Source organism: Lactiplantibacillus plantarum, assembly GCF_014131735.1.
GTDB lineage: Bacteria > Bacillota > Bacilli > Lactobacillales > Lactobacillaceae > Lactiplantibacillus > Lactiplantibacillus plantarum.
The window spans coordinates 461,372-519,042 of sequence record NZ_CP039121.1 but is presented as its reverse complement, the minus strand read 5'-3'; the positions used below and the strand labels follow the sequence as shown (position 1 = coordinate 519,042).

The 57,671-nt window shown below is 42.1% G+C and carries 45 protein-coding genes and 1 pseudogene (2 of these 46 running past the window's edge); 14 read left to right on the top strand and 32 right to left on the bottom strand.

Annotation, left to right across the window (positions count from 1 at the left end):
• A protein-coding gene (locus E5260_RS02270; protein ID WP_003642358.1) for a MerR family transcriptional regulator crosses the window boundary here: on the top strand, positions 1–304 show its 3' portion. Its footprint begins 77 nt before the window's first position; 304 of the gene's 381 nt are visible here — the last part of the coding sequence; its start codon lies off the left edge, out of view; it ends in the stop codon at positions 302–304.
• 97 nt (positions 305–401) lie between these two features.
• On the opposite strand, the gene E5260_RS02265 is transcribed toward E5260_RS02270, so the two are convergent.
• The 4 genes from E5260_RS02265 to E5260_RS02250 form a co-directional block, all read right to left on the bottom strand.
• Positions 402–6,473, bottom strand: a complete 6,072-nt coding sequence (locus E5260_RS02265) for a mucin-binding protein (protein WP_003642359.1) — start codon at positions 6,471–6,473, stop codon at positions 402–404.
• Between the two features lie 468 nt (positions 6,474–6,941).
• Positions 6,942–8,003, bottom strand: a complete 1,062-nt coding sequence (locus E5260_RS02260) for a DUF916 and DUF3324 domain-containing protein (RefSeq protein WP_003642360.1) — start codon at positions 8,001–8,003, stop codon at positions 6,942–6,944.
• A 73-nt stretch (positions 8,004–8,076) separates the two neighbouring features.
• Positions 8,077–8,649, bottom strand: a complete 573-nt coding sequence (locus E5260_RS02255; RefSeq protein WP_003642361.1) for a WxL domain-containing protein — start codon at positions 8,647–8,649, stop codon at positions 8,077–8,079.
• Between the two features lie 52 nt (positions 8,650–8,701).
• On the bottom strand, positions 8,702–10,954 hold the full coding sequence (locus tag E5260_RS02250) for a BspA family leucine-rich repeat surface protein (protein ID WP_022638455.1): 2,253 nt from the start codon (positions 10,952–10,954) through the stop codon (positions 8,702–8,704).
• A gap of 943 nt (positions 10,955–11,897) precedes the next feature.
• Between E5260_RS02250 and E5260_RS02245 the strand changes: the two genes are divergently transcribed.
• Both E5260_RS02245 and lepA read left to right on the top strand, forming a co-directional pair.
• Positions 11,898–12,560 (top strand): TetR/AcrR family transcriptional regulator, encoded by a 663-nt coding sequence (locus E5260_RS02245; protein WP_003642363.1) that lies wholly within the window; start codon positions 11,898–11,900, stop codon positions 12,558–12,560.
• The gene (gene lepA / locus E5260_RS02240; RefSeq protein WP_003642364.1) at positions 12,557–14,344 is read left to right on the top strand and encodes a translation elongation factor 4; all 1,788 of its coding nucleotides are present in this window, start codon (positions 12,557–12,559) and stop codon (positions 14,342–14,344) included. The genes E5260_RS02245 and lepA overlap by 4 nt, the downstream gene beginning before the upstream one ends.
• Positions 14,345–14,821: 477 nt before the next feature.
• Here lepA and E5260_RS02235 read toward each other — a convergent pair whose 3' ends face one another.
• The 3 genes from E5260_RS02235 to E5260_RS02225 all read right to left on the bottom strand — a co-directional run bounded on the left by E5260_RS02235 (position 14,822) and on the right by E5260_RS02225 (position 18,612).
• Positions 14,822–16,423: a cation:proton antiporter gene (locus E5260_RS02235; RefSeq protein WP_003642366.1), complete on the bottom strand. Its 1,602-nt coding sequence runs from the start codon at positions 16,421–16,423 to the stop codon at positions 14,822–14,824.
• A gap of 301 nt (positions 16,424–16,724) precedes the next feature.
• Positions 16,725–17,549, bottom strand: a complete 825-nt coding sequence (gene nudC, locus E5260_RS02230; protein ID WP_003642367.1) for an NAD(+) diphosphatase — start codon at positions 17,547–17,549, stop codon at positions 16,725–16,727.
• A 154-nt stretch (positions 17,550–17,703) separates the two neighbouring features.
• Positions 17,704–18,612 carry a LysR family transcriptional regulator gene (locus E5260_RS02225; RefSeq protein ID WP_025015658.1) on the bottom strand — a complete coding sequence of 303 codons (909 nt, stop codon included), beginning with the start codon at positions 18,610–18,612 and terminating at the stop codon, positions 17,704–17,706.
• A gap of 170 nt (positions 18,613–18,782) precedes the next feature.
• Here E5260_RS02225 and E5260_RS02220 point away from each other — a divergent pair, with 170 nt between their 5' ends.
• The 3 genes from E5260_RS02220 (at position 18,783) to E5260_RS02210 (ending at position 24,963) form a co-directional block, all read left to right on the top strand.
• Complete coding sequence (locus tag E5260_RS02220) at positions 18,783–20,264, top strand: FAD-dependent oxidoreductase (protein WP_003642369.1); 1,482 nt, start codon at positions 18,783–18,785, stop codon at positions 20,262–20,264.
• Between the two features lie 455 nt (positions 20,265–20,719).
• Complete coding sequence (locus tag E5260_RS02215; RefSeq protein ID WP_011102054.1) at positions 20,720–24,289, top strand: MucBP domain-containing protein; 3,570 nt, start codon at positions 20,720–20,722, stop codon at positions 24,287–24,289.
• Between the two features lie 206 nt (positions 24,290–24,495).
• Complete coding sequence (locus E5260_RS02210; RefSeq protein ID WP_003587210.1) at positions 24,496–24,963, top strand: Dps family protein; 468 nt, start codon at positions 24,496–24,498, stop codon at positions 24,961–24,963.
• Positions 24,964–25,084: 121 nt separating this feature from the next.
• Here E5260_RS02210 and E5260_RS02205 read toward each other — a convergent pair whose 3' ends face one another.
• From E5260_RS02205 to E5260_RS02185, 5 genes are all read right to left on the bottom strand, one after another.
• Positions 25,085–25,300, bottom strand: a complete 216-nt coding sequence (locus E5260_RS02205) for a hypothetical protein (protein WP_033607647.1) — start codon at positions 25,298–25,300, stop codon at positions 25,085–25,087.
• Between the two features lie 306 nt (positions 25,301–25,606).
• Entirely contained in the window at positions 25,607–26,404 is a 798-nt protein-coding gene (locus E5260_RS02200) for a hypothetical protein (RefSeq protein WP_003642372.1), read from the bottom strand.
• Between the two features lie 274 nt (positions 26,405–26,678).
• Entirely contained in the window at positions 26,679–27,512 is an 834-nt protein-coding gene (locus tag E5260_RS02195; protein WP_003642373.1) for a PRD domain-containing protein, read from the bottom strand.
• An 18-nt stretch (positions 27,513–27,530) separates the two neighbouring features.
• A complete protein-coding gene (locus tag E5260_RS02190; protein ID WP_003642374.1) occupies positions 27,531–28,982 on the bottom strand; it encodes a glycoside hydrolase family 1 protein in 1,452 nt (483 codons plus the stop codon).
• 3 nt (positions 28,983–28,985) lie between these two features.
• Positions 28,986–30,833, bottom strand: coding sequence for a PTS beta-glucoside transporter subunit IIBCA (locus tag E5260_RS02185; protein WP_003642375.1), 1,848 nt, complete (start codon positions 30,831–30,833; stop codon positions 28,986–28,988).
• Between the two features lie 340 nt (positions 30,834–31,173).
• On the opposite strand from E5260_RS02185, the gene E5260_RS02180 reads away from it, so the two are divergent.
• On the top strand, positions 31,174–31,545 hold the full coding sequence (locus E5260_RS02180; RefSeq protein ID WP_003642376.1) for a YxeA family protein: 372 nt from the start codon (positions 31,174–31,176) through the stop codon (positions 31,543–31,545).
• Positions 31,546–31,676: 131 nt separating this feature from the next.
• Here the strand turns inward: E5260_RS02180 and tkt are convergent, their stop codons facing one another.
• From tkt to E5260_RS02160, 4 genes are read right to left on the bottom strand one after another with little or no spacing between them, the layout of a single operon-like run.
• The gene (tkt, locus tag E5260_RS02175; protein WP_003642377.1) at positions 31,677–33,668 is read right to left on the bottom strand and encodes a transketolase; all 1,992 of its coding nucleotides are present in this window, start codon (positions 33,666–33,668) and stop codon (positions 31,677–31,679) included.
• 49 nt (positions 33,669–33,717) lie between these two features.
• The gene (locus E5260_RS02170; protein ID WP_003642378.1) at positions 33,718–35,094 is read right to left on the bottom strand and encodes a PTS ascorbate transporter subunit IIC; all 1,377 of its coding nucleotides are present in this window, start codon (positions 35,092–35,094) and stop codon (positions 33,718–33,720) included.
• A 15-nt stretch (positions 35,095–35,109) separates the two neighbouring features.
• A complete protein-coding gene (locus E5260_RS02165) occupies positions 35,110–35,412 on the bottom strand; it encodes a PTS sugar transporter subunit IIB (protein WP_003642379.1) in 303 nt (100 codons plus the stop codon).
• Complete coding sequence (locus E5260_RS02160; protein ID WP_003642380.1) at positions 35,409–37,532, bottom strand: BglG family transcription antiterminator; 2,124 nt, start codon at positions 37,530–37,532, stop codon at positions 35,409–35,411. The genes E5260_RS02165 and E5260_RS02160 overlap by 4 nt, the downstream gene beginning before the upstream one ends.
• Positions 37,533–38,226: 694 nt before the next feature.
• Between E5260_RS02160 and E5260_RS02155 the strand changes: the two genes are divergently transcribed.
• Entirely contained in the window at positions 38,227–39,492 is a 1,266-nt protein-coding gene (locus tag E5260_RS02155) for a DUF805 domain-containing protein (protein ID WP_003642381.1), read from the top strand.
• 321 nt (positions 39,493–39,813) lie between these two features.
• On the opposite strand, the gene E5260_RS02150 is transcribed toward E5260_RS02155, so the two are convergent.
• The gene (locus E5260_RS02150) at positions 39,814–40,089 is read right to left on the bottom strand and encodes a DUF3781 domain-containing protein (protein WP_003642382.1); all 276 of its coding nucleotides are present in this window, start codon (positions 40,087–40,089) and stop codon (positions 39,814–39,816) included.
• Between the two features lie 108 nt (positions 40,090–40,197).
• On the opposite strand from E5260_RS02150, the gene E5260_RS02145 reads away from it, so the two are divergent.
• Positions 40,198–40,785 (top strand): type 1 glutamine amidotransferase family protein, encoded by a 588-nt coding sequence (locus E5260_RS02145; RefSeq protein WP_003642383.1) that lies wholly within the window; start codon positions 40,198–40,200, stop codon positions 40,783–40,785.
• A gap of 378 nt (positions 40,786–41,163) precedes the next feature.
• On the opposite strand, the gene E5260_RS02140 is transcribed toward E5260_RS02145, so the two are convergent.
• The 3 genes from E5260_RS02140 to E5260_RS15350 form a co-directional block, all read right to left on the bottom strand.
• Positions 41,164–41,424: a winged helix-turn-helix transcriptional regulator gene (locus E5260_RS02140; protein WP_003642384.1), complete on the bottom strand. Its 261-nt coding sequence runs from the start codon at positions 41,422–41,424 to the stop codon at positions 41,164–41,166.
• Between the two features lie 250 nt (positions 41,425–41,674).
• A complete protein-coding gene (locus E5260_RS15355) occupies positions 41,675–42,052 on the bottom strand; it encodes a zinc-binding dehydrogenase (RefSeq protein WP_080466451.1) in 378 nt (125 codons plus the stop codon).
• 39 nt (positions 42,053–42,091) lie between these two features.
• A complete protein-coding gene (locus E5260_RS15350) occupies positions 42,092–42,634 on the bottom strand; it encodes a quinone oxidoreductase family protein (protein WP_011102057.1) in 543 nt (180 codons plus the stop codon).
• Between the two features lie 1,026 nt (positions 42,635–43,660).
• Here E5260_RS15350 and E5260_RS02130 point away from each other — a divergent pair.
• The 5 genes from E5260_RS02130 (at position 43,661) to E5260_RS02110 (ending at position 47,821) form a co-directional block, all read left to right on the top strand.
• Complete coding sequence (locus E5260_RS02130; RefSeq protein WP_003642388.1) at positions 43,661–44,749, top strand: Ldh family oxidoreductase; 1,089 nt, start codon at positions 43,661–43,663, stop codon at positions 44,747–44,749.
• Between the two features lie 557 nt (positions 44,750–45,306).
• Entirely contained in the window at positions 45,307–46,113 is an 807-nt protein-coding gene (locus E5260_RS02125; protein ID WP_011102059.1) for a cell wall hydrolase/muramidase, read from the top strand.
• Between the two features lie 42 nt (positions 46,114–46,155).
• A complete protein-coding gene (locus tag E5260_RS02120) occupies positions 46,156–46,641 on the top strand; it encodes a glucosaminidase domain-containing protein (RefSeq protein ID WP_223843903.1) in 486 nt (161 codons plus the stop codon).
• Positions 46,642–46,731: 90 nt separating this feature from the next.
• Positions 46,732–47,142, top strand: coding sequence for an SH3 domain-containing protein (locus E5260_RS02115; protein ID WP_003642391.1), 411 nt, complete (start codon positions 46,732–46,734; stop codon positions 47,140–47,142).
• Positions 47,143–47,161: 19 nt separating this feature from the next.
• Positions 47,162–47,821, top strand: a complete 660-nt coding sequence (locus tag E5260_RS02110; RefSeq protein ID WP_003642392.1) for a L,D-transpeptidase — start codon at positions 47,162–47,164, stop codon at positions 47,819–47,821.
• A gap of 219 nt (positions 47,822–48,040) precedes the next feature.
• Here E5260_RS02110 and E5260_RS02105 read toward each other — a convergent pair.
• The 12 genes and pseudogenes from E5260_RS02105 to E5260_RS02050 form a co-directional block, all read right to left on the bottom strand.
• A pseudogene (locus E5260_RS02105) lies at positions 48,041–48,902 on the bottom strand (aldo/keto reductase).
• Positions 48,903–48,913: 11 nt separating this feature from the next.
• Complete coding sequence (locus E5260_RS02100; protein ID WP_003642395.1) at positions 48,914–49,516, bottom strand: NAD(P)H-binding protein; 603 nt, start codon at positions 49,514–49,516, stop codon at positions 48,914–48,916.
• Positions 49,517–49,960, bottom strand: coding sequence for a nuclear transport factor 2 family protein (locus tag E5260_RS02095; protein ID WP_003642396.1), 444 nt, complete (start codon positions 49,958–49,960; stop codon positions 49,517–49,519).
• Between the two features lie 124 nt (positions 49,961–50,084).
• Positions 50,085–51,539: an MFS transporter gene (locus tag E5260_RS02090; RefSeq protein WP_011102062.1), complete on the bottom strand. Its 1,455-nt coding sequence runs from the start codon at positions 51,537–51,539 to the stop codon at positions 50,085–50,087.
• Between the two features lie 11 nt (positions 51,540–51,550).
• On the bottom strand, positions 51,551–51,928 hold the full coding sequence (locus tag E5260_RS02085; protein ID WP_003642398.1) for a nuclear transport factor 2 family protein: 378 nt from the start codon (positions 51,926–51,928) through the stop codon (positions 51,551–51,553).
• A 309-nt stretch (positions 51,929–52,237) separates the two neighbouring features.
• The gene (locus E5260_RS02080) at positions 52,238–52,822 is read right to left on the bottom strand and encodes a TetR/AcrR family transcriptional regulator (RefSeq protein ID WP_003642400.1); all 585 of its coding nucleotides are present in this window, start codon (positions 52,820–52,822) and stop codon (positions 52,238–52,240) included.
• An 884-nt stretch (positions 52,823–53,706) separates the two neighbouring features.
• A complete protein-coding gene (locus tag E5260_RS02075) occupies positions 53,707–53,853 on the bottom strand; it encodes a hypothetical protein (RefSeq protein ID WP_013355952.1) in 147 nt (48 codons plus the stop codon).
• 129 nt (positions 53,854–53,982) lie between these two features.
• Complete coding sequence (locus E5260_RS02070; protein ID WP_228977904.1) at positions 53,983–54,126, bottom strand: hypothetical protein; 144 nt, start codon at positions 54,124–54,126, stop codon at positions 53,983–53,985.
• A gap of 969 nt (positions 54,127–55,095) precedes the next feature.
• Positions 55,096–55,344: a hypothetical protein gene (locus E5260_RS02065; RefSeq protein ID WP_003642404.1), complete on the bottom strand. Its 249-nt coding sequence runs from the start codon at positions 55,342–55,344 to the stop codon at positions 55,096–55,098.
• Positions 55,345–55,500: 156 nt separating this feature from the next.
• Positions 55,501–56,193 (bottom strand): 2,3-diphosphoglycerate-dependent phosphoglycerate mutase, encoded by a 693-nt coding sequence (locus E5260_RS02060; RefSeq protein WP_003642405.1) that lies wholly within the window; start codon positions 56,191–56,193, stop codon positions 55,501–55,503.
• A gap of 75 nt (positions 56,194–56,268) precedes the next feature.
• Entirely contained in the window at positions 56,269–57,342 is a 1,074-nt protein-coding gene (locus tag E5260_RS02055; protein ID WP_003642406.1) for an AI-2E family transporter, read from the bottom strand.
• A gap of 155 nt (positions 57,343–57,497) precedes the next feature.
• Positions 57,498–57,671: the 3' end of an ROK family protein gene (locus E5260_RS02050; protein ID WP_003642407.1), read on the bottom strand. Its footprint extends 981 nt past the window's final position; the window shows 174 of its 1,155 coding nt (coding positions 982–1,155); its start codon lies beyond the right edge, outside the window; its stop codon occupies positions 57,498–57,500.

Genomic DNA, 57,671 nt, shown 5'->3' with positions numbered 1-57,671 from the left:
GGATGCGTTACGATATTACGAGCACCTTGGCATTCTGCCTGATGTTCAGCGAAACCAATACAATTACCGTCAATATTCCCACAAAAACTTGGAAACACTCCAACTCATTAAAATATTTCGGGACTTAGATCTCGATTTAAGTCTATTGACACCAGCCCATCTAGCACTAGATGGTCAAGCAAAAGTAGTCGCTTTCAAGCAGTACCAACAAGTCATTCGGGATCGCATCCGGCATCTGGAAGCAATCGATCAGTTATTGGCAACTAAAATCGACTACTTTGAACATCAATCCATTGATACTTAAACACAACAAAAAACACTTAACAAGCCCTATTCCCATTGACTTTTCGCCAATGCTAGGATGTTAAGCGTTTTTTGTTATGCACAGTTAAAAAAATTCATTACTTTTCATGCCGCTTACGCTTCAAGCCACCAAAGCCCAGCAATAATGTTGCTAGTGTTAGCCCTAGTGTTTCAGCAGCCATTTCAGACCACCGCGTTTCACCAGTCTGTGGCAATCGACTCGTTGTATCTGCTTGAGCCTTGTGAGCCGGCTCCGTTACTTTACTTCCCGGCTTGATGACTGCTGATACCGGAGCTGTTTTGACAGCCTTAATGCGACTCGATACCAACGTCCTTGTCGATTTAGCTGGCGTCTGGTTGCCAGTTGTGGCTTGAACAGCCTTCACAACCATTGCCGGCTTAGTGAGTTGCGTTGGTTTAGCAGCCGTGATTGGTTTCGTCGTTGGCTTGATTAAATCGTCCGATGTTGTCGGCTTACCTGGCTTTATCGATGTTGGGACGTCCAGCGCATATGTTAGCGTTTGGACATCATCAGCACTAGCAGCCGTGATGGCTACGGCCTGAGTGGTCGCCGTCAACGCATGGTATTTCGCAATTGTTGGCGCAGATATGGCTGTAAAGTTCAACCCGGTCGGTGCCCAGTCACGATACGTTGCCACACCAGTCACCGCATCTTCAATCCCAGAACGCGTGAACGTCAGCGTCCGGATCGTATCAGCTTGAAGCGTGTGCCTAGCCTGATCCTGATAGTGAACCGTTTGCGTGATCGTTTTGGTGAGCTGATCTGGTGCCGTAATCACGATTTTGTTATGAGCCAAGTACACCGTATACTTCTGAACGACGCCCGCCTGATTAAAAGTAACACCCGTTGCCGGATAATCACTCCCCATCAAGACATAGCCTGCCTGGGTATACTGCGCAATCATTGTCGTTGGTTGATAATCCGCTTGCGTACCGAATCGTCCGGTTAACGTCACGCTTGTACCCAGTCGGTGGCCCGTCGTGGCATCGACATAAGTCACCATCGCCGTTTCCAGATTTGCTTGGTAAGTAACCGTTTGTCGCGACTCAGTATCTTTGGCACTGACAGTTACACTAGCAACACGGGTTGCGTTCGGGGTGTAGCCAGCAATTATTGGCGATTCAACGACTGCGTATGCCCCCGTCAACGCTGATTCAGGTGTACGCCAATCCATATACGTCACCACCTTTGTCACTTGGTCAAAGGTCGCCTTGCGCTCAAAACTGACCGTTTGCGTGACGGTTGGCGCCGCAGTTTGACCATCATTGTAAACATAGGTAATGACTCGCTGAACACTAGTTGTTAAATCTTTAAGCCCAGTACCAGCTGGGTACTTGGGCCCTTCTGGATGAGCGGAATCAACTGGTTGACCTGGTTGACCAGGCTTAGTTGGCGTGACCGTCGTCATTTGATGCGCTAGCTTGACCGTGTATGACTTAATGACGTCATTTTGATCAAAGGTGATACCAGTCGTCGGAACATTATTCGAAACTAATCGATAGCCCAGTTGTTCATACGCAGCAATTTGTGAAACGGGCGAATAACTATTCGTAGTGCCATAAGCACCAGTTACTACCATCGTAGGTAGTGTTTTACCACTCGTTACATCCACAAACGCAACGGTTGCGGTCTGTGATTTGGCCGTGTACGTGATTGCAATCAAGTGCGGCTTATCGTGACTAGTGACCGACGCTGCTTCGACTTCTGTAACACTGGCTTGATAACCTGTAATCGTTGGTGACGTGACCGCGGCCAATAGTGCTGACTGACCAGGTGCCACTGTCCAGTCACCGTAAGTCAGCTGCTTACCCGTTGCCATGTCGAAAGTTGCCGTGCGATTGAACGTGACCGACTGGTTAACCGTTTCAGCCGCTGATTCACCTGACGCATATTGATACGTAATCGTCCGAGTCACTGTTTGTTCCAACGAATCACGACCAGTGCCTGCCGGATATTTAGGACCGGCTGGATAATCAGCATCGATGGCCTGACCAGGTTGGCCCGGATGATCAACGCTGACCGTCACGTGACGATGCGCTAGTGTAACCGTATAAACTTGGGTATTCTGCTTATAAATCAGCTGATCAGGCAAGTCCGAGTTAACTGGTTCATAGCCTAATTTTGCATACTTCGCGATATCAGCAGTGACCGTATAGTCGGCAGCATCACCGTATTTCCCATTCAAATCAATATAACTTAAGACTTGGTTATCCGTAGTTCCATCGACAAATTGAACCCGGATCGTTTCAGAATTAACGCTGTATCGGACCGTTGTTTCCGTAGTCTCGCCCATGCTAGCGGGTACAGCCGCCGCGATGGTTGTTTGATCCGCCGTGTAACCAGTAATGGTCGGCGACTCAATGGCCGGATAGCTATTCACATTGGTCGTCCAATTACCGTACGAAAGGACCGTTCTATCCACCGCATCCACCGTTGCCGTGCGCGTATACGTGACCGTTTGAAGCACATCCGCTAAGTCCGTGGGTGTGTTATCAGCATAAACGTAATGAATCGTTCGCTGACTGGTCTTCATCAAATCACTAACGGCCACGTTACCTGGCTGATCAACCGTCGCCGTGATGGTGCCATGTTTCAGGTATACGTAGTAGGTCTGTTCAGTATCCTGATCAAACTCAAGCGGCGCTGGGACCTTATCCGAAGCTAACACGTAGCCTAATTTTTCATACGCCGCAATGTCCTGCGCTGTCGTATAATTCGTGGGTGTGCCAAAGCTCCCACTGAGGGGAATCTGTTTTAAAATCACGTTGTTCTTATCTTGGTCGACGTAAACGACCGCAATCTTTTCGGTGTTCGCTAAATAGGTGTACACGACCTGCCCACCAACGTCCGCTAGAGTGCCATCGGCTTGGTAACCGGTACTTTCTGGTTGTAACGTATAACCAGTTTTGGCATGCGTAGCAGTCGTATCACTCGTGGTGTAGCTCAAATAGTCCTTAGCGGTAACATCAGTCCCGTGCGTCGCCGTTCCATTAGCCGTTGTTACCACGTGTAGCGTCCCCGCTTTGTCGCGGTACCCATACTGATAGACAACCGTTACGGCGCCCACCGTCAACTGACCACTAGGTGAATTCGTCAATTTATAATTACTATTAGCAGCGGCATTCGTCAGCGTGGCCGTAATGGTTGTCGTGTCCGGATCAGTTAACCCTGACGTTAACGTGTAATCCAAACTTTGCACCGCAACAACACCAGTAATGACCGGCGTAATATTTTGTTCCTGACCATTGGCCCACAGAATCGTATCCGGCAAAGTAATCGTCACTGGACGTTGAGTAATCGTCAGAGTCCCACCAACATTCACATCGCCTGCAATCAAGAAATCTGGATTAGCAGCGGATAAGGCTGCCATCCCGGCGCTATTCAGCGTGACAGCGTAAGTGCCCACGTTTTGATCGATTGCAGTGGTGTTAAGGTAGTCGGTACTGACTTGGTACGCCGTCGTCCCATCCACAGCCGTCGCCGCGCTATCAGCAGTCCAATCGCTTGGGGCCGTATATTCAGTTGGCAAGTATACCGTATAGCGACTTGGATCAGTCGTGGCGTTGTTATCATAGACTTTTGAAGCTGGTGCAATCGTTATCTTGGCCGCAGTATCAGTCGTCGTTGTGACGTAGCGCTGGTAAGTAACTGTGTAATTTGAATTACTATCACCAGAATATGTCTGAGTTAACGAAACTGCACTAGTGTTCAAATAATACGTCACGCCATTTTGTGTAATTGTCATGGGTAATTTAGTCATCGGTACATACGTCTTACCACTGTCGCCCGTAAAAGTTACTTCGCCTAATGACGTGCCATCGTTTCCTACTAAACTATAAGTATCGGTAATCGTTTTGGCCGATAGCGTGTAATGATATAGGTAACTTGTGAAACCACTACCAATCGTGACAGCATCCGCAATTCCTAATGCATCAGCGACACTGTCAATATTAGTATAATTTTGCAAATTCAACGAATAACTACCATTATTTTCATTAGAATCATCAGTAACATAAACCACCGCCGAATCCGGGCTTGAAACTTGATTACCAATTAAACCACTAGTCACCCCAGTGTTTTGAACAGCAATGACCGGTAATAATGCATATTTTAGCGTTGCAAATGCACCACCGTCATAAACAGTGGTTTTATCAAAATGAATTTTAAATGTTTGGCGACCCCTGTAGTCTGTCAGTTGGGTCACCTTTAACCCCTGATAGGTCACATCATTTTTCGTCATCATTGCTTCAATAGCAGACGTTAACACACTACTTGGATCAGTCGCTATGTTAATAGCTCCTTCACTATTAGTAGCAACCTTAAAACCAGATGGAATAATAACATAATCAGTAAGATTAGCCACAGTCATTCCTGATGGATTCATATTAATAAGCGGCAAGATCAAATACAGCGCCTGACCATATGCTAAATCAATTCCCTTTGTTCGGGCATGTGAAATTGTCAGCCCTGTTACCGGAGTTTCGGCACTAGCCTGCGCGCCATAGTTTGCAGGTGAGATGGCAACTGCGGCACTAGCCTTGACAAGCACTACGCCCTTACCAACCGTCGTACTATTAAAAGTCGTACTGCTGTTAAGGTTAGCTAATGTTTCTATCGTATCATCAGTCAATGTAATGGTGTATTTATCAACCACAGCAGTATTAACCGCTTCCGAATATGTCGTATCGGAAACGGGGACGTCATACACAATCGCATCAGTCTGAATATCATCGTAACGAATTGTCCAACCTGTTGGAACCACAATAGTACGACTATTGACCGTCACCGGAACCGTACTAGTCGTTTTATTAACGACAATTGTCGTCGCACCCATCGTAATAATGTCATGTGCCGCAATAACTAAACTACCAGCAATAATCGTATCAGCAGTAATAGCAGCATTAGGATTAGCCTGTTGTAAAGCTGTCAAGCCTTGATCTGACAACACAAGCTGATACGTTCCAGATTGGGTTGCTGTGGGAACTATAACATCGCCACTAGAACTTGCAATCATATAAGTATTAGTCGTTCCATCAGTAGCCGAACTAGCTAACGTCCAGGTGCTGGGAACTGCATACTGACTCGGCACCGTAATTGTATACGTACTTGGTTTAGCATCCCCATAGTCAATACTAGCTGAACCAATGGTAATTATCGCAGTCGGTACCGGAGCTTGCTTGATTGTTAGTGTTCCTGTCACCACGTTAGCAGCCGTTATATCCGCGCTACTATTAGCTTCAGCTAGCTTAGTAATTCCAGCCGTTGAGAGTGCCAATGTGTATGTTCCAACACTCGATCCAAACTTGGACGTATCAACGTCCGTTAAGTCAGTAACCGTATAAACATTCGCAGTACTCGTTACAGCCCAATCTGAGGGCGCCTTAGTTCCGTCAGTTAGCGTAATCGTATAGCGATTTGGTGTATCTATCTTACCATCATACGTCTTAGTCGCTGAATTTACTGTCGCAACGGTGGCCACAGTAGCTCGTGCTAGCTTTTGCGCACTGCGAATGGTATTCGTACTAATATCCGCGGTTGCATAACTGGCAGTTGTAGTTGTTTTCGTAGCTACTGTAGCCGTATTTATCTTGCCATCAGTGGTTGCTCTGTTGGCGGCCTTAGCTTGATCCTCAATAGTTGCGGTACTTGCCGTACTGTCTGTTGTACCACCTACTGCTTGATTCTGTTCTGTGTTGTTAGACGTCGTATCGACTATGGACATTTTGCTGGTCTGATTAGTAGCACCGTTTGCACGTGTTGTTTCAGTAGCCGTACTAGTCACGGTGGAATCAACCACAGTCTGAGTCGTTGATTCCGTTGACTTAGCTTCAGTCGATGCAGTAACATTACTAGCTTCACTACTCGTCTCTACCTGACTGTTATTAGTTTTTTCTTCGCCATCATTGGCCATCGAACTACTACCAACCGACTTACTAGCCAATGTGATTTGGTTGCCAGTTGTCTCTGTCCTCGTCCCCTGTTTCTCAGCAGGCGTACTAGTCGTGTCTGCCCGCCCCGTCATCGGTAGCAGACTAGCACCCAAAGTGAAAGTACTCAACCCGGCAATTAACCACAGGCGTCCTTTTTTATACATTTTATAAGTTCGTTTTTCTGTTAATTGTGCTCGTTGTAAGCGTCGTCTTTGCATTATATCTACCCCGAAACATTTTCAATTAGTTATAACAGTATTAATACCCTATATATCTAATGTTATCAATCAGTATACACCTTTTACTAACAGTAAACCTAATAATCAATGGTCACCAAAGTTTTGATATAACAACACTTTACTGAGAACTCAACTTCAATTCAGCACCTATAGTCATGATATATACTATAACTATTTTAGATAAACATAGAACCATATTCTCCAACAACATTTATACATTAATTATAAATATCGCCAAAACATCTAATCCTCGCAACATTACTTTAATAGTATGCCGGTATTTTCCAGGTGGTTACTAGTCACTCAATGTTCGTTAATTTCTGTTTTATATCAAACAATTCAAAAAGAGCATCTTCAGAATATTACATTCCAAAAACGCCCTTGATATCCACTATTCATGTTAATTGTTAATCTGTGCTAATCGATTAAACTGCACTTGCGTCTTGATTATGATTCACTATCTTGACGGTTCTTTTCAGCTAACTGTTTCTCTAACGATTTAATTTTCTTCTGTTTGCGCCAAATATACCAGATCACTAGGATAATCAATAATAACAGTAATAACCCAATCCCGATATACAACCACCAGTTAGGCCCTTGCTTCAAAACCGCTGTCTTATTCAAGGTATCCGCCTGGCCCTTTGTAATCACAAAATTCTGCTTAAATTGCCAGTGTTGCTTTTTGGAAGTAACTTTCACGACGGCCGTGTATTTACCAGCTGCTAGCGCTTTTTCTCCTGTCTGCAATGGCAATTTATAGATTGAATTAGGTGCCATCTGGCCGTTCGCTAACTTTTGATGGTAGACAACTTGACTGCCACCCCGATGATAAATCTTGATGTTAGTTTGTACTTTATTTAAGTAAGCCGCCGTATGGTTGACTAACGGAAAATTAATAGCATTGCGCCCATTGAGCTGTTTGACCGTAATCTTATTCATCGTCAGCTGATTGGTCGTTAGGTCTTTACTACCATGCAAAATTACAGCTTCAGTATAAGCGTATTGATTATTGACTGCCACGGCCTTTTTAGTATCAGTTGCCGTGGCCTTTTTCAGGAAAGTTATCCCACCTGCTAAAATGCCTTGATAACTTTGGGCCGGCATCTTAATTTGAAACTTGACCGTCTTGACTTGCCCCTTAGCCAGCTTGACTTGTGGTTCATCAGTTGTCACTAATTTGCTAATATCATACGGCAAATTCGCACTGCGATTATTCGTATGTTTGTATTCCACAACCCCATTAATATTTGTCGTGGCCTTAGCGATACCTATATTGATCGTAATGGGCTCACTAGCCGTATTATGAATTTTGACCGCAACGGTTTGTGTTTGTCGCGGTTTTAACTTCAAATCAAAGTAAGAGAGACGCTTATCGACCTGACTGCTAGACTGGACTGGCGTGATTTCAAAACCAACGCCCTGATCAGCAGAGGCTACTTGTCCCATCATTAATAGACTAGCGACAACCGCCAATAACATTCCCAAAGATAATCGCAATCGTTTCTGCACTTTAACCCCGCCTTTTTCTCAGATTATGTATCGACATTGGCCGTAGCCAACATCGGCTAATTGTTCACCCGGATTAGTTACCTGGTGTGTCGTTTAAATTCCAAGTTAACGTGGTTGTGTACCCCGTAGCTAATTTAGTCGTTTTCCCAGGAACAGCCAGCTTAGAATCACTAAATGTCACCGTTGATGCCCCGTTACCAGTCCCATTCTTAGCAGAAGCGACGGTCCCAGCTGCACCCGCGGCAGAAGTTGTCCCCGGCGTTAACGTAGTACTGCCATTTGTCACTGCCGAATCACTCTCAGTACCCGCAACTGTCAAAGCAGCATTAATCAGCGATGAACCAGTCCCATTAAGAGCTGTATTGAATTGTTGCCCCTGAGCAACCGTTAAGGTCCAGCCTGCACTGGTCCCACGTAAGTCACTTACCGTAACGGTTGGTGTCGATGAAGTGGCTAAGGTGGCATCACTGGAGCTAATCGTGTTGCTACCGAAAGCTAAATGAGTAGCGTCAACACTCATTGACAATGTTCCCCCAGTAAATGTTACATCACCGGTCGAAGAACCAGTCGTATCAGCATTAGCCACAACCGTTGTGGCTCCCAAAAGTCCTGCAGAAATCATTAATCCCAAAACGAATTTCTTCATTACAATACGCTTCCTTTCAAACTAAGCTGTGTTTTTAACTATGAATCACTAATTAATTATTGGCCACGGTATTATTCAAACGCCATGAAATCGTGCCTTGGTATGTGTCAGCCATGGCAGCCCCATTTGGGACTTCTAGTAGCAATCCTAAGTTGCTGGACCAATGTTCCGAAATATCAACACTTTTATGATCAGTCGTTGTCTGTGAGTAGACTTGTACGGCTACCCCAGGTGACAAGGTCATTTTTCCATCATCGGTCTGGTAATATAATGTAGCCAACAACATTTTTCCAGTGTCCGCTCCCACAAAGCCTGAACTATCGAGTTCTGCAGTCAAATTCCAGGTTGAACTTATTTGCCCATTGTTCTGAACCGCAAGTGTCTTATCCAGAGTAGGCGCATAAGTTTCAGTTGTTCCCGATATTGTATGACTGCCAAAATCGAGCATTGTTGGTGACGAATTGAAGAATAAGTTACCATCGTACACATAGGTTACTGTAATCGTCGAAGCGTCATACGTTCCAGTTGCATTAGTTGGCGTTGCATGAAGCGTATAACCATCAATCGTTTTGGCCGTTGTTTGGTAAGCATCACCCGATGTCCCGGATGACGTCTCTTCATCCGCAATTTCAACACCATCGCCGTCTACGTATTTGACAAGCACCGTTCCACTTGTCTTAACCCAGTTATAGGTCCCCGCCATGGTTGCGCCATCATAATTAGTCATTAGTTCCGCCGACGTATAGGTTGGATCATCATTGTTCCTTTGCCACGTCCCATTGTATGGTAGTTGTTTGCTTGGCTCCGGCAAGTACATCGTCTTATCATTATGAAACGTAAAATTAGGACCTAGTGTCAAATGCTGTAATTTTTTTGAACCATTAAAAAAATTCCCGTAACTGGCGGTAGCAGATTGAAGATCCCAGCTACGAAGATTGAGAGTTGTTAATGATGAGCAACCACCAAACGTCCAAAAACAATTTGTAACTTTACTAGTATCCCAAGTATCAACCAGCAAACTAGTCAACCCAGAACAGTTATAAAAGGTGGAATAAAGAGTTGTTACAGAACCAGTATCCCATTTTTCAAGATTTAAAGTCGTTAAAGAACTGCAGCCTCCAAATAAAAATGACATATCCGTAACCTTACTAGTATCCCAAGTACCAACATCCAGCGTTACTACTTTAGAACAGTTTTGAAACATACTCCCCAGTGAAGTTACTTGGGAAGTGATCCATCCAGAAACGTCTAGTTGGATGACATTTTCACAATAAAAAAACATTCGAGACATGCTAGTTACCTTCGCTGTATCCCAACCACTAACATTAAGTTCAGTTGCCAAAGTACAGTTCATAAAAGTAGCAGTCATATCGGTTACTCGTGCCGTATCCCAACCACTTGCGTTTATTATCTTTACTGAAGAACAACTATAAAATGTAGACGCTAGTGTTGTCACATTAGCAGTATTCCAGCGACTGACATCTAACTCAGGCAGTGAAGAACAGCCAGAAAATGTACTGTCTAAATTAGTTACTTGTGTTACATCCCAGTTACTCACATCAAGCATAGTGAGTTTTCCACACATGTAAAATGTTCTCTTAAAACTCTTTACATGACTGACATTCCAGTTCGTAGTATTTACTTTAGTTAACACGCTACACCCTTCAAACATTGATTCCATAGTAGTCACTGTTGAAAAATCGGTCTGTCCAAAATCGACTGAAGTTAACTTGCTATCACGATAAAAAATAGACTGGGTACTAGTTACACCACTCATCGAAAGCTTATTTAAACCTGTGACTGTTGCTACGTTAGCGAGGCTAGCAAACAAGTATCCATAATTCGAAGCCGTTGTGACCGTAATTTCATCCGTAATCTTTATATTCGTAATCGATGAAGCATAATCATACCAAGGCGAACGTTTACCAGTTAAATCAGCAAAGCTACCACCACTAAGCGTTAACACCCCTGCGTCGTCAATGGTCCATGCTACCGTCCCAACAGTTCCAGATTCCACTGCCGTGTCTGCCGTCTCAGTGGTATCATTACCCGTCGTGGTACTAGTCGCCGACGTACTGTCAGAGCTACTCGTATCAGACGTGTCTGTTGTACTCGTCACATCCGCACTCACGGCCATCACATTGGTATCAGTAACTTTGCTAATTGCGCTGCTACTCATCGTCGAAGAACTACTAGTGTCCGGCGCGGCCAGCGCCAATAACGGTGGTATTGCCATATTCAATGGCGCACTACTTCCTAAAATAATACTGATAATTACCATTAATACTTTACATATTCGCCGCACCCGACCATCTCCTTTTAATCAGCAATTCTATGTGACAGCGTAATCTTTTAACTTCAGTCATTGATAGCGCTCACATTTATAGTTACCCTAACTAGCAATCAATAACAGTCCCAGTAGTAGAACACCTAATGCAACTAGTAACCATTGGCACACTTGCTCACTAGTCGGTGGTAACCGGCCTTGCCAACGATTAGCCTGCACGGTAGTTACAATATAACGCAGGCTATTTTGGACTTCTGATCCGTACTGGCGTCTTTTTGCACCGTTTCTTAATCATTATCGCCCTTTATTAGAGACTAACGGCTCAGCCGTTAACCTTTCATCCACAGTTTGATTATAAAAATAAATTTAATATCGCGCTGATACCCTTATTATCAACAATAGATAACAGACAGTATTGTTTCCCCTGTTTACCGTATAATTATAACATTATTATTTTATAATGGTTAAAAATTTTAACGTATTTATTGCATTTATCCACCCCTGTTAATCCAGAAGGCTTACGTGACAGTTAGACCGAATAAACCGGATGGACACCATTAATATTCGGCCTGATTATCACTTTCCAAAATATTCGCAAACTACACATAGCGCTTTTAATCACCCAACCTGCCTAGTTATCTAATCATTGCCAGTTGTAATGATAAATCCCACTAAATAATGCAGCTCTGCTCTCCCTTTAACTCCGAACTTATTCCAATAGAAACTATAATTAATACCATATATTTAATAATTAAATATTAAAAGGAACGACCTTTTGTTAGTTTACGACCAAAGAAGACTCGTTCATGACGCTCTTATTGGAAGACTATCAGCGGTACTTTACACAACTCAAGACCGACTTAGCCCAGCACTCACCACTTCAATCTTGACCCGTGGTTATTTTTGGCGTATTCTGGTTCAAAGATAACCATCGGTCATTTTTAAATTAGGAGGATCCGACATGGCTAATATCTATACGCCCAGTCAAAAAGCAGCCAAGCGTCAAGCCATCATGACGGCTGCCATTAATTTATTTGCCCATAGGAGCTATCCCGAAATCACCATGCAGCAAATTGCGGAAGCCGTCGGTAGCTCTAAGGGGGCGACTTTTCGCTATTTCACGACCAAAGAAGACTTGTTCATGACGATTTTATTGGAAGACTATCAACAATACTTTACCCAACTCACGACCGACTTAGCCCAGCAACCACCACTATCAGCTGACGACTTTATCGCGTGGCTGACCACCCAAACTCGCCAATTAATTGAAGAACATAGCGTTCTGATTCGATTGAATGCCATTCGTGGACCAATCCTAGAAGGCAAAGCTAACATGCAGGAAACCATCACACAACGTGAGGCCCTGTATCGCGCCAGTCAACGCTTAGGACAACAACTCGTTATCCAAACAGACCACTTATTAGACCAGTCCCAATTTAGCCACCTGTTCATTATTCAAAGTGGCATTATCAGTGGGCTCATAAATATGGCGGCTTTGACCAGCTTTAATCATCATAAATTATCCGTTGATTATCCCGACTTCGAAATTCGACTCATACCGGAGGCCCAACAACAAATTCGTTACTACTTGACCCAATATTTGAAGGAGTTTTCGCACAAATGAAACAATCCCATATCCGTAACTTCGCCATCATCGCCCACATTGATCACGGTAAATCAACGTTGGCGGATCAAATCATGTCGCTGACCCAGACCGTCAGTGCGCGTGAACAGCACGCCCAATTATTAGACGATATGACCGTTGAACAGGCTCATGGCGTGACTGTCAAAGCACGTACAGTTCGGAATTACTATCAGGCCGATGATGGTCAAGAATATGAATATAACTTAATTGACACCCCTGGTCACGTTGATTTCAATTACGAAGTGGCTAAAAGCTTGGCTGCTACCGAGGGTGCCATCCTATTAGTAGACGCCACTCAGGGCGTTCAAGCGCAGACCATTGCCAATTACCGAATTGCCAAACAACGTCAATTAACCTTGATACCAGTTCTCAATAAAGTTGATCTGCCCTCTGCGGATATTGACGCTGCGTTGGCCCAATTGAACGACCTCGACTCAGCTTTCACACCCGAGCAAGTCTTGCAAATCTCCGCTAAAACCGGGCAAGGCGTGCCGGCCGTCTTGGAAGCCATCAAGCAGCGGTTGCCAGCTCCCCAAGGCGACTTACACCAGCCGCTGAAAGCTTTAGTCTTTGATTCGTTGTATGACCCATATCAAGGTGTCATTGCCTATGTCCGACTGATTGATGGTCAGCTCAAATCACAACAAGCACTGTGCTTAATGCAAGGACAACAGGATTTTAACGGCAAGGCCATTGGTGTCTTCGCGCCTCAAATGCACCCCCAAGAATCGCTAAGCGCTGGTGACGTCGGTTACGTGGTCACTGGTATTAAAGATCCACGAAAAGTCCGTGTTGGTGATACGCTGACGTCCGTCGCCACCCCCACGCAGCGGCCGCTAGCCGGCTACCAACCAGCCAAATCAATGGTCTTCGCGGGCTTATATCCTAAGAATAATGACTATCCGGCACTTAAGGAAGCCGTTCAAAAATTGAACTTGAACGACCCGTCATTTACCTATGTTGAAGAACGATCCGAGGCGCTTGGCGTTGGCTTCCGTTGCGGATTTCTAGGAACCTTTCACCTCCAAATCATTCGTGAACGACTCCACGATGAGTACGGGGTCGACGTGCTAACAACGGCTCCCAATGTGACTTACCACGTTACACTCACCAATGGTCAGCAAGTGATCGTCAATAATCCCGTTCAGTTTCCGGCATTCAGTCTCATTAAAGAAGTGACTGAACCCTTTATGAAAGCCGAGATCACGATGCCTGCTGACAATCTAAATGCCGTATTAAAGCTTGCGGAACAGCATAAAGGGACCTTGATCGACTTGGCAAACAGCGGGGACTTGATTGTTGCAAGTCTCAAGATACCCTTGTCAGAAATCGCCTACCACTTTTTCTCAGAACTAAAATCAGTCTCACATGGCTTTGCGAGTTTAAGCACCGCCTTTATGGCTAATGAAGTCAGTGATCTAGTCAAAGTTGAAGTTGATATCAACTATGCGCCCGTAGATGCGTTGACCTTCATCGTCCATCGTGAAGACGCCCCCAACATGACGCAGCAATTGGTCGCCAATCTGAAGACGACGGTTCCACGGCAACTATATCCCACACCCGTCCAAGCACGTGTTGAAGGTAAGGTTATCGCCCGCGTCGATGTCCCACCATTGCGTAAAAATGCAGCGGTGAACGGCGAACAACACAGTATTTCCAAAAAAGCGGCCCTACTACGACGGCAAAGCGCTAATAAACGCCGCGCGTCCAAAAATACGATTAAGCTGCCACAAAGTGTTTTTAATGCAATTTTAAGCCTTTAATCAAGTTAGACCATCCGTTGATTTCTGGGTTTCAATCAATCGGGTGAAACTAGCCCTTGCAATGCAGCCAATCAGACGTTGGTTTTCACGTTTAAACAACCCAGCATTAATTTTTATTATGACACTCGCCGGCGAGTCATTGTTTTGACTGACATCCTAATGACCATATTTGACATCATGCACAATATCAGTCCCCGGATGAATCAAGTGGTGGCATTGCCGAACTTTCCAAACAACTAATCACACTCGCTTGCAATATCCCCATCAAGTTCTGGCAATCAACAAAAATTCCCCCTTATTGATTTAAACACTGACAGCCAACTTAATATTTATTACCAACTATTTAATTGCAGGTTTCTAGTCTTAAAAAGGCACCCCAATACTTATTCACAGTGAATAAGTATTGGGGTGCCTTTACATTTGAGACGATCACCAATCAATATTTCGACTTGCCACACCAATCTTGGATTATCCCGCTTACTTCACACCATATTCCAGAACAACCATCTCAGCCATCGTAATTTCATGATACAAGCGGTTAAACAAGTCTTCGCTAATGGCATGTGTCGCATCGTATTGTCGCTGCAAATAATCGCGTTCCGTTTGAAATACTTGTCGATAAATAACCATTAGTTCACGCATTTCATCAGCAGTATATTCAGGATGTTGGACCATCCGACGCCATTCCGAAATAAACTGTCGAACTGTCGTGTGTCCATTCTGTGAACGTAGGTCAAACGTCACCGCAGCTTTAAATTCTTGTGAAATCGGCATTTGCCACAAATCATGAACTCCAGCTTCAATCATCTGTTCTCTAATCACCGCCATTTTGGCCGCACCATCCGTATCAGTCTTAATTTTCGGCAATAGCCAGCGAAAAACAATCGTTGGTACTAATAAGCTCAAAATAATCAATAAGCTTTCAGACATCAAGACTAAATTGAAATCAGTCGTTTTAACTTGAGTTTCCGCAACGGTAAAGGCCAACGCAAACGTCACAGCACCATGAATGCCCCCCAAAGCAAATACCCACGCTTCTCGATTAGGGACATGATGAATAAGTCGAACGTAACCATAACGTGCTAATAGATTGGCCACGTATAAAATAACACCAATTACAATCCAGATCAGTGATCCATTATAAGAGACGGAATGATCCAACGCGGTCCGCAATAACATAATTCCCAATACAATAAAGACCACACTATTTAAAATATCGCTCAATAGGCCAATTAATTGATAAATATCACTGGCGAGCTGAGGATTGGCTAATGCACTCCGCTCCCCTTCAGCATTATGAACTAATCCCGCAAATACAACAGCAATGATACCGGAAACACCAAGTGCTTCAGCACCAAAGTACAACACAAATGGTGTCATTAAATAAATCACTTTTAACGGAGTACCATTATTATACGTGTTATTAATAAAATTAAGTTTAGAGCGCAACATTAATTGTCGAATATAAACAATTAAGCCGCTTACAAGGCCACCAAAAGCAATCCCTCCACCAGCTGCATAGACGAAATCCCATAAGGTCTGCGAATAATTAATATAACCGTTAATATACCACAGAATAGCCATGTTTAGCAGAATGATTCCCGAAGCATCATTAAACAATGATTCTAATTTCAAACTAGTCTGTTCACGCTGCGGTAGCACCCGGCCCATCGTCACCGACTCAGTAGCCGTTGCGTCAGTTGGTGTACTGATAGCAGCCAAGATAAAGGCTAATGGTAGTCCAACACCCGCTAGCAGGCTAGTGCCGAGTCCAGCCATGACTGCACATAAAATCACCATGCCAACTGTAAGACTCACAATTTCTCGTACGTGACGACCAACTAAATTCAGCCGCGTATTCTGGCCTTCAAAATATAATAATGGTGCTACAATCAGTCCAATAAAAATATCTGAATTGAACTTTTCGATAAGGCCATTTAAGAACGGGATAACCGCAATCCCCGCTCCAATAAACATGCTCACATAGTTGACCGATAGTCGTGGGAGCCAACGACGGTTAATTACAATACTAACCATTGCCACAACCACTAACACACCAGTCGAAATAAGTAGTGCCATTCTGCTTCACCCTTTTTTAATTAATATAACTAATATTGATTATTATCAGTTTAGCCCATCTTGTAAAGTAACCACACTTTATGACACTAGCATTAATTGACTTCAAGCTATGATCTCATAGCCCACTAAATAACTGCTTATATCGTCACTACCATCGTTTTAAATAATGGTTGTTTGTAGGAAAGTCGCCTTAGACTCGACCATCACATCAAAATAGCGTACCAAGAATTTAGCTTTCAATTCTCAGTACGCTATCTTATTAAAAACTTCCGTTTAATTTTCGGTATAATGTAGCATAATTCTACTTCTCCTGATGATGCCGAAATGCTTCAATCATCGTCCATGTCAGGCTCGTGTTCGTATCATTATGAGGAATTTGGTCACGCTGGAACCATTGGGCTTTCGATAGTTCGTCCGTCTCTAGCTCAATTGCCACGTTCTCATTAAGGTCCGCAAAATAGCCGGCCAGTAAGGAGTGTGATGGCGCCCACGGTTGGCTACCGAAGTACCGAATATTATGAACTTCAAGGCCGACTTCTTCAAAGACTTCCCGGCGAACGGTATCTTCAAAGGTCTCACCAATTTCGGTATAACCTGAAATCAGTGAAAAATGATTGTAGCCGGATAAAAACTTGGTCATCAAAATTTTATCACCATTCGTCACGCCAACAATAATCGCAGGCATAATCGTCGGATAAATCGTCTGACCACACGCTGCACACACCAGTGACCGTTCCGTAGCGCCTGGATGTAATGGTTGGCCGCAATGCCCGCAGAACCGCTTCGTATCATACCACCAAGCCAAATGGGCAGCCGTCGCACTACTGAAAGCCAACCAGGCCGGTGTTAGGTCTCGGAACCCTCGAGTGGTGCCAACGGTATAGTTATCATTCGCAACCGCATCAACATCGACCCAGAAAAAGGCCGCCTGATCGACAGCCAGCAAATACTGATACTGGTCAGGGCTAAACGCGTAATCCGCATCGATATCTTCGTACTTGGGCAAGGTTCCATTCATTAAAAGCACCTGTTGTTGACGACCAATTAAGATATAATCGCCCGACCGAGGTGCCCGCTGCTGATCATTCTGATTTTTTAAAACGTGTGGTTGAATATCTTGAAACATGTTGGGCCCACTTTCCTGTATAAATTCATTAGTTTGAGAACAATGGTTTTATTATAACGGAGTCACTGAATTTTTACAGGCCTGCAATCTCAGCCGGTCCTTTTACTTAAGCAAGCTCACCGTATCAGTACCTTCTCACCGTGAGGTTAATCTTCTACTCGTCAGATTTCGCGTTCGCCTTTAACCGCTGTACCAATTTGGCTATCAACGGCCGGGACCGGTTTGATTTTAATAACGCCACGATGTCATAGCCTTGTTGCGCAGCATCCGTAATCGGCAAATACGCGACTTGTTCATCATGCTTAGTTGGCACTAACCCCGCAGGATAGAATGCCAAAGCTTGGTTCAACGCAACTAACAAGTGCATCTGTTCTGCACTAGATACTCGCCGAATCTGCTCATAGTCTTGAATAAACGGGGCACTAGCCAAAAAACTTTCTAATAAAAATGTTGAGCTTTCTGGACTGTAATATAAAATGGGCAAAGTCGCCAACGCACTCGGTGGCAATTGTGACAATCGACTCAGTGGATTTAGCCGGCTCACCCCAATCACCATTTGATTATGATAAATTGGGACAGCGGTTAACTGTGATTCTGGAGTAACGGCGGGACGGCCATAATTAATCGATAGTGCTAAATCAAGTGAACCATCAGCTACTTGCTGCGCCAGATGCTCGTTACTACCTTGGCGAACAACGAGTTGCAGCTCCGAATGCTGTTGCTTTAAATCGTATAAGGCCGGTAATAGGAGCCGCTGCTCAAAGGCTGAGAAATAACCGACTCGTAAGATTTGATCAGTAGGAACATTAAATTGACGTAACTCCGTCAAGGCCGTCGTATAGTTGTTCACAATATCCTGAGCAGATGCCCAAAATAACCGCCCCTGAGGAGTCAATTGAATTCTGTTCTGTCCACGTTCAAATAACGTCACTTTCAATTCATTTTCTAACTGGGTCATTTGCTTTGATACTGTCCGCTGTGAACGATATTCACGGGCAGCCACTTGCTGAAAACTACCATACTGAACAACTTTTAAGAACGTCTGTAGCCGGTCAAGATCCATTTTTTCAACTCCATCCGCACGATTGATTCGCCTGCCGAACCAAATTGTCTGTTTGCTAACCACCATACCCCCGTTATGATGAGGGTGTGATAGCGGTTACTTCATTATAGTAATGGTGAATTTAGCCGTCAAATGCTCATTAGATAACAAATCAGTTTGGAGGAATTGACATGACGTTAGCAAAACATGATTCATACGATATTGTCGTCGTTGGTACCGGAGCAGCAGGAACAGCGGCAGCCCTAGAAGCCGCACAACACGGCGCGTCCGTGTTATTACTCGAAAAAGGACGCCATACTGGCGGTAGCAGCAATTACACTGAGGGTCTCTTTGCCGTCGACTCATACTTACAAAAGGCCCAAAACATCAACGTTTCCGCCACTGACGTTTTAAAAGAAGAAGTCGACTATTCTAAATATCGCGCTGATTCTCGAATCTGGCGTCGTTACTTGGACGATAGCGCCAACACGGTGCAATGGCTTAAAGATCAAGGTGTCGAATACGAAGGCGTACAAGCAATGGGTGCCGGCGAAGCCACGTGGCATATTTATAAAGGAATGGGCCAAGCTGTCTTACATGACGCTTTACAACCACAAGCACAAAAGCTGGGGGTCGAACTACTGACTTCCACGACCGCCATCACGCTACATCAAGCCACTGACGGTGCAATTACCGGTGTAACGATTCAAAGTGCCGCCACTAATGAGACCCAAGTCATCAATACGGCCGCAGTCATTCTTGCTACCGGTGGTTACCTCAATAATCCCGACATGATGCAGAAACTGACCCACTATGACACGCGCCGCTTAATTCCAGTTAGTTCAGGTAAAGGAACTGGTGACGGTCTTCGGCTAGCGTGGCAAGCCGGTGCACAACAATATGGCACGGGGATGGCGATGCTCTTTGGCGGTTACCTCAAAGATCCGAGCGAACCTTCCTTTAAGTACATGGCCTCCCAGATGGAAACAGCGGCCGGCCAGCAACCGTTGCTCTGGCTAAACGAACATGGGGAACGATTTGTCGATGAAGCTGTCGTTTATAACTTCTCATACGCCGGCAACGCGCTCTACACCCAAAACCAAGTATTCAGCATTCTCGACCAAGGTGTGATCAACAAAATGGCTCAGGACGGGAACTTCATGGGCTTAGGTGTTTACGTTCGGCGGGGCGAAAAAATGACGAAACTCCAGGCTGAAATCGATGCAGCCGTGGCCGCCAATAAACCATTTATTTTTAAAGCCAATACGATTGAAGCACTGGCGACCAAAATGCACCTACCTGTTGATCAAGTCACCCATTCCATTCAAACTTACAACCAATATTGTGATAATGGTCAAGACGATGATTTCGGCAAGAATCCTGAATATCTCGTTAAAGTTTCGCAAGGTCCATTTTACGGCTTTGAACTCAATGTTGGTGCCTTTTGTACCATGGGCGGTCTCAAAGTAACCACTAATAATGAAGTTTTAGACACTACTGGTCAGCCGATCACCGGTCTATACGCTGCTGGCAACGACGCCGCTGGACTAACTGGTGATACGTATGGTCCTAACATGCCTGGAACCTGTGTTGGCTACGCCTTCTACTCTGGACGCAATTCCGGTCGGCACGCGGCGCAATACACGCACCAGCAGTCAATCGTTAGTCATTAATTCCTTATTTATAAACCTATAACGACCTTCCCAGAATTTATCCGGAAAGGTCGTTTTACGCTGTCTTCACATTGATACGCTGATGGGCAGTTTAGTGACTACCAATTTCACCGCAACCTCGCAAGTTAATCGGTAGCTCTGGCTTGAGCGCCATTCTTAGGCAAGTTTACCAACTTGCCTTTGCGAACCACCAAACTTTAAAAAAACAAGCATTTCAGCGCTAAAAGCGTGCACTTCTTAATGTCCATCCGTTCTAACTCAGCTCAACATCGGCGTTAAGTACCGTCAAATAACGGTTTGTTTCATGATTTTGAAAAGCACCGGCATCCAGCCATTCACAACTAAGTGACAAGACGTCCACCAAACTGGCTAGACCCGCCAAAATAATGGTGCTACACTTTAACTAATTTAGTGTGCTTATGACTAAATCAATCATCAAAAGGAGTATGATTATTTTGAACAAGCGAAAAATTATCACTAATAACCCACCAAAGTGGCACTTAATTACTGGGATTGCGGCCACGATTTTGGCCAGCATTATTTTGACCAATCAAGACGCCTTTGCGGCCACTGATTCGACAACAGCACCCACCACCACTGCGCCTACTGTCCAGCAAACAGCGCCGACTAACCCGCTATCCGGCAGTCAAGTTACCTTAACATCGACAACTGGTAGTAGCGCAACTGGCAGTACTACAACCAGTAGTCCTGTAGCAACTAGTACCGCAGCAATGCCCGTGAAATCAACGGCTACTAGTGGCTCATTGATGTCAGCAATGGCTAGCACTTCAGCGACAAGTGGTCACGCCGCCGAACCTAGTTCAAGTGTGACCGAGGCAGCAAGCACCAATAACCTGATCCCAACTTCGGCGGCCATGGCCAGCTCTGCGACCACTAAGTATCCAACAGACACAACAGCAACGCCTAATGCTAGTTCCAGTCTAACTAGTGCTGAAAGTAGTACACCCAACAAGGCTATGAGTACAAGCCAGCAAACTGTCAGTTCTGGTGTAATTCATTCAACGACCCCTGCTAGCTCTGCAAGTATGCCCGTACCAACTTCAGTCGCCGAGACGGCTAGTGCCGCTGCACCAAGCGTCACTAATAGTACGGCAGCCAACAGCACGGCTCCTACTAGTGTGATGACAACTGATAGTGCTGCCGAGTCAGTGCCGCTTTCGACTTCCAGTGAGACTAGCTCAGAAAAATTAGCCGCAGCAAGCACTACAAGTACAAGCCAGATATCTGACGGTTCAGAGGTTATTCATCCAATGACGAGTGCTATTTCGAGCAGCTCGTCTGCACCCACTAGTGGTGCTAAGATGGCAGCTAGTGCGGCAAGCGCCGCCTCGGCTAGCGTGATAACCAGCGCCGTCAATAGTATCGCTGCCAGCACGTATTCCGCCGACGCTAGTGCTGCTAGTGTCGAAAGCGCCGCAACACCTGACACTTCGCATGCGACTGTTCCCGCTAGCACCGCGACTTCGGCAGCGACTACTTTTCAAATTACCAGTGTTATTAATAGCTTAGCTTCCAGTACCTATTCCGAATATGCCGAACAAGCTAACGCAGAAGCTGCTTCAGCGGCAACGACAGCTGAAAAGCCCGCGACTAGTGTTGGTACAGTCGTGCCGACCGCAGCGACGACGCCAACTGAATCTATTGATACTTGGATGCCGAACAAGCACCTTCAAGAAGCCGTTTTACGCGAGTTACAAGCGTTGAAGCTCCCCGACCATCAGTTTAAATCTGTTAACGATATTACTAAAGATGATATGCAATTATTAACCCAATTCTATGGGGAAAACACTTATATTGATGGTCACACACCATACTCCTTGGAAGGGCTGCAATACGCGACGAACCTGAAAACCATTTGGCTCAATAACGGTCTCAACGCACTTGGCGGTTATTATAACGGCGACGTGACTGACATTTCACCATTGGCCGGTCTGACCAAATTAACTGTGCTGAATATTCAGCATAACCGTGTCAGTGATTTATCGCCGATTGCGCATTTGACAAACCTACAAGAACTGGACGTCGCTTACAACCATATTGCTGATTTGTCAGTCTTTAAAGACTTACCGAACCTCAAGACAACTACTTATCTTGGGCAGACAATTCTAGAACCGCTCGTTTATGTCGATCAAGACACGACCAGTGCAACCTTAAAGAACCGCTTTTATTTACCAAACGGGCAGCAAGCTGTCCTTAAATCGCAAGCCGCCATTTTGAAACCAGTTCAACTAACTCCTAACGGCCAATTCTACTACCGGTTCTACTTCAACGGCGCGGGAAAAGCCGTGAATGGTGACCTGAGTAACGTGGTACCCGACGGTCAAGGTGGGTTGACATTCAATCAGTTAGTACCACAGATTCCAGGCTTCACTGGTGATGCCAACGGTCAGTTCGTCACTAATGGCGTCAGCATCAACGTTGTCCCAAATGATAAAAACTTTTATTTGGTTGCTCAAGGCTCAGATGGCAGTTCACCGGTGTTCCATGTCTTTCAGCCCTATGTATTAGCAGCCAAAGCGGCCCCAGTAACCATTCACCATATCGATCGTAACGGTGCCGCTCTGCGCGATTCGGAAGAATTGACCGGCCTCGTTGGTGAAGATTATCAAAGCACCCCGGCTGATATTACGAACTACACCCACGTCGAGACCCAAGGCGCCCCACAAGGTACTTTCAGTGCGGAACCGCAAGCGGTCACTTACGTTTATGATAAAACAGCTGGAGCCCCTGTGACGGTCAGCTATCAGGATGAACAAGGAAAGACCCTGCAGCCAGACACGACTTGCAACGGTTTGGCTGGTGATCCATACACGACCAAGCCGCTCGAAATCGCGGGCTACGATCTCACAAAAACACCTGACAACGCGGCCGGCACGTTTACAGCTGAACCGCAGCACGTTATCTACATTTATACAAAACAAGTCCCACAGCCGGTGACTGCCAGCTATCAAGACGAAGATGGCAAAGCCTTACAACCTGATATCACCCACACTGGTGAAATTGGCGCAGCGTATGAGACTAAGGCGCTAGAGATTCCAGACTACGACTTAGTTAAGACTATCGGCAACGCAACTGGTACCTTTACCAAGGAACCGCAACAAGTCACCTACATCTATACCAAGCAGATTCCACAGCCGGTGACTGCCAGTTATCAAGACGAAGATGGTAAAACCTTACAACCTGATATCACCCACACTGGTGAAATCGGCGCAGCGTATGAGACTAAAGCGCTAGAGATTCCAGGCTATCAACTCATCAAGACACCAACTAACGCGACCGGTAGCTTTACCAAGGAACCGCAGCATGTCCTTTACGTCTATGAAAAACAAGCAGTACTGCCCGTCACCGTTAGTTATCAAGATGCGGATGGAAAGCCACTTCACGCGGATATTGTTTTAAGTGGTGACTTTGGTCAAAATTATCAAACTGAACAGTTGTCAATTCCAGGCTACGTCTTCAACAAAGTTGTCGGTCCAACGATCGGGACCTTTGGCACCACCGCCCAGCACGTCGTTTACACTTACACGCCGGAGCCGAGTGGGCCTGAACAACCGACGCCGGGTCCGGAACCAGAACCTGTGCCCGAACCACAGCCGACACCAGCACCTCAGCCTGAACCAACGCCGCAACCGAGCCCTACACCTCAACCGAGCCCGGCACCACAACCAAACCCGGCACCACAACCGAGCCCGGTGCCGCAGCCAAACCCGGCACCACAGCCAGGGAGTTCATTGCTGGCAAAAGCGCCCGTGTCACAAGGCACTACGACTTCACAATCGTCGCCAACGACTAGTCCACAGCCAACACCGATTGCACCAGTCAGTGCCCTGGCTCAACCAGGAAAACAGCAAGCACCAGCAACAGTTGCTACGCACAATTCGGGCCAATTACCGCAAACCAGTGAGCAATCTGAACACGGCGCAACACTGGGTGGTATCTTGGCCGCTTTATTTACTGGATTAGGTTGGCTAGGACTGGCAGCTAAGTTCAAGAAACGGGAATAAGTCTAATTCGACACTGATTAAGATACCCAAACGGCCACCCATACGGTGGTCGTTTTTGTTAGCACTAATTACCACCATATAACGCCCCCATCTTTTCAAAACGACTTAATTCTACGGGCGATAAATAACTTAATTTGCCAGTGTATAACGTTTCAGATTAAGCTACCACTAAGTTATAATAACCATATCGAAAGGAGATCAATCTAATGAAATATACGAAAACCAAAGCAGTATTAAATCAACTCGTTGCCGATTTGAGCCAGATGTCAATGATTATCCATCAGACGCATTGGTACATGCGTGGACCCAACTTTTTAAAGTTGCACCCCTTGATGGATGAGTTCATGGAAGAAATTGACAGCCAACTCGATGTCATTTCTGAACGGCTGATTGCGCTTGATGGCAGTCCTTACTCGACCTTAAAAGAAATGGCCGAAAACACTAAGATTCAAGACTGGCCTGGTGAATGGGACAAAACAACCCCAGAACGCCTCGCACACTTAGTTGATGGCTATCGTTACTTGGAAGACCTTTACCAACACGGCATTGAAGTATCCGATGTTGAAAAAGACTTCAGTACCCAAGATATTTTCATTGGTCTCAAAACCGCAATTGAAAAGAAAATCTGGATGATTCAGGCAGAGCTTGGGTCGGCGCCGGAAATTGATGAATAAAATCATATTATCGTAACCATCAAATCATATTTTTAATTCAAAACACCATAAACAAAGTGCACTACGATTATCCGCAGTGCACTTTGTTTATGGTGTTTTTAGTAATCCCAACAAATATTAGTTAAATCAACCCAAAGCCCGCAGCTATGCCAACGAAAATAAAAATCAAGCCAATTACAAAGGCGCTCCACAAAGCCAGCGGTGCAAAAGCGGACGTTTCAGCGTTTCCGTGCAGTTTTAACTGGCGAAAATACCGTCTCACAGCAAAAATTTGAAAACAGCCTAAGCAAGTAAACAGCAAGCCAAGCACAACCCGTAAAATGATATCTGTCTTCATCATTATTCCCCCTTGCATTACCATAATGATTTTTCCTATATCGATTTAGCATAAACTGCCCTATTCAGATTGAAGTACAAATATTAAATAACCGTTAAATAATATCTACTAGCGTATTATACTGGAAACCAATTTAGTTCTGGAACTAACGGCACTTTAAAACAAGCTAACTTAGCTTAAATACTTAGTTTGAAACATTGAAAGTATTACTAACTAACTACAACTGCTACTTCACATGAAATTAATCCATATTGAGATGTATTGAAGATAATTACGATAGTTATATTAAGTCTAAAATAGCTCTTCTCAATTAGCTTCGGAATAAATTACTGCTAATGTATCACCTTTAGTTTGATTAGTCTCAAATGCTGTATACGCTGGTGACATTTGAAACACTTTACCGCCATCATTTGACAACGCAATCGAGAATCGATTGACAGCCGTATTAGTACCATCCTCAAGTGACTTTCCAGTCTGCCAATTTTGTGTAATTTTCTGATCACGGGGTGCAAATAAGACACTCAGGTGAACCAATCTATACCGTTCACCCTTACCATCATAAGCATTATAATGATAATTGCCATGCATGTTGATGACTAGACTTTTATCAGGATGCAACATGACTTTATCAAAATAAAAAACTTGTTGTTTTTGTGGTCCAGTGGTCATTAGCTCACCCGTTGCAAAATCAAGTGAACAGGTTTGTGTTTCACTTCCATATTCGCCAGAATAAGCTGAATATCTTTGATAATCACTAATCGTTACTGTTTTTTGCACATTATCTATTGTTTTAGTTTGCTCGTTAGAAACCGATTGTTTGGTAAAATCTTTAATTGAGTCTTCCCCACTAGCATTTTTCACTGTAGTTACTTGAGATGTTGTTTCTGACCCATTCAACAATGTCACTACTCGATTTCTATATCCAATAACCCCAATTAATATTAAGACTAAGATAATAATAAGACTGATCAAAATATGACGTTGTCGGCATACCCGAGCCGCCAGGTAATCAGCCCGCCAATTAGGATCATTCCGACGCTGACGATAAAAAGAATAGGTATGAGTTGCACGTGTACGCTGACTAATATATTTTTTCTTTCTCATTATTTAGATTCCCCGTTCAATACACATTTACTTCTATACTAACAATCTAGGTTACAAATCTCCATAGAGTGTCCATGCAAACTAGTTACACCGTTAATAAATATTTTTATAATTAAAATTCTTCTAACAAAAAACAAGTTATAAATTGTCAATCACGAATCATTTATAACTTGTTATATAGCCAGACTTATTCACAAAAATACATACCACCTCACCCCTCATTCGAAATGGTATGTATTCTAATATAATAATTTAGTTAGTATGCCAGACTAACCTATGGCAATAATCTTTGAATCTGCATAGCCATTAGCATCACTTCTTCATCTGGCAGTGGCATCTTAAACTTCATACTCATGTATGCAGCTACCTTTCCAGCAATTGCAAAAGCACGTGAATTTTGACTTTTGACTATAGCTACCATTGCCGGATCTGCATCATCCAACAGTTCTCCCGCAATAGCCCGTTCAACTAAAAATTTTACATGTACCACACACCGCTGATAATTTAAATCATGTTCATTGACTATTCCACCAGTCTGATACTTGACGATGTTAATGATCCGTCCAATCAATTGGCCAGCCTTTAATGCATCCTTACGCTCATCAGTTCCGTTTTCGGCATTAATAATGTGTGCAGCGATATTTGCAGCCTCTTGCTCCGAAAAGTCAGTTTTAAACGCCCGATTAACTAATCTAACTGCTAACTGGCCAATCTCAAATTCATGGCTATAGTATGTCTTAATTTCCCAATAAACTCGATTGGTTATAACAATCCCTTTAGCAGCACGTTCAAGAGTAAATTTCAAATGATCAAGCAAAGCAACATACAACGTATCACTCAACTTACTCTGAAGCTGCTCAGTCGCCTCACTAACAATTGTCTGAGTAATCTCAATCAATTGCGGTGACGATGACGCGATTGTTGCCAGTAATTGTTCTACGTTTGGATCTGGTGATGCCACGAAAACCTGATTAAAATCGCCATCCATAATCACAGCACCTGGTTTTTTCCCATAACCAATCCCCTTACCTAACAAGATAAACTCCTGGTCATGTTCATCGGTAACCAAAACGACGCTGGAGTTTAGCACCTTTTTAATCCGTAGCATTTGATCACCACACCTTCACTAATCTAGACTAGTTCCATTTGTCTGAATTACCTTTTGATACCATGTAAAAGAATCTTTGCGATAACGCTTAAGCGAACCATTACCTAAGTCATCTTCGTCTACATAAATAAAACCATACCGCTTAGACATTTGCGAAGTTGAAGCACTTACTAAATCAATCGGGGCCCAGCTAGTGTAACCTAATAAATCAACACCGGCGTCCACTGCCTTAATCATTTCATTGAAATGCGCACGGAAATATTTGATGCGATAGTCATCATGAATTTTCTGATCCGCTGTTAATTCGTCTTTAGCACCCATTCCGTTTTCAACAATCATTAACGGCTTGTGATAGCGATCATATAACTGTAACAACGAAATTCTTAAGCCAACCGGATCAACTGTCCATCCCCATTCCGTAACCGGCAAATGTGGATTCTTACCACCAACAATCGTATTACCAGTCGTCAACGTCAAATTATTTTCATCATATGATGATACTAGTGACATATAGTAACTAAACGTTACAAAGTCTACAGTATTTTCCTTCAAAATTTCCAGGTCTGATGCAGTCATATCAATGTGAATTTTCTGTTTTTTGAAGTAGTTCAATACTAGGGGTGGATATTCACCAAATACTTGAACATCTGCTGGAAAATAATTCATTGTATTTTTATTGAATGATGCTAACACATCACGCGGATCAGATGAATTCGGGTAATCTGTCAATTTTGTTAGCATACATCCCACCTGACTACCAGGGATAACTTCGTGACAAGATTTTGTTACCAGCGCAGACGCCACGAATTGATGATGGAATGCCTGATACTCTGCTTGTAACAAATTATCAGTCTGATCAGGAATAATACCGGCTGAAGTAAATGGATGACGCGTAACGCTATCAATTTCATTGAATGTCAGCCAATATTTAACATCATTCTTGTAAGTTTCAAAACAAACTTTACAAAAACGAACAAATAAATCAATGACTTTGCGATTTTCCCAACCATTATATTTAGACGCTAATGCAAGTGGCATTTCATAATGTGATAATGTCACAATTGGTTCAATTCCTAACTCATGCATCTTATTAAACATTGCTTTATAGTAGTCTAAACCAGCTTGGTTGGGCTCAAATTCCTCACCTGTTGGAAATATCCGTGTCCAGGCAATGGATAAACGCAATGCTTTAAATCCCATTTCATGAAATAATTCCAAGTCTTCGGGGTAACGGTGATAAAAATCAATACCACGTCGTTTAGGATAGTACTTAGTATCTGTATCTTGGATTGCTTTCTCAATATCAGACTTTGTAACACCAACCTGTTTGCGATAATCTTTAACATCCACATTGGGCTTATACGTCGCAACATCCGCAACTGATAACCCTTTTCCATCGATATTCCATGCACCTTCTACTTGATTGGCAGCTATCGCGCCACCCCATAAGAAATCTTTTCGTAATCCCATTAGCTAAACTCCTAACTTTGCAATATTCATAACAGATTGATTATCAAGTGTTTCATTACTCTCATCAACAGCAACGGTATAACTATCTTGGTTAGTCACAACCATCATAGTAATAGGGTTGTATCCGGCCGCTTTGATCTTAGCCACATCAAAAGTCTCAAGTAACTCACCCGCTTGGACATGTTGTCCAACTTGCACGTGAGATTCAAAATACTTTCCATTTAACTGGACAGTATCCAGGCCAATGTGAAACAGTAGCTCTGCCCCATTATCCGTACGCATGCCTAATGCGTGTTTGGTCTCATAAACCATCTCAATGGTACCATCTGTGGGTGCAATTAAGCTTCCTTCACTTGGTTCAACGGCGATCCCTTGACCGATTAGTCCTTGTGAAAAAACATCATCAGGAACATCAGCTAACGATAAAATCTTTCCGGCAACTGGTGCCATCAAATCTTCAGCAACTACAGTTGTCGTTGCTTCGCCAGTATCGCTTGCAGAACTAATCTCCTCATCATTCTTCCAGATAATTAGACCGATAACAAATGAAACAACGAATGAGATTCCAAATCCTATCAGAGCATGAATTAAATTAGCTGGATTACTTTTATCTACAAACATCGGTAGACTCGCTAATCCAGGTCCCACAATCGTAAAGCCAGATAAACCGGCAATTCCAACGTAGGCACCCCCAATCACGCCACCAGTAATAACACTGATGAGTGCTCGTTTGTGTTGTAAGGTAACCCCGTACAGTGCAGGTTCAGTGATACCAAACAGCGCCGAAATTCCAGCAGAAAGCGCAACCGCTCGTAGTTTGGTATCCTTGGTACGAAGTGTAATTGCAAAACATGTTCCGCTTTCTGAAATGTTGTGTGCCAATGATGCAGGTAAATACAATGATTCTTTGCCAACTGTACTAAACGTCGACACAACGTATGGAATCATCGGTTTGTGCATGCCAGTTGCGACCATGAATGGTAGAACACCGGCTAATAATGCTGTCGCTACCCAGCCTAGATGCGTATTTAGGAATAAAATAACACTGACAAAACCTTCCCCAACAACATAACCCAATGGTCCAAGGAATAGTAGCGTAATTGGTGCCGTAATCAGCATTGACATCATGGGCACAAAGAAAATTCGGATTGGTTTAGGTGAATACTTTGTAAAGAAACGTTCCATTAATGCATAAAACAAAACGCATAAAATTGCGGGAAATACTTGCGAACTATAAGTAACATTCGTAACGTGTAATCCAAACAAAGTAGTTCCTTTAGTCAGCATTGCTACTAAGTCTGGTAATATCAACACACCGACTGTTGACACTGCCACAAGCGGGTTTACTTTAAGTTTCTGAGCCGTTGTAATTGCTACTAGAATTGGCAGTAGATACAACGGCGCTCCACCAACTAGGTTCAGGATTTGATAAGTTTGGCTCTTATCACTGATCCAACCAAACATGGCCAACAGCATTAACACGGCCTTTAAAATCCCACCACCAGCAATTGCTGGTACTAACGGTTGAAAGACACCAATGATAAAATCAAGGACAACTTTTCCCCATGATTGCTTGGGTCCCCTGGCAGTATTTTGCTGTGTACTGTTGCCTAACAATGCCTGAACCGCATCAAACATCTCAACAACATCATTACCAATGATTACCTGACATTGACCACCGGCAATAACAGCGCCAAGAACGCCATCAACCGTTTTCAATTTTTCCAAATCTGCCTTAGCAAAATCATTCAATGTAAAACGCAACCTAGTCGAACAATGAATCAGCGAGTTAATATTCTTTTCTCCACCGACGTTTAAAATAATTGCCTGTGCACTATCATTAAAATCCATCTTAATCACTCCTAACGACAAAAAACAGGACCTAAAAAGTTATCCGGACTAAGCCCGTTACTTTTTTAGATCCTGCCTGCATTACCAGTTACATGTCTAATTTATTTATCTACAAATAACAATGTAAGCCTTTACATTAAAAATGTCAAATTTTTTTATTCCACTGTCTATCGAATAGTCTTAGCTTTCCAACAAGCTACCATCCGAATGATTGACTTATTTTTAATTTTTTATTTAATTACTTGTTTTTCGTTTAGCATTGCATAAACTGCTATCCACCGTTTCTTATATCTCTTATGATTAATATCAGATTTCAATTAATCATTTGGAGGGATTATTAATGAAAAAAGCGGGGATTTTGGGACTAATCATCACTATTATCGTATTAGTACCAGTTGGTCTCGGTTTCAACTGGTACCACTCAAATTACGGAACAAAAACATACTATACTCAAATCACGACTAAAGGTGAACGTAAAACCGGGAAAGATGATTCCGGCAAGCCCTATGTCTACTATCATTACTCACAACCTGGATACAGCGACAATGGTGTTAAGAAAGAGCTCACTTTTGATAGCGTCCTACCACGCTCACTCAAGATGCACGCTTATCTCAAAGTCGGTTATAATGACAAACGCCAACAAGTGATTAACTGGGAAAAAGTTAATCAAAAAGACATTCCCCAAGCAGCCCTGAATAGAATCCAAAAGTAATGACATAGGTCAGATGATCACCTATTATTTCACACAAAAATTTAAAATGGCATAGTATCCTATACGGACTCCATGCCATTTTAAAAATTACATGCTTAATATTATATCATTCAACTTCGAATTGAATATAACTATCCACGAAAATGTTGTAAATAAGTTTGAGCAATATTCTCTGAGGAAAACCCAAATCTTTGAATAATTTCATCAACCGGCCCACTAGCCCCAAAGTGGTCCAAACCGATATTGACACCATCAAGACCAGTGAATCGATACCAAGATTGAGTAGAGCCCATCTCTACTGACATGCGATTTCTAACGGTCGGATCAAGCACCTTATCTCGATATGATTTAGGTTGTTGTAAAAACAGCTCAGTACTTGGCATGGAAACTACTTCTACATTGATATTTTGCCTTTTCAATTTGGTTTGAGCCTCTATTGAAATACTTACTTCTGAACCCGTTGCAATTATTATCCCATCTGAATTGCTTACACCAGACGGTGATACAATATAACCACCCCTTTTAACACACTCTTTTGCATACTTTAATGAACCTTCAAGTACTGGAAGTGCTTGGCGTGACATTGCAATCACCACTGGTCCATGATTTTTATTTAATGCATAGTCCCATACTGACTGTGTTTCAATCGCATCTGCTGGCCGAAATACAGTCAACCCTGGCATCGCACGTAATCCATCCAATTGTTCAACTGGTTGATGCGTAGGCCCATCTTGCCCTAGCGCAATTGAATCATGACTAAACGCGAAGATTGCAGGAATTCTTTGCAAAGCTGCCATACGAATCGCATTTTTCATATAATCACTAAAGACAAAGAATGTACTCCCAAACGTTCTACTTCCCCCAAATAACGTTATTCCGTTTACAGCTGCTGCTTGTGCAAATTCTCGTACACCATAAAACACATTTTTATTTTGATACTGACCTGGTTCAAAACCATCATCATTCTCAAAATAAGTTTTATTACTACTGGACAAATCTGCCGAGCCGCCCCAAAAATTCAATGGCGTATGAGCTGATTTCTGAATGAGTTTATGCACCGTCATTCGCACAGCCTCTGTATCACCAGCATTGTATTGTAAACTGATATCTCCCGTAGCGGCTTGATTAGAAAAATTAACTTCAAAATTTTGTGCCAGCTCTTCGTTTACCTTTTTAAGCTTATGCAATTCGTTTTGCCATGATACATATCGTTGTTGTCCTTCTTGCAAAATTTCGGCATAACGTTGATGAACTTCATCAGGAACTTCAAATGGTTCATAATCCCAGCCCAAATCATGCATTGTCTGTCGACATTCACCAGCTGTAAGTGGATTTCCATGAACAGTGTTTTCACCTGCATGTGGCGATCCATACCCCAAAACCGTTTTAACTTCAATAATCGTCGGTCGTTCCTGTTCAGCCTCAGCTAGTTTTAGAGCATTGTCAATCTCATCTAGATTATTGCCATCTTCAACCCGCAAATAATTCCAGCCATATGCCTTAAATCGTTCTCCTGCATCATCGCCCAACGTTTTACTTGCCTGTGCGTCTAACGTTACGTCATTTGAATCATACATAACAATCAAATTATTCAGTTTCAAATGGCCTGCCAAACTTGCCGATTCATGACTGATTCCTTCCATTAAGTCCCCATCACTGGCAATTACATAGACACGGCTATTTAAAATTTTGATGTCATCAACATTATACTTAGTTCCTAAATGTTTGCTGGCCATTGCCATCCCAACAGCCATACCAAGGCCTTGTCCAAGCGGTCCAGTGGCCGCATCAACACCAGGTGTAATCAATTCTGGATGTCCTGGTGTCAAACTATCAAGACGCCTGAAGTTTTTCAAATCATCTACGGTTATACCATAACCTGCCAAATATAGCATCGCGTACAACATCGACGAACTGTGCCCAGCAGATAATACAAATCGATCGCGATTTGGCCAATTTGGATGTTTAGGATCAATCCGTAAATGCTTTTTATACGTGACATAAGCCATCGGCGCGGCATCAAGCGGCATACCGGGGTGCCCGGATTCAGCATGTTCAATCATATCAATACTAAGTGCTCGAATCGCATTGACTGCTTTTGTATCCATTTCATCAAAACTCATTTTTCTACCACCTTATTAATAAGAATACTCAGAAGAAAAGAATTATTATCTAGGCATTAGCCTTATTTTGCCCGGTCTTATCAGCGCTATGTTTACTTGCAATAATCGAAGCAACAATAAATAAGATGAGCGAAATAACAATCGCGGCAATAATCATTACAACGCCACCGTTAACACCCGACCAGCCAATCAAAGAACCAATCACACCAAAGTCAGCATCTGAGAAGGTTGCACCACCTAAACCAATTTTTCCAAGAACCGGTAGTAAGGCTAATGGAAGAAAGCTGATTAAAATACCTTGAGAAAATGCGACAATAATTGCGCCACGCCGTCCCCCAACAGCATTGCCAATGACACCAGAAGTAGCACCGCACATAAAGTGTGCAACAACACCCGGAATGACAATAACTGTGTGTAAGCCAATCATAATGAACATACTAACAACTCCGCCAATAAAGCTAGCAAAAAAGCCAACAATCGTTGCGTTTGGCGCATATGGGAAAATAATTGGGCAATCTAGTGCTGGTACAGAGTTAGGCACCAGATTTTCCGAAATCCCCTTAAATGCAGGAATAATTTCATTTAAAATTAACCGCACACCTGCAAGAATAACGTAAACACCACCTGCAAAAGTTCCGGCCTGAATTAAGGCAAATACAATATAATTCATCCCTGAACTCATTTTTCCAACAAATTCTGGCCCGGCAAACAAAGCCAAAATAATGTAAATAACGGCCATTGTAATGGTAATTGCAACCGTTGAATCACGTAGAAACGATACACTCTTTGGAATATTTAAGTCTTCAGTTGACTTACGCTTGTCACCAGTAAACTTAGCGATTAATCCAGCAAACGCATAACCAAAATCACCGGTATGTGCTAACGCCACTGTATTGCCACCTGTTACTTCACGTAGAAACGGTTGTACCAAAGCAGGGCTAACTGTATCCCAAATTCCTAAAATAAGACCTCCGAATAACACTTCTGTAGCGAATCCAAAACCTGCTACTTGCATAATAACTGCAAGCATTGCAGCCATATACAACATTACGTGGCCTGAAAGGTAGATGTATTTAAAATGACTAAATCGTGCCAAGATTACATTAACAATCATACTTACCAACATAATTAAAGCCGTTGCTGTCCCATATTCGACTAAAACGGTTGCCACGACGGCTTCATTATTAGGAACAACTCCCTGAACACCAAAAGCATGCATAAACATCTTGCTCATCGGCGCTAATGAAGTGCTGACAATACCAGCACCACCGCTCAAAACTAAGAAACCAATGAAGGTCTTAATTCCACTGCTGACTGTGTCAGAAAAGGACTTCTTTTGTAATGCCTGTCCTAGAATAGCAATTAATCCAACCAAAATAGCTGGTGTACGAACAATACTAATAATGGCATTTAATGTAGCTTGCATCGTAAACAATACCTCCTATTTATTTTCAATACCTGCATCTTTTAAATATGTCGTAACCTTAGTCTTCAATTCCTCTTTATCAATAATACTGTCTAGAACAGTCACTTTATCAATTCCAAGACGATCCTTAGCCGCATCCGCTAAATCCTTACCAACAAAGAAATGATCAGCAGAATTTTCATTGGCACTCCCCATATCCATATGGGTCGTTTTAACACGGTCTTCTAGACCTAATCCCTTAACAATATCTGCCATGTTCATATCAACCATAAAACTTGAACCAAGTCCGGTGCTACATACAGCTGCTAATGTTTTCATAACTGTTTTTCTCCTTCCGCAATAACGCTCTCAACTTCACTAACCTTTCTAGCATCTAATAACTGCTTTAAACGGTTCTTATCTCCAAGCATACTGGCCAATTCTGCCAACGCTTTTAAGTGTGAGCGATCATTTGATGCTGCTAAAACAAAAATTAACTGAATTCGGTGCTGATTATCCAATAATTCAATTGGTTCATCTAAGCATAACAATGCCATTCCGAGTTTATTGACACCCTCTTCTGGTCTTGCGTGTGCGAATGCAATTCGATCACCAATATTAATGTAAGGTCCATTGCTATAAACGTTTCGAATCATCGCATCAATATAGCTTTGTTCAACATTACCACTGCTGAGAAGTGGTAATGTTGCTAATGCAATTGCTTGCTGCCAATCTAAATGACTGGCAGTTGCAAACTGGATTGTATTTTTATTAATCAGTTCACTTAACAACGGTTGATACCCCCTCTCATATTTAGAATATGGTTTAACAGAAAAGCTAAGCACTTCTTTAATACCTGTAATTAAACCAGTCTGATTTATAATCTTCGCATTATCAGAAATTACATCTAACAAGGCTGAAATTTTATTAGGCGACAAAGTCGGCATTACAATCCCTTGAACAGCAAGTTGTTTTGTTAATTCATTTATTTCCCGATCATTCATGATAGGATGTAGCACTAGTACTTCTCTATTTTTCTTATCAAGTGGTATTGTGGAAAGCACAACACTCTCAGATATTTGAGTCAGGCTATTATAATTGCGTTTCGTAATTGGTCCTACAAATTTTAAACCTTTGAACGCCGATTCAAGTTGTACCTTCAGCATTCTTGAAGTTCCAAGTCCTGTTGAACAAACCAGTAAAGCTGATCCCAAGTGCGATTCATCTTGATACATTTGCGACCCAAAATAGATAGCAATCAATGACAACTCATTTTCATTCAATGGATAATTGTTTAATTTCTCAAATGGGCGAATTGATAACTCAGTATAGGTATAAATATCTGGATAATTCTCTTCAATTGCTTTCACCATGCCGTCTCGATATTGTCGATGATATTTCACTCGATAATAAGTAGAGAGTAAATGAACATATAGCTCACTTGTTAATTGACGACGATCATAAAATGAAAAACCTGTAATCTGCTGGAAACTCTCAACGACCTCAATTGCAGCCTTATAAACTTTAGTCTTAACATTGTCTCGCTCATCCGGCTCAACAGAATGTAATTGTCCACTCAATAACAAGCTTTCAAGATATAAAGCCTCTGAATCATGGCTTCCAACTTCAACGCCCACTTGAGCTAACAAATTACTAGCTAGTCCAAATTCTTTTTTGTTTCGTAGCTCTCTTCGATCATCTATATTGCTTGGAAATGTATCTTGTGGGATAAAACATCCTGACAGAATACGCTTTAAGACAAACGCATAATAAAACTCAATCATTCTGATGGCATCATCGGAAAATGCCCGCTCGCTTTGCCGCTCAACCAGATGCATCCAGTCATTTAACATCGTATTAAGTCCAACCGTATCTTTGCCCGCAAAGAATGAATTATCCGCTTGATATTTCTGGACCCAATCATAGCCATCAATTAAAGCGGTAAAATGAACTTGAAAATAGTTACGGATCGTAAGCTCTTGTCCCCTTAGTGAGTGTCCATCCTTCGTGCCAACTAATTCAATCCGGTTTTCGCCAAGTTCTTTTCGAACTCTCGACAAGTCTGAAATCACAGTATTACGAGCGACACCTGTAATATTCATAAGTTGCGAGATTGTAATATCACGTTCTCCAACAAATAGTGCTAATAATAAAATATTTCGTCGATCTGTGAACTGCACACGATGCACTCGCTTATCAGGTTCACCATCTTTTCCATTTATTAAATCTTTAACATATAATTTACTGTCACGTGTTAAGTAGTACCCTGATCCATTAACATTTCGTGGTGGTTCAATACCGACACTAATTAATTTTCTTGAAACATTATTCAAGTAGTTATAGACCGAGCGTCGTGAAACCTGTAACGATGCCGCTAAACTTTCAGTAGATAAATAGTGTGATCCTTCTGCTAACACTTGTAGAAGTCGTCTTTCTTGATTAGTAAGTTTGTCAGCCATGGCTTAATCCCTCCTACACTGCTCATTATTGCAAACGCTATCATTTTTAAAAAGTGCAATATTTTCAGTCATACTTTGTGCAAATTTGCTTGTTAGGTAGAAATGTATGATTCAAAGAAAGATAAACATTCTATATTTCACCTACTATGTTCAAAAAACAAATGTAAAATACTCGCATCTCGTTCTTTTAGACTACTAATCTAAGCAGCAAATAACAATATAGATACATCGTTTGAACACCATAAATAGCAAAAACAAAAAGCACACCATATAATTGGCATGCCTTCAGGAGTCTTATAGTTTTCAAACTATTACTTAATCACGGATGATACCGTTGAGTGATAACTCAATTAATCAGCTTTGTTCATAATGGCCGTCCGGAAGTAGACCATTTCTACTTTTGAACTCAGGATCGATAGTTCAACGTTGCTCCCGTTCAAAGTTAATCTCTATTTCATTGTTATTTTACTGAGGCTTAGAGTTACCGCTTTTAGTTTTCAACAAAGCAAATAAATAACTATTTAAGTCTATTATTGAACAAAATATGAATTTAGTATTAATATTTTGTTAATATTTTTAACTAGTTATGATATGCTTGTTTTCGGCTGCCATAATCATTCACTCGGCCATATAATAAAATTCTACTTATATTCATAACATTTCGCCTAGTATAAGTACTCCAGGAGGAACATCGATGTCAGAAACAAAGTATTGTATTAACTGTGGAAAAGCGATTCCTACTAACGCGACCTTTTGCCCTTTTTGTGGCGCAACTCAGGACAAAGTCGCTTCCACTGAAGATCAGAACACCATTACTTCCGAGCAGCACAACACACCTAATCAACCAGAACATGTCAATATGTGGACCGCACTAAAGCTAGGAATGCGTCAAACCTTTACTTGGTCACAACGGATTACGCGGCCTCAATATTGGTGGCTTTACTTAGATTTGGTCCTAATTTCCCTAGTTTTAACCATCGTACTTGGTATCAGAGCATACAGTTATCCAGCTTTTATCCTCAGCCCATTACACGTTAATGTTTTACAAACCGTGCTGTTATTGATTTTTTCAGCGCTCATGGTTTGGACTTCAGTGATGCAATTCACAGCCAGTGCGCGGCGACTTCACGACTCTAATCGATCAGCGCATTATTTATGGTTCTATCTGCTTCCACTTGTCGGCCCCATTTTAATCATTGTTTTCCTATGCCAACGCTCTGAACCAGCTGGAAAACGTTTCGACCGTTTAGCTAGCCAACCAAAACCTTGGACACACAAATGGTGGACTTGGTGCCTGCTAGTCTTATTGACATTGGGATACGCCGCTCTCATTAACATAACGGCCCGTGATACTGCCATGGACGCTGCTCTAACGACAACTTCCAAGTCAGCTACAACTAACTCTGACGACAGTTACAGCGATAGCGATAGTGAAGAATCTAGCGATAGCACGGACTATGACTCAGATTCAGAATCAGATTCTGACAGTATCACTATTGGTGATGACGACATCGATATTGCCGACCAAAAAGCTTACAGTACCTCATTTACCGACAGTAGCTGGGCGAAATCCACATTTAAAATCGATAAAGTCACGGTCTACAAAACTGATGGCACTTATACTAGCGGTAGCGGCAATGACAAGAAAGATTTTAACGGCGTCGTAAAAGTTCACATGAGTATCCATGCTGGGCAAGATATTTCAGCCTATCCGACCCAGGCCAAACTCAGCACTAACGACGGTCAACAAGTCGAAGCCGACATGGATAGCGATGATTTTGACGGTGATTTAAACAGCGGTACCGATTCTGACGGTAACCTATACTTTGTTTTGTCAAAACTATCCAGTGTTAAAGACATCACTAGTATTCGTCTAAAATGGGATGCTAGTTATGATACTGACGATTATGACGACGATAACGCTTATAAGACATTTGATACAACGCTTAATTTAAACTAGTTATCAATCAATACTGGTTATAAGCTGTTTAACTCGTAAAATCGGTGGCAGCTCGTAATTAAATCACGTCAAAATAAATACACATCCCCCCATCAGCTAGACTTCCGCACTAGCCTGATGAGGGGATTTTATTGCTTTTAAAATGTTCTGCACTCCTGTAATTATTCTCAGCTAACATTAATTAACTTTTTAAGTATTCCGCTTTATTTCGTAAGAAGCACTTCACTGCATCATCCAAGTCAAACCCATTTTCCATTGCCAAAATACTCAACCACCACACGGATTCACTAATATTTTCATTACTTTTAGCTGTTTTATTAATTAAAAGCCGTCGACTTCTGTGTATTTACTGGCTGTAATTAAGCGATAATTACCAGCATTAACTGTTAGTTCTATCCGCGCTTTACGGCTTCGGATATAATAATTTTTCCCACACCTTTTGATTTCATCTGGTTGTATCAGAATATGATTGACTAAATCTTTAATTTCAACTTCGCTTAAATTAACGGCTAATTTCTTATTAATACGTTGAAAGACCCGTGGTGTATAGCAAATATGTGTTCTAATTAACTCAAGAATTACGGATTGTTTGCTCATTTACTGCCCTCCAACATTTAATCATGCACTTGCTTTTTAGAACGTACGTTCCTATAATTAAGGATAACATATTCGGTTCTGAAAATATATTTTCCTCTGGAGGTCAACATGAAAACTGCATTATTTCTAATGCTAGATCAATACGCAGATTGGGAAGCTTCTTATCTAGCTAGTCAATTAAATCAAAGCACTGACTGGCAAGTTAAAACGACTTCAACAACACCATTGGTTACGTCAATTGGTGGCTTCACCACTAAAGTTGACTATCAACTGGATTGTTTACCAACTATTGACTTATTAATCCTAATTGGTGGTAACTCTTGGAATATCAATAATTCATTATTATATTCACTAGTTCAGCAACACCTCAATGCCTCAAAACCAGTTGGCGCAATCTGTGGTGCGGTAGATTACTTAGCCCAAAACGGTTTTTTAACTGGTTATCAGCATACCGGCAATTCACTGGCGATGTGGCACAATTATCCTAACTATCAAAACTCAGCCGACTTTCATGAACAGCAAGTCATTAGCGACAAGAATCTAGTCACAGCTAACGGCACAGCGGCACTGGCATTTACTGCCGCCGTTTTACAACTAATTCATTTTCAATCTAGTGAAGAACTAACCCGAACTATCGATCTATACCGCTTAGAATTTTACCAATACTGTCAAAAATATGGTAATCCGTTCGGCTAAGTTTTTCCAAAAACTAATCTTGTCAGTTAAAACAACGTCAACACTCGCGCCAAATTCTGCCGCATAATGCAGACACCTTCTTGGATAGATAAATCATGCGTATTAAATAAAACAATATTCCCAATAAAAGTTTCAAAGAAGAGTTGTTCATTAGCTTTCAGAATTTAAAAGCAATATTATCATTTTAGTTATGCGGTTCAAGGCCAAGTGACATCGCCATTCGACCCAACTCTGGGCTCGATAGTCACTTAGTTCTACCTAAAAACGAGATCCAAGCACGTATGAAGACGTCGCTGGATCTCGTTTTTTAATTTTTATGACGACAATTAGTGCCGTGAATAAACCGGAGCATGCTCGTTCTTAACCGATTTCACTTAATTAAGCTTGGTAATCCTGATAGTCTACCGCCAAGTTCTCCAAAGCATTCAAAACAGGCAAGAACTTCTCTCCTAATGGGGTGAGTGAATATTCAACCTTTGGTGACACCGGTGGATAAACCTTGCGATTGAGTTCACCAAAACGCAAGACCCGCTGACTAAGGAAATACAGAATAACCATGCTCCATTTTCCGCGAACGACTTTTTGAACACTGGCAAATGGACAATCCAAAAAGTTTTCATCCGATACCGATTCATTCATAATATTTACTATCCCTGTTCATAATTAATCAATCGTACGACGTTAACTGATAACCACTATTATACTAAAGATTGTCCGGCCACCGTCGTTCATGATACCGTATTTGTCTAGATAGCTATTTTATTTCTTTACTAATACTAGTTTAGAACAGATTAGTGCGCGGCTGCACGCTGATTCGTGTCATTGCCCACTTCTAGTGTCTTATCTGGGTAACTGCTCGGGTAAGCGCGTCCGCTCACGATAAAACCAGCTAAACATTGGTCGTTTCCTGGTCAAAGACAATTACCCGTTTACCTTGATTACCACCCTGTTCAAAATCAAGATGGGCCTGTTTGACCGCGGCGAGCGTAAATGGGTAGGCCTTCGAAACAGTGACCGTTAATTGACCTTGCTGATACAAGTCAAGAATAGCCTTGCGAGCATCCTCTGAAAGATCGCCAAGTGCATAGACTGCCGTAATTCCAAGCGCTGCTGCTTGTTTCTTATCTGGCACCCCGTTAACCGAGACCAAGCGGCCACCCCGTTTCACCACCTGGTAACTAGCGGCTAAGGTTTGTGCGCCCGTCAAATTCACCACAAGATCAACGTCGTGAACTAATTCTGTAAAATCTTCAGTTTGATAATCAATGATTTGATCCGCACCTATACCTTTTAGATAAGCGTTATGCTACGAACGAGCCGTAGTAATTACAGTTGCGCCCGCGGCCTTAGCAATCTGGATTGCCATACTACCAACACCACCAGCGCCACCATGAATTAACACTTTTTGCCCGGCTTGCAAGTGCCCATTCTTCATAATGGCGCTCCAAGCTGTTAATGCCGTTAAGTAAAGTCCCCCAAGTGGAATCAAGTCTAGCTGGTCAGGGACTTGCGATAGCGAATCGTCTTGATCAAGCACGATGTATTGCGCATACGTCCCCCGTTTAGTATAGCCCATCACATGATCACCGACCTGAAACTTGGTGACTTCAGCACCAACTTGCTCAACAATTCCAGAAAAATCGCCACCTAGCATGTGCGGCAACGTCGGCCGAAACTCCGCCGGCATCGTTGGAAACGGGCCGTACTTGCGCATCACGATATCTGGATCATTGACTCCTATTGCGGCAACTTTAATCAACACATCTTTTTCTCCTGGAACCGGCTTCAGTGCGACAACTTCTTGCAGAACATCAACTGAACCATATTCATTAACAATAATTTTTTTCATATTACTATCGCTCCATTCATTAGCTTTAAAGTATCTGCTACTATAGATGATACTAAGGCATAATGTAAGTACCATTTTTATTAATAGGTACTATCTTTTGGGATAGATATGGGATAAATTAGCGCTTATGAGTCGTTCTTTTGTCAAATGTTTTCAGTTTTATGCGACTACTATGCCAGGGTTGCTGATCGGTTCAATAAGCAAATATAATAGCAAAGAACGATACGCTTTGTCAGCGACCTGTTGAAAATTCAAGTAATTTTCCTTAAAGCATTGCTTTCGGGACAGCTTAATATGCCAAACCATTTCACATTATGTTACGACACTCATTTTTCCGCTTAACCCAGTAATCAATTTCACATCATATCTAATAAATCTGTTGATAACTTCTACATCATAAAAGTTATGCACTGTGGATGGCTGGATTCACCACAATTATCCTCATTTTCCTTACTTATCCCCAGATACTCATGCACTTACCCACAAATAAGTCATGTTATTAACATTTACAGTCATTAGTCCCAACTAATTACCGATTTGTCATCTAATTCCTTTAACTTATCCACAAGCACGTGTGCAACAACTGCAACCATTCGCAAATAATTTAACTTACCATTCTAGTCTGCACATTGACCAGCAATACCTAAACCGCAATTTCGCGGTCTCAGCGCTAGCATCAGCCAACGTCGCAGCCACAATTTATTTCGTCCAATTCATCGCCAGCTACTAATGAGGGCCACCCTAAACAGGCCATCAGTTAACGGCACACTTTATTGATGACCCCTTTAGTTATACCTAATTTATGATTGGTCCGTGCCATATGACCCGGCATTAGCTTTGAGTTAGTCTGACCTCAATTCCATGCGCTTTGAAGACTCAGGTTGACCTGTTATATGATGACACTTTTAATTAGTTTACGATTAACGGATTATTAAAATTCAATTGACATTCAAAGTCCTTATTATTATCATATTATAATATACAGGGCTGTCACTTAAGTCTATTTCAAATAACGTGGTGAATGTAATGGTAAAACGATACAATAGCAAAAAAATTGAACAACTGATTTACAATATTTACAAAGGTTACGGCTTTACCGAAGAAGAAAGCCAAGAAGTCGCCCACATGTTGATCTACACCGATTTGATTGGCATTGAATCCCATGGCGTCCAGCGAATGATCATGTATGACGACTTCATTCGTAACGGTAAGATTCGCGTACATAATCGGCCAGAAGTTGTTAAAGAAACCGATGTTAGTGCGGTCGTTGACGCGCACTTTGGCTTGGGTCAATTGAACGGTATCTATAGCATGCGCCTAGCCATTGAAAAAGCAAAACAACACGGTATCGGTATCGTTACGACTCGTAACTCCGGTCACTATGGTATTGCAGGTTACTATGCCAACATGGCTGCCGAAGAAGGTCTGATTGGCCTGTCGTCGTGCAATTCACGTTCAGCGATGTTACCCACTCATGCTACCAAAGCATTGGTCGGCACCAACCCAATTGCCTTTGCCATGCCAGCCAACCCGAACACATTTATCTTCGACGCGGCCACAACGACGGTGCCACAAGGTAAAATTGAAGTTTATCGTAAATTAGGTAAAGATATGCCCGCATTATGGGTCGCTAAGGATGGCGAAACGCCCGTTAATAGCCATAACGATACCAAAGACTTGGATGCCCTCCGTGATTTAGATTCCAATGTTGGTTTAGCTCCATTAGGTGGCGTTACCGAAGACACCGGTAGCCACAAAGGGTTCGGTCTCGGTGTCATCGTCGAGGTTTTCACAGCAATCCTTTCAATGGGCAACACCTCCAACGAAATTACTCCGGACGACCTTTCCATGGGCCCTTGTCAGAGCTTTGTCGCCATCGACCCTTCAATCTTTGGTGATAAGGATGCCATTATTGCTAAGTTTTCAGCTTACTTGCAAGCCATTCGCGACCTACCATCCGTTCCCGGCAAACCAGTCATCGTTGCCGGCGATAAGGAAGCTGCCGCGTATCAAGACCGGTCAGCTAACGGCATCGAGATTGATGACAAGACACTCGCAGAAGTTACCGGAATCGCCAAGCGACTAGGGATCGACTACGCGCAATATGTTGATTAACTAATTTTGTTATTCATCTAATTTAAAAACCAGCAAATACCGATGTCCTGAATAATCAGGGACATTGGTATTTGCTGGTTTATTTGTGTTTGGCTTATAACGTAAACATTCGCCAATCAGCAAGTCCGCGTTGAGCAACCTCTAATAACCGTTGTTTTTATCGCCATCGCCACAAAACATTGGTACTTTCAGTAGTCACGCGTTAAAGGTGCAAGCAATGGTCGTTAGTCTTATTATACCTACACGGCTACCACTTTACTGCCAACAATCACATCACTACCACTTAGCGCCCACCCTAAAAGACTGCGACCCTAAATTAATTTGGAAACTTTCCTGACTATGATTTTTCCACACCGTATCAGTCTCAAAAAATCCACAGTTACCCAAGCAAGTCAGTTTACACCCGCTATAATCATCAAGACGAACCTTACTTACAACTATTCATTTAATTTGACGTTTCCATCCGAATAACCAGGTGCTAGGATTCAACTCGTGGAAATAATCACGTGGCTGTTGTGATTTTTTCATTTATCGCACAGAAATTGGAGGAATATTTTATGAAAAAATGGAGTACGTATAACAAGAACACTAGTCATAAGATTGTCGAACTCAGTTCTATTGTCGTAATGAGCAGTGTTTTAGGAATTATATTAGCAAAGCCTGTACAAGGGAAAGCTGATCAAACATCAAGTCCTAGTACCACTAAAGTTAAAGCCGCAACTTCAGGTGCTACCTCAGAAGTATCATCAATTAGTACAATTACGGCTAACAGTGCTACTAACGTGTCTTCAGCAACCCATCAATTTTCAACAGCAACTACTACTAGCCAGCAGGCCAGTTCAGCCACTAGTAATATTTCCACAACTACAGCAAGCAAACAAATATCTAAATCCACTACTGGTAAGCTAAATTCAAATGAGACAGCAACTACAAGTAATAGCGCGGCTACCTCCGTAGCCAGTACGGCACCATATATACCAGCAAAATCCAATGTCAGTTTCACCGACAACATCAAGTCAACTATTGCAAATACTCCGACAACGGTAGCAGCACCAGCTATTCCTAGTCATAGCACGCAATTTATTGATGATTCAGCCCCTATCACATCCCCGACACCCGTTACAACTAATTCTATCCATGTTCGACCATTTACAGTACATAGTTCATTTTCGTTTAAACCAGGTCAATTTTTACGCTTCACACTTCCTAATGTTGCTTTACTTCGCGATGACGTTGAACAAGGCGTTCCAAATTATGTAAAAAACTTTTTCATTGCAATTAAACCTGGTGCAATGATTGGGTGGTCACAATATCATATTCTACCATCCATTTCTGGAGCACAAGCATTACTCGAAAGTGGTTGAGGAAAATCCACATTATCAGTTCAAGGTCATAATTTATTTGGAATCAAAGGCTCATATCATGGTCATTCTATTGAAATGCCAACAACAGAATATTTAAATGGCGAAGACGTAACGATTGAGGCTACCTTTCGAAAATACCCAGACTGGGCAACTAGTATTGTTGATCATGGCGCATTCCTTAATCAAAATTCTCGTTACCGTAATTTGCTTGGAGTAAAAAATTATTCGACCGTTGCATGGGATTTGCAAAACGATGGCTACGCAACGGCACCTAACTATGCCACTTCATTAATTAATGCCATTCAAGATTACGATCTGCAGGAATGGGATCAAGAAGCCTTTACGGGCAATACTGGTTCGACAACTACAACCACCGGTAACCACAGGTCCGGCACTTATACCTTTATTCAGAATTCGAATATCCAGACAGAACCATCCTTATCTGCACCTATCATTGGTGTTTATTATCCTGGGGACGTGGTTAATTACACAGGTCAGATTAAAGCTGAAGGATATACTTGGTTATAATATATTGCTAGTACCGGTGCAATCCATTACGTTGCTTTGCCAAGTACGATAAGTATTCCGTCAACATCGACATATACGCCAACCAATCCTATGAGAAATGTATCTGGCACTTATACATTTACTGAGAACACAAACATTCGGACTGCACCTTCACTATCGGCACCCGTTGTCGGTACTTACTATCCTGGTGATTCAGTTACTTACACAGGTCAAGTTAACGCTGAGGGATATATCTGGTTACAGTATCTTTCCGGCTCTGGCAATACGCGTTACGTTGCAATGAGTGGCACCTCAGCACAATACAATACCAACAATATTTCGGGTACTTTTACCTTTACTCAACAAACCAACATCCGAACTGCACCATCAACGTCAGCGTCAATAGTTGGGGTCTACTACCCCGGTGACTCTGTTATTTATAACGCCCAGATTACTGCTGACGGTTACACTTGGTTACAATACATTTCTGGCTCTGGCACCCTCCGCTATGCAGTAATGTAAAATTAAGGAGTATGATTACATGAAACTAACAACAAAGTTTATTCTATATCTAACCTTATCTTTTTCCGGAATAGTGCTACTATTTGGGATTAGAAGTATGGTTAGAAATAGTTTTGCTTTCGAAGCAACTAGGGCTCAAGCTGCCAGTACAAGCCACTCTAATTCAAGCCATACTAAATCTAAAACGCGTAAAAGTAGTGTCAGCCATAAAACAGCCGCTGCAACGGCAACCCCGGTTGATTGGCACGGCCCTTCTGAATCCAACCATCCTTATCCGAATGTGCAAAATTATCCCAACTTGAGGATTGATGTCTCCGTTGCAAAACAGCGGGTCTACCTGAAAGCTGGCAATAAGCTCCTGTACACAATGCTTGCCACTACCGGTAAACCCGGTGCAAATGCAACTCCCAAAGGCGATTTCGTTATCCAACCTGAACGCGGCCTGCATTTTTACAATGCTAGCTTGAACGAAGGTGCCAATTACTGGGTCTCATTTAAGGATCACGGCGTCTACCTCTTTCACTCGGTTCCAGTAGACGCATCCGATCACTATATTGCCAGCAAGGCAGCCTTACTCGGCAAAAGGTCCGATTCACATGGTTGCGTCCGCTTGTCCATTTCGGATGCTAAGTGGATGTACGAGCATATCCCAGTAAACACACCTGTTCATATCCAGTAATAATACGAAGCCTGCCAAACGCGTAACGATTAGCTGAAAAGTTGATAGTTACACGTTTTACAGTAAAAAGCACAATGACTAGAATCAGTAATCGTGCTCACTATCAATCATTAATTTGAACTTATCACGTGCTCCTCAGCCAATACAGATTTAAACGCTACTTCACCAGTCAACAAGTTGGTCTTAAGCAGTTTTTGATTTCTTACGTATCACCGCCAATTAATAGTCAAACTTAAAGCCACCCAATTGCGCTACCGTTTCAGGATCATGCATGTTGCCAAATAGGCTCGTGCCCTCGTCTAATTTTGTCATTTGTTGCATCTCGTCTTGAGTTAACTCAAAATCAAATATTTGAGAATTCTCAACAATGCGGGCTGCATGCACGGATTTAGGAATCACCACAATATTACGCTGGTTCAACCATTTCAAAATAATCTGACCGTTCGTCTTCCCATGTGCTTCAGCAATTTCTTGAATGGCTGAGTTTGTGAAAATTCCCTTCTTGCCTTCTGCAAATGGGCCCCAGGCTTCCGGTACGATGTCATGATTCAATAACCACTGAACCCGTTGTGGTTGTTGATAAAATGGGTGAAGTTCAATCTGATCGACTGTGGGTTTGACTTCATTATGCATAATCAAATCTTGTAACCGGTCATTTTCAAAGTTGGCCACTCCCAGTGCCTTTAATTGACCATCGTGGTAAGCAGCTTCCATTGCTCGCCATGAACCATAAACATCGCCTAGCGGTTGGTGGATCAAGTATAAATCAATATAATCAAGTCCAAGACGTGTAAGTGAGGCCTGGATAGCGGCTTGTGTTTGCTCATAACCCGCATCTTGGACCCATAACTCATAACTTAGTCGTTACAAAAATTTCTTCACGGGCGATGCCACTCTCACGAATGGCGGCGCCGACCGCTCGTTCATTGCCATACGCAGCTGCCGTATCGATCAACCGGTAACCTTGTTTTAAAGCAGTCAAGACTGCTTGCTTACATTCTTCAAAATCGGGGATTTGGAAGACTCCGAATCCTAATACTGGCATTTTCAAACCATTATTTAATGTGATTTCTTTTTTCATATTAGCTGCTCCTATTCTGGGGTATTGATTCCAACGCTAGCTCGGTTGTCGAGCGCTGGTTCCGTAATTAGTTTCATGACGTAATCGGCAATGCTATCGCGTGAAATGTCATGACCACCGAATGATTCGCCCTTTTGCGTAATTTCATAATTGATTGGCCCGTTATTGTACCAACCAGGACGAATAATTGTGTAGTTTAAATCTGATTGTTCAATACGGTCAGCTGCCTGCCGAAACGATTTTAAAATCGGATTGTGGTAAGGTTCCGGCGAATCACCTAACCACGCTGGAATTTCCTGATAAATTCCCATCGTTGTAATAAAAATTAATCGTTGAATGCCATTGCGTTCCATCGCTGAGATAATATGAGCTGCAAAGCTATCCATATCACCATTTAATGCGACAAAAACAAAGTCCTGTCCTTTAATCGCTTGATCTAGTTGATCATCATCAGTGACACTCCCTGCCACCGCCGTTTCACGATCAACTATCAACTTTAACCGGTCTGCACGGCGCGAATATAAAGTCAACTGTACGTCCGTTTTTGCTAACAATATTTTACGTGCGGCACTACCAATTGATCCGGTTGCACCAATAATTAAACCTTTTTTCATTTATTTCACGTCCTCCGTATGCCAAATGAAGTTAGAATTCCGTTCTGCAATATACCACTGACCATCGACTTTTCCGTACTTATCTTGATAACGGACCCCTTCATTAGTCGTCACCGTTTGACCTTGCTCATTGGTTTTAACCAGCGTAACGTAATTATAAGCAATGCCATCCGCATGGGTTGCGTCCGTGAAACTAACGGTTTGTTGTCCACTCATATGAAAGACAGCTGAGTAATCGTCCATTGAAGAACTGAAAGCGTTCAGAATTTCCTGACGCCCATTCAGCGTAAACGTAACTTTACCATCATTAATAATATTTACTTTACCGTTTGGTAAAAAGAGTTGAACCTGCTTCTCATTTTCTTTAGTGTCTGAGTAATTTGAAAATAAATCAACAACCTGCTTTAAAGCTAACCGATCTGAAACTTCTTGAATATCCATCATATTTGGGACTTCCTTTCTTGATTACACCTTGATTATCGCGTAAATTGGCTTATATAAAAATGGTCAATGTTTTAAAAATTGAGACATATGCCACGCTTAACTCATAACCGACGCTTAAAATATTTTACCGTGGTTGCTTGGCAGGTTCTTTGCGAGTCAGATTAATTACAAACGCAATGACCACCAAAATCAAACCAATCACCATAATTAAATGCATACCATTAAATAAAATGGTGCGGAGCTGTGGTAACAAGTTCTGTGGTAACGAGCGTGCCGAACTTGCATCCGTTAACTTATTGATCATCTGCGTCGTAATTTTCCCACCAATCTGGCTAGCAGTACTAATGCTCAAAATCGCACCAAAAATTGAAGACATAAACGTTTGACCAAGTGTTCTGAATAACAACCCGAAAGTTGTTGAAACACTAATTAGATCTCGTCGAACGCCATCCTGTAGTGAAACTTGCATTGGTGTAAACGATAAGCCCATTCCCAAACCATTAAAGCCACCACTAACTAATAACCACCAATAAGGCGCAAATTGGGTCGCCATCACCATCGATAATGCTGATAGTAAAACACTAAGGATTCCAAACATAACGATTCGTTTATACGGCATTTTTACCATCAAATGAGCAGTATACCTTGTCCCCACCAATAATAGGATCGAACCAGCAATCTGGGTCAAACCACCTAACGTGGCACTAGTACCTAACAGTCCCTGTGACCACATTGGTGCGTAGACACTATAACCGATGAAGAAACCGTTAATCAGAAACATGATGACATTTTGCGATTGGATACGCCAATTTTTCAGTAATTCAGTGGGTACCAATGCATTTTTTTGCCGTTTTTCAACTTGGTAAAAAATAACCATTAAGATCAAACCAATTACCAGTAAAACCAACGCTTGAGTTAAATTTGGAGCGATTGCGTCACTAGCAAACAGTAAAACAATCAGGGTTACAATCAACAGTCCTGATCCTAAATAATCAAATCGTTTTTGAGTAGCTTCATGCTCACTCTCACGGTAAGAGAATTGCAATAACAGGAGTGAGATAATTCCAATGGGTAAGTTAATAAAGAATACCCAATGCCAAGACAATGTGTCTACGAGCCAGCCACCAATCAAGGGACCGACAACGGTGGATAACGTATAAAACGCCGTGACCCATCCCAAGGCTCGTGCTCGTTCAGCAGGATTTTCATATAAGTCCGCATAAATGATAAATGGGATGGAAACCATTCCACCAGCGCCAATTCCCATAAAGGCTCGGGCAATAATTAACATGACCATATTAGTAGACAAACCACCAACTACCGAACTAATGATAAATAGCACAACCGAAATTTGGAAGGTGAGCTTATTACCAATCAATTCACCCACTCGGCCCCATAAAACCGTCGTAACTGCTGTCCCTAATAAAAAGATTGAGCTGATCCAGCCAATCAGGCGAATCCCATTTAAATCACTGGTAATTGCCGGTAATGCAGTATTAACAATGGTAGCATCTAAGCCACCCATAAAATTCGCAATTAACAACGCAATCGTTGCGATTGCCATTCTTCTTTTTGTCATCATTTCTCCTTCTAATACATCGACGCGTGTGAGGCAATAATTTGCCAGCCGTGTGGTCCCTTAACTAACTCGACCTTGGATTGCAAAGGCCACGTATTCCGGAATCCATAGATGCGTGCATCCAACTCGTTACGCATGACTACTTGCGCCTGCTTCCCTTTTACAACCACTTGAAACAAAACCTCATGACTACTAAAGTAGTGCATGCGTCCAAGTCTAATCTGTTGTAGCCATTCAGCCTTGCTTTGAACAGTTCCTGTGATGTGCACTAACTTAGCATTTGGTGCGATTACCTGATCAAGCAATTCAAGATTTTTTTCTAACATTCCCTGAACTTGTTGGTGAACAACACGAGCAACTGCCCGTTCTTCATTAATTTTAACTGTCATTTAATAGCCTCCGTTATTTCGTTGCTGATGGATTCATTATGCGATGGATTCCGTCACTAAAAAATGGGCAGTATTTTTAAAAGCGGGACTTATGCCACACTTTTTCTGAATTTGGCGCATAAAATATATCAATTTGATTATTTTTTCGTCCATTAAAACGTGAATCAAGTAATAAACATCCTTAGAGTACACATTAATCGCTAGTAGGCTTCCAAAATCGTCAAAATTCTTTCAATATACAAAATAAGGGCCGAGACTGTATTTTTAACAATCTCGACCCTTATACTCATACTCAAACTGAAAATTGACTCACTGCTCTAATTTTAAATACTGTTCTACACCGCCTTGCATTAATTCGGTAGCAGCGCTAATAACTGCTTCAAGGGGTTCTTTCTTACCAGTTGCAACCCAAGTTGTATAAACCTTCAGTCCCGTCTGCTCCACAAAATCTAGTAAAATTCTTTGTTTCCAATCCGCAAGCTGATTAAACTCCTGGGACTGGCCCCAAGTTTTAGTCATGACTTCGTTGATCATTTGTTGCCGAATGCCAACGTAAGACCCCACTGAGCACGTCGTAATTCGATCATATGCCTCACCCTGAGTAGCGGAATAGGTGAAAAAAGCTTCCACACTTTTTGCTAGATCTCGTGGATATTGTAAATTACCAATCTCTTTTAGATAGGCTTGAGAGTATCGCGTCTGTAATTCAATCAGTAAATCATCTAAAGTCGGATAATACCGATAAAATGTTTTTTTGTTGATCTGGGCCATCTTAGCCAATTCGGTCACTGTAATTTTTGAATATTCTTTTTCGCAAATTAACCGTTTAAAAGCATCGTAAATACTATTGATTGTTCGCTGAACACGTAAATCTTGATATTGACTCACTTGCATGCCATCAACCTCCAAGTTAACCTGATAAGTCAATTATACTCACAAATAAGATCAAGTGTGCTAGTTTCTTATCTGGTATTTCAAGAGCCTTTATTAAGAAATTGTAGTTTTCCGCAGATATTGAGCTTAAATTCTTGTTAAAAATCTCGATTCAATTAGTCGGCTGAATACCGCTCTAACTTCGTTTCTTCAGTAACCTTATATAAAAAACACAACTGAAGTGAACCCCATAAATTGGAGTGAATTTCTAAGCTGCTAATTGTGAACCGTGCCAACTTTAAGAATGTGAAAGATACTTTCAGCTACCACATTATCTAGGCATGTGCCCTTGCAGCTCATGCTTTGGAAAACGCGAGCTTGTCGCAAAATATTCACGTACCGACAGTTCTGATACTGAAACCCCTGATCCTAATGAATTGCATACGGTATGGTAAGCCCGAACGTCGTGCCACTAATCGTTCAAGGGGGCGTGTGATGAAGGCTACCGTTGGTCTACGACCAATGGCCCATTCAAGAATTTCTCCGTTATAAAGGTCAATATAAGCTGTAAAGTATGCACGTTCGTTGATTGTTTGATTCCCCTAACGGAATTCCGTTACATCAGTAACGATTTTTTGAAATGGACAATCCGTTTTAAAACGACGGTTTAAACGGTTATGGTCAACTGTACCAACAGTTCCTTTATAAGAGTTATATTTCTTCGTTCGACGATTGAATGCCTGACAAAGGAGATTATTTTCACGCATAATACAAAGTACTGCCTTGTGATTAACGTTGATGATCCTGATTGATATTTACGGTGAAGTGCATCGTAGTAACTACTATTCGGCATGTATACTGCTTTTAAAACCACAACTAATTTAACATTGAATTCACGCCTTAGCTCAGTGATTAGCTGGCTTTTTCTTGGTTTGAGATTTTTTCTGTGCCAAGGCTTCGAGTTTTTCCAAGTATGCTAACCGGATTCGTAAAAGCTCGTTTTCTTCCTGAAGTTGTTTCAATGTCTTAGATTGTTTAGATTTATCTGTCATTTTTAAAGACCATCCTTTGGATGGCTTAAGACGTCCCTCAATCAGTCTTCGTTCCCAGTCCCAAGCCATCATCGGTTGCTTCAATCTGAAATGGGTTACCGTTACTGGATATGAGGCATGATGTTCTTGTCACCATTTGATAACCTTGATTTTAAAGGAATAGTCATAAAATGTCTTCCTACGACAATTCTCTAATCCTTGAATGCCAAAAATTTCAAATTGAGTGAGCCACTGATAAATCGTCGCACTTCCTTTGATACCATATTCTTTCATAAGTAACAGGGACGAATTTCCCTGGAGATATTTACTTAAAACTTGTTGCTTTATTTTAGCTGAAAACATAATACCCCCCTGAGTCTGGATTTACTTCAACTCAAGGGGGTACTTTATATAATAGAAATTATGATACAAATCATCCAGAAGTGCTGATAAATAGTAAGCATAGAAGAACATTAAAAAATGGCGACTTAACTTCAAAGAAAATTTATTTTGCTGTTTGAAATCTTTAACAACTAACTGTCACTGTGAAGATTCGTTAACCATCTCTTTAAACATTAATGATTGGACTAATATCTCCATCAGCATTAGTGTATGGTAAAACATTTTGGAGGCAATAAAAATGAAATTTAAATTTCAAAAAAATTTTTATCGTAGCTTTAGATTCTGGATTTCTTTACTTCTCTTTATTCCTGTCCTGATGCATTACAGTCATGGATTTGAATCCACTACCGATATATTTTGGGCCATCTTTATTCTTGGTACCTGCCTTTACGGCATGTTATCAGAACTATTCTTACAGAAAAAGAATAGCTGACATTAGGTACAATCAGATAGTTGAGTTAAAAAAATCCAAAGATGAAAATCTCTGGCTGGCACTAAAGTGAACCCCGCACCAAGCTTCATATTTCAAGCTTATCTAACCTTATCTCAGCTTATCTTTTTCGCTTGTTTTGTCCAGCTCAGTAATTCTGTTAATTACACTGTGCAACCCGCACCAAGCTCATATTTCAAGCTTGTCTGAACTTATCTTTTTTACTTATTTTATGGTTAAATACAGCTTCATAAAACATAGCTATACGATAACGTAGTGCACATCCATTTCAACCTAATTATTATACGTAAGTATACCAGTTTTTAAATTAACATTCATAAAACTCGATACACAAAAAAGAGGCTACGACAGATATAGCCTCTTTCATCATGAAAATTAACGATTACGCTTTTATACTAATTATCCGGTATCTATTTACTTACCACATGGTCCTCATCCAACATGTACTGGAACGCCACGTCACCAGTCAATAAGTTAGCTTTGAACAAGCCCTGGTTACCATTGTTTTCGTCACCCATGACCACGAAGTACGCGGCACCTTCATCAGCCACATGTTGAAAACTCAGGTAGTTCCCCTTGAAACCTTGCTTGCGGAACAAACCAATAATCCGGATCATTTCACGTTGTGTCACTTCATCTGCTGCTACTTTTTCACTCATATTTAGCTTTAACTCCAATTCTCTGCTTTATTCTCATTCTGCCGTTTTGGGAGCTGGTCTTATTTCCAGAAATTACTCTTATCGGCCCTCAGCGCCCAAAAAAGCACTCCCCTGAGACAGCGGAGTGCTCCAAAAAACTAGTAAATAACTATTAAATTATTTGCCTAACTTTTCCTTACCAAGAACCTTTAACTTTTCATCAAAGTCATAGACAACTGGTTCGCCAGTAGCCATTTCAAGGTCCATGATATCATCATCACTGATTTGTTCGATGTACTTGCTTAAGGCACGTAATGAGTTACCGTGGGCAGCAATGATTACATTCTTGCCGTCTAATAACTTAGGTGCGATTTGGTCTTCCCAGAAAGGCATAACGCGTTCCAAGGTAACCTTCAAGTTTTCGCCACCAGGGACGATGTTAGGGTCTAAGTCAGCGTAACGACGATCGTTAACGGCTGAACCTTCATCATCGGCACTCAATAATGGAGGTAAAACATCATAAGAACGACGCCAGATATGAACTTGGTCGTCACCGTATTTTTCAGCGGTTTCCTTCTTGTTCAATCCTTGTAATGCACCATAATGACGTTCGTTTAAACGCCAAGTCTTGGTTTCTGGAATCCAGAGTTGGTCGGATTCTTCAAGCACATAGTGCAAAGTCTTGATGGCACGAGTCAAAACTGAAGTAAAGGCGTAATCGAATTCTAAGCCTGCTTCTTTAACTTTTTGACCAGCAGCCTTAGCTTCTTCAACACCCTTTTCGCTTAAATCAACGTCAACCCAACCAGTAAATTGGTTAGATAAGTTCCATTCACTTTGACCGTGACGAATCAATACTAATTTTGCCATAGCAGTTAATGACCTCTTTCTTAAGTTATTTACTCACCCTATTTTACACTGAAAAAGCGAAAAATCAAAACAATATCAGCGCTTATTTTCAGAATCCGGGTGGAAAGTAATCGTTTTTTTCAGATTAATGTTAGGTCGCGGCCGGTGAACCGGTTTCACGCCGATGATGTCCAAAATAAAGTTAAAAATCGGTACACCGACGATCAGTCCCCAGACACCAAACAGACGCTCACTCACTAGTAATACGACAAACGTATAAAAAATGGGCAGCTCCGTGCGACTCGACATAAACTTGGGATTCAAGACATAGGCTTCTAAGGCGTGCACAACCAAAATCATTAAGAGCATATAGACCACGTAGCGCAAACCGCCAACCGAATAGGCAATCAAGCTCAGCGGTACGACTGAAATAATCACCCCAGCGACTGGAATCAGACTTAAAATAAAGATCATTAATCCCAAGCTAATCAGTTGAGGCATCTTCAAGATTGCCATGAAGGCTACCGTAATCACCGTATTGACAATCGCAATCAAGAACTGCGCTTCCAAAACAACGCCAAAGCTATTCACAAACTTTTTGGCAAAGAAATGGACGTCTTGAAAGAACCAGCCAAACGTACTGGTCAAAAAGCGCTTCGTGAAGACCCGCATCTGATGATCCTCAATCGTAAAGAAGAAGCTCAAAATAAATGACAAGAAGAAGGTTAGTCCCATATTACCAATATTAGTAATATACTGGAACACAACTGAAATACCGCCCTTCAATTGTTTGAGTATATCCGACTCTTGAAAATACGATGTCACCCACGTCAACACTTGGTTAGTATCATGTGATGGGTTCTGATAAAACCGATAGACTGATTCAAACGTCAAAAAAGTTTGTTTGATCAACTGCGGTAAATAAATCGATACAGCAAAGTAAATTCCAAGAATGACTAGTGCGTAGACCACTAGGACAATGATCGTCGGTGGAATCTTCACCCACCGCCGAACTGCCCGAACTAACCGCGTCACTAAGAACGTAAAAATAAACGTTAATAAAATGATACTCATCATACTTGATGCCAAGTATAGCGTTAACACAATCAACGCCAATACGCAGGCGCGCCGCCAGCGCACATTTCGTATTAACTGTGACCAAAATTCCACAACATCCACCCCTCTACTATCCCTTACTCCTATTCTAACGGAAAGTCTCAGCAATAAAAATTAAAAGGCCGTTGTGAATCGACAAAAAACGTGTCAAGTTTATCACTAATCACTCGATAAACTTCACACGTTCGTTTAAATAAACACTTAATGACTTATGAGAACTGCATCTTTAAGCTCTCTAATCCTAATGCTTGGTGAATAATAACTGAGGCGCCACCCAACAAGGCCGCCGACTGTACGTTCTTGGTTGCAATGATCGGAACTTGCCGACTTGGCGAAGTTAGCTTGGCCGTGCTCTCCCGAACATTAGTCAATAGTTGTGGCAA

What these genes read in the sequence shown, in the direction of transcription:
- E5260_RS02265 (WP_003642359.1), bottom strand. Translation starts at nt 6,473, where the DNA reads ATGCAAAGACGACGCTTACAACGAGCACAATTAACAGAAAAACGAACT.
- E5260_RS02255 (WP_003642361.1), bottom strand. Translation starts at nt 8,649, where the DNA reads ATGAAGAAATTCGTTTTGGGATTAATGATTTCTGCAGGACTTTTGGGA.
- E5260_RS02245 (WP_003642363.1), top strand. Translation starts at nt 11,898, where the DNA reads ATGGCTAATATCTATACGCCCAGTCAAAAAGCAGCCAAGCGTCAAGCC.
- lepA (WP_003642364.1), top strand. Translation starts at nt 12,557, where the DNA reads ATGAAACAATCCCATATCCGTAACTTCGCCATCATCGCCCACATTGAT.
- E5260_RS02235 (WP_003642366.1), bottom strand. Translation starts at nt 16,423, where the DNA reads ATGGCACTACTTATTTCGACTGGTGTGTTAGTGGTTGTGGCAATGGTT.
- nudC (WP_003642367.1), bottom strand. Translation starts at nt 17,549, where the DNA reads ATGTTTCAAGATATTCAACCACACGTTTTAAAAAATCAGAATGATCAG.
- E5260_RS02225 (WP_025015658.1), bottom strand. Translation starts at nt 18,612, where the DNA reads ATGGATCTTGACCGGCTACAGACGTTCTTAAAAGTTGTTCAGTATGGT.
- E5260_RS02220 (WP_003642369.1), top strand. Translation starts at nt 18,783, where the DNA reads ATGACGTTAGCAAAACATGATTCATACGATATTGTCGTCGTTGGTACC.
- E5260_RS02210 (WP_003587210.1), top strand. Translation starts at nt 24,496, where the DNA reads ATGAAATATACGAAAACCAAAGCAGTATTAAATCAACTCGTTGCCGAT.
- E5260_RS02205 (WP_033607647.1), bottom strand. Translation starts at nt 25,300, where the DNA reads ATGAAGACAGATATCATTTTACGGGTTGTGCTTGGCTTGCTGTTTACT.
- E5260_RS02200 (WP_003642372.1), bottom strand. Translation starts at nt 26,404, where the DNA reads ATGAGAAAGAAAAAATATATTAGTCAGCGTACACGTGCAACTCATACC.
- E5260_RS02195 (WP_003642373.1), bottom strand. Translation starts at nt 27,512, where the DNA reads ATGCTACGGATTAAAAAGGTGCTAAACTCCAGCGTCGTTTTGGTTACC.
- E5260_RS02190 (WP_003642374.1), bottom strand. Translation starts at nt 28,982, where the DNA reads ATGGGATTACGAAAAGATTTCTTATGGGGTGGCGCGATAGCTGCCAAT.
- E5260_RS02185 (WP_003642375.1), bottom strand. Translation starts at nt 30,833, where the DNA reads ATGGATTTTAATGATAGTGCACAGGCAATTATTTTAAACGTCGGTGGA.
- E5260_RS02180 (WP_003642376.1), top strand. Translation starts at nt 31,174, where the DNA reads ATGAAAAAAGCGGGGATTTTGGGACTAATCATCACTATTATCGTATTA.
- tkt (WP_003642377.1), bottom strand. Translation starts at nt 33,668, where the DNA reads ATGAGTTTTGATGAAATGGATACAAAAGCAGTCAATGCGATTCGAGCA.
- E5260_RS02170 (WP_003642378.1), bottom strand. Translation starts at nt 35,094, where the DNA reads ATGCAAGCTACATTAAATGCCATTATTAGTATTGTTCGTACACCAGCT.
- E5260_RS02165 (WP_003642379.1), bottom strand. Translation starts at nt 35,412, where the DNA reads ATGAAAACATTAGCAGCTGTATGTAGCACCGGACTTGGTTCAAGTTTT.
- E5260_RS02160 (WP_003642380.1), bottom strand. Translation starts at nt 37,532, where the DNA reads ATGGCTGACAAACTTACTAATCAAGAAAGACGACTTCTACAAGTGTTA.
- E5260_RS02155 (WP_003642381.1), top strand. Translation starts at nt 38,227, where the DNA reads ATGTCAGAAACAAAGTATTGTATTAACTGTGGAAAAGCGATTCCTACT.
- E5260_RS02150 (WP_003642382.1), bottom strand. Translation starts at nt 40,089, where the DNA reads ATGAGCAAACAATCCGTAATTCTTGAGTTAATTAGAACACATATTTGC.
- E5260_RS02145 (WP_003642383.1), top strand. Translation starts at nt 40,198, where the DNA reads ATGAAAACTGCATTATTTCTAATGCTAGATCAATACGCAGATTGGGAA.
- E5260_RS02140 (WP_003642384.1), bottom strand. Translation starts at nt 41,424, where the DNA reads ATGAATGAATCGGTATCGGATGAAAACTTTTTGGATTGTCCATTTGCC.
- E5260_RS15350 (WP_011102057.1), bottom strand. Translation starts at nt 42,634, where the DNA reads ATGAAAAAAATTATTGTTAATGAATATGGTTCAGTTGATGTTCTGCAA.
- E5260_RS02130 (WP_003642388.1), top strand. Translation starts at nt 43,661, where the DNA reads ATGGTAAAACGATACAATAGCAAAAAAATTGAACAACTGATTTACAAT.
- E5260_RS02125 (WP_011102059.1), top strand. Translation starts at nt 45,307, where the DNA reads ATGAAAAAATGGAGTACGTATAACAAGAACACTAGTCATAAGATTGTC.
- E5260_RS02115 (WP_003642391.1), top strand. Translation starts at nt 46,732, where the DNA reads ATGAGAAATGTATCTGGCACTTATACATTTACTGAGAACACAAACATT.
- E5260_RS02110 (WP_003642392.1), top strand. Translation starts at nt 47,162, where the DNA reads ATGAAACTAACAACAAAGTTTATTCTATATCTAACCTTATCTTTTTCC.
- E5260_RS02100 (WP_003642395.1), bottom strand. Translation starts at nt 49,516, where the DNA reads ATGAAAAAAGGTTTAATTATTGGTGCAACCGGATCAATTGGTAGTGCC.
- E5260_RS02095 (WP_003642396.1), bottom strand. Translation starts at nt 49,960, where the DNA reads ATGATGGATATTCAAGAAGTTTCAGATCGGTTAGCTTTAAAGCAGGTT.
- E5260_RS02090 (WP_011102062.1), bottom strand. Translation starts at nt 51,539, where the DNA reads ATGACAAAAAGAAGAATGGCAATCGCAACGATTGCGTTGTTAATTGCG.
- E5260_RS02085 (WP_003642398.1), bottom strand. Translation starts at nt 51,928, where the DNA reads ATGACAGTTAAAATTAATGAAGAACGGGCAGTTGCTCGTGTTGTTCAC.
- E5260_RS02080 (WP_003642400.1), bottom strand. Translation starts at nt 52,822, where the DNA reads ATGCAAGTGAGTCAATATCAAGATTTACGTGTTCAGCGAACAATCAAT.
- E5260_RS02075 (WP_013355952.1), bottom strand. Translation starts at nt 53,853, where the DNA reads ATGACAGATAAATCTAAACAATCTAAGACATTGAAACAACTTCAGGAA.
- E5260_RS02070 (WP_228977904.1), bottom strand. Translation starts at nt 54,126, where the DNA reads ATGAAAGAATATGGTATCAAAGGAAGTGCGACGATTTATCAGTGGCTC.
- E5260_RS02065 (WP_003642404.1), bottom strand. Translation starts at nt 55,344, where the DNA reads ATGAGTGAAAAAGTAGCAGCAGATGAAGTGACACAACGTGAAATGATC.
- E5260_RS02060 (WP_003642405.1), bottom strand. Translation starts at nt 56,193, where the DNA reads ATGGCAAAATTAGTATTGATTCGTCACGGTCAAAGTGAATGGAACTTA.